The sequence below is a fragment of the Streptomyces sp. NPDC039609 genome (assembly GCF_055596705.1).
Genome location: NZ_JBVIUJ010000001.1, coordinates 1 through 55,992 on the forward strand (window position 1 = coordinate 1; position 55,992 = coordinate 55,992).

54 protein-coding genes, 1 rRNA gene, 1 pseudogene and 1 riboswitch (1 of these 57 only partly in view) are annotated in these 55,992 nt (G+C 70.9%); of the genes and pseudogenes, 40 read left to right on the forward strand and 16 right to left on the reverse strand.

What is annotated here, in order from left to right:
• The 11 genes from rrf to ACZ561_RS00055 form a co-directional block, all read left to right on the forward strand.
• A 5S ribosomal RNA gene (gene rrf, locus ACZ561_RS00005) occupies positions 1–91 on the forward strand; the annotation flags it as partial.
• A gap of 145 nt (positions 92–236) precedes the next feature.
• Positions 237–845 (forward strand): CDP-alcohol phosphatidyltransferase family protein, encoded by a 609-nt coding sequence (locus ACZ561_RS00010; RefSeq protein ID WP_376446678.1) that lies wholly within the window; start codon positions 237–239, stop codon positions 843–845.
• A 116-nt stretch (positions 846–961) separates the two neighbouring features.
• Positions 962–3,457, forward strand: coding sequence for a sugar phosphate nucleotidyltransferase (locus ACZ561_RS00015; RefSeq protein ID WP_470987543.1), 2,496 nt, complete (start codon positions 962–964; stop codon positions 3,455–3,457).
• A 100-nt stretch (positions 3,458–3,557) separates the two neighbouring features.
• Positions 3,558–4,487, forward strand: coding sequence for a DUF881 domain-containing protein (locus tag ACZ561_RS00020; RefSeq protein WP_470987545.1), 930 nt, complete (start codon positions 3,558–3,560; stop codon positions 4,485–4,487).
• Positions 4,484–4,816, forward strand: coding sequence for a small basic family protein (locus ACZ561_RS00025; RefSeq protein ID WP_015032176.1), 333 nt, complete (start codon positions 4,484–4,486; stop codon positions 4,814–4,816). Before ACZ561_RS00020 ends, ACZ561_RS00025 begins: the two co-directional genes overlap by 4 nt.
• 4 nt (positions 4,817–4,820) lie before the next feature.
• Positions 4,821–5,627, forward strand: coding sequence for a DUF881 domain-containing protein (locus tag ACZ561_RS00030; protein WP_376432463.1), 807 nt, complete (start codon positions 4,821–4,823; stop codon positions 5,625–5,627).
• Positions 5,628–5,709: 82 nt separating this feature from the next.
• On the forward strand, positions 5,710–6,651 hold the full coding sequence (locus ACZ561_RS00035) for an FHA domain-containing protein (protein ID WP_470989974.1): 942 nt from the start codon (positions 5,710–5,712) through the stop codon (positions 6,649–6,651).
• A gap of 29 nt (positions 6,652–6,680) precedes the next feature.
• Positions 6,681–7,424, forward strand: a complete 744-nt coding sequence (gene ftsR / locus ACZ561_RS00040; protein WP_470987549.1) for a transcriptional regulator FtsR — start codon at positions 6,681–6,683, stop codon at positions 7,422–7,424.
• Positions 7,425–7,477: 53 nt separating this feature from the next.
• The gene (locus ACZ561_RS00045; protein ID WP_026281837.1) at positions 7,478–7,951 is read left to right on the forward strand and encodes a bifunctional nuclease family protein; all 474 of its coding nucleotides are present in this window, start codon (positions 7,478–7,480) and stop codon (positions 7,949–7,951) included.
• 218 nt (positions 7,952–8,169) lie between these two features.
• A complete protein-coding gene (locus ACZ561_RS00050) occupies positions 8,170–8,799 on the forward strand; it encodes a MerR family transcriptional regulator (protein WP_470987551.1) in 630 nt (209 codons plus the stop codon).
• Between the two features lie 89 nt (positions 8,800–8,888).
• Positions 8,889–10,280 carry a DNA polymerase IV gene (locus ACZ561_RS00055; protein WP_470987554.1) on the forward strand — a complete coding sequence of 464 codons (1,392 nt, stop codon included), beginning with the start codon at positions 8,889–8,891 and terminating at the stop codon, positions 10,278–10,280.
• 140 nt (positions 10,281–10,420) lie between these two features.
• On the opposite strand, the gene ACZ561_RS00060 is transcribed toward ACZ561_RS00055, so the two are convergent.
• Entirely contained in the window at positions 10,421–10,786 is a 366-nt protein-coding gene (locus ACZ561_RS00060) for a PRC-barrel domain-containing protein (RefSeq protein ID WP_376432471.1), read from the reverse strand.
• A gap of 111 nt (positions 10,787–10,897) precedes the next feature.
• Positions 10,898–10,996, forward strand: a riboswitch (glycine riboswitch).
• A 180-nt stretch (positions 10,997–11,176) separates the two neighbouring features.
• Here ACZ561_RS00060 and gcvP point away from each other — a divergent pair.
• Positions 11,177–14,062, forward strand: a complete 2,886-nt coding sequence (gene gcvP / locus ACZ561_RS00065; protein WP_470987556.1) for an aminomethyl-transferring glycine dehydrogenase — start codon at positions 11,177–11,179, stop codon at positions 14,060–14,062.
• A gap of 133 nt (positions 14,063–14,195) precedes the next feature.
• Here gcvP and ACZ561_RS00070 read toward each other — a convergent pair whose 3' ends face one another.
• Complete coding sequence (locus ACZ561_RS00070) at positions 14,196–14,402, reverse strand: DUF5999 family protein (protein WP_376432475.1); 207 nt, start codon at positions 14,400–14,402, stop codon at positions 14,196–14,198.
• A 361-nt stretch (positions 14,403–14,763) separates the two neighbouring features.
• Positions 14,764–15,363, reverse strand: coding sequence for a hypothetical protein (locus ACZ561_RS00075; protein WP_470987559.1), 600 nt, complete (start codon positions 15,361–15,363; stop codon positions 14,764–14,766).
• 477 nt (positions 15,364–15,840) lie between these two features.
• Between ACZ561_RS00075 and ACZ561_RS00080 the strand changes: the two genes are divergently transcribed.
• On the forward strand, positions 15,841–17,340 hold the full coding sequence (locus ACZ561_RS00080; RefSeq protein WP_470987561.1) for a glutamate-cysteine ligase family protein: 1,500 nt from the start codon (positions 15,841–15,843) through the stop codon (positions 17,338–17,340).
• A 178-nt stretch (positions 17,341–17,518) separates the two neighbouring features.
• Complete coding sequence (locus tag ACZ561_RS00085) at positions 17,519–18,316, forward strand: CPBP family intramembrane glutamic endopeptidase (RefSeq protein WP_470987564.1); 798 nt, start codon at positions 17,519–17,521, stop codon at positions 18,314–18,316.
• Between the two features lie 82 nt (positions 18,317–18,398).
• On the opposite strand, the gene ACZ561_RS00090 is transcribed toward ACZ561_RS00085, so the two are convergent.
• Positions 18,399–19,208: a PhzF family phenazine biosynthesis protein gene (locus tag ACZ561_RS00090; protein ID WP_470987567.1), complete on the reverse strand. Its 810-nt coding sequence runs from the start codon at positions 19,206–19,208 to the stop codon at positions 18,399–18,401.
• Positions 19,209–19,356: 148 nt separating this feature from the next.
• On the opposite strand from ACZ561_RS00090, the gene ACZ561_RS00095 reads away from it, so the two are divergent.
• A complete protein-coding gene (locus ACZ561_RS00095) occupies positions 19,357–19,977 on the forward strand; it encodes a PadR family transcriptional regulator (protein ID WP_470987570.1) in 621 nt (206 codons plus the stop codon).
• A gap of 80 nt (positions 19,978–20,057) precedes the next feature.
• On the opposite strand, the gene ACZ561_RS00100 is transcribed toward ACZ561_RS00095, so the two are convergent.
• On the reverse strand, positions 20,058–20,486 hold the full coding sequence (locus ACZ561_RS00100; protein WP_470987574.1) for a type II toxin-antitoxin system Rv0910 family toxin: 429 nt from the start codon (positions 20,484–20,486) through the stop codon (positions 20,058–20,060).
• Between the two features lie 78 nt (positions 20,487–20,564).
• Positions 20,565–20,774, reverse strand: a complete 210-nt coding sequence (locus ACZ561_RS00105) for a hypothetical protein (RefSeq protein WP_470989977.1) — start codon at positions 20,772–20,774, stop codon at positions 20,565–20,567.
• A 197-nt stretch (positions 20,775–20,971) separates the two neighbouring features.
• On the opposite strand from ACZ561_RS00105, the gene ACZ561_RS00110 reads away from it, so the two are divergent.
• The 3 genes from ACZ561_RS00110 to ACZ561_RS00120 all read left to right on the forward strand — a co-directional run bounded on the left by ACZ561_RS00110 (position 20,972) and on the right by ACZ561_RS00120 (position 23,703).
• Positions 20,972–21,511, forward strand: a complete 540-nt coding sequence (locus ACZ561_RS00110; RefSeq protein ID WP_470987576.1) for a peptidase — start codon at positions 20,972–20,974, stop codon at positions 21,509–21,511.
• Positions 21,512–21,552: 41 nt separating this feature from the next.
• Positions 21,553–22,569, forward strand: coding sequence for an EamA family transporter (locus ACZ561_RS00115; RefSeq protein WP_470987579.1), 1,017 nt, complete (start codon positions 21,553–21,555; stop codon positions 22,567–22,569).
• A gap of 195 nt (positions 22,570–22,764) precedes the next feature.
• Positions 22,765–23,703 (forward strand): DMT family transporter, encoded by a 939-nt coding sequence (locus tag ACZ561_RS00120; protein ID WP_470989979.1) that lies wholly within the window; start codon positions 22,765–22,767, stop codon positions 23,701–23,703.
• A 53-nt stretch (positions 23,704–23,756) separates the two neighbouring features.
• Here the strand turns inward: ACZ561_RS00120 and ACZ561_RS00125 are convergent, their stop codons facing one another.
• Entirely contained in the window at positions 23,757–24,395 is a 639-nt protein-coding gene (locus ACZ561_RS00125; RefSeq protein ID WP_470987581.1) for an FMN-binding negative transcriptional regulator, read from the reverse strand.
• Positions 24,396–24,405: 10 nt separating this feature from the next.
• Positions 24,406–25,089, reverse strand: a complete 684-nt coding sequence (locus ACZ561_RS00130; protein WP_470987584.1) for a pyridoxamine 5'-phosphate oxidase family protein — start codon at positions 25,087–25,089, stop codon at positions 24,406–24,408.
• A gap of 35 nt (positions 25,090–25,124) precedes the next feature.
• Here ACZ561_RS00130 and ACZ561_RS00135 point away from each other — a divergent pair, with 35 nt between their 5' ends.
• The gene (locus tag ACZ561_RS00135; protein ID WP_470987586.1) at positions 25,125–26,456 is read left to right on the forward strand and encodes an aminotransferase class I/II-fold pyridoxal phosphate-dependent enzyme; all 1,332 of its coding nucleotides are present in this window, start codon (positions 25,125–25,127) and stop codon (positions 26,454–26,456) included.
• Positions 26,457–26,537: 81 nt separating this feature from the next.
• On the opposite strand, the gene ACZ561_RS00140 is transcribed toward ACZ561_RS00135, so the two are convergent.
• The gene (locus ACZ561_RS00140) at positions 26,538–27,530 is read right to left on the reverse strand and encodes a DMT family transporter (RefSeq protein ID WP_470987588.1); all 993 of its coding nucleotides are present in this window, start codon (positions 27,528–27,530) and stop codon (positions 26,538–26,540) included.
• 74 nt (positions 27,531–27,604) lie between these two features.
• On the opposite strand from ACZ561_RS00140, the gene ACZ561_RS00145 reads away from it, so the two are divergent.
• Positions 27,605–28,510 carry a LysR family transcriptional regulator gene (locus ACZ561_RS00145; protein ID WP_470987591.1) on the forward strand — a complete coding sequence of 302 codons (906 nt, stop codon included), beginning with the start codon at positions 27,605–27,607 and terminating at the stop codon, positions 28,508–28,510.
• Between the two features lie 130 nt (positions 28,511–28,640).
• Here ACZ561_RS00145 and ACZ561_RS00150 read toward each other — a convergent pair whose 3' ends face one another.
• Entirely contained in the window at positions 28,641–29,108 is a 468-nt protein-coding gene (locus ACZ561_RS00150) for a pyridoxamine 5'-phosphate oxidase family protein (RefSeq protein ID WP_470987593.1), read from the reverse strand.
• A gap of 111 nt (positions 29,109–29,219) precedes the next feature.
• On the opposite strand from ACZ561_RS00150, the gene ACZ561_RS00155 reads away from it, so the two are divergent.
• Positions 29,220–29,879 (forward strand): cysteine hydrolase family protein, encoded by a 660-nt coding sequence (locus ACZ561_RS00155; RefSeq protein WP_470987597.1) that lies wholly within the window; start codon positions 29,220–29,222, stop codon positions 29,877–29,879.
• Here the strand turns inward: ACZ561_RS00155 and ACZ561_RS00160 are convergent.
• The 5 genes from ACZ561_RS00160 to ACZ561_RS00180 form a co-directional block, all read right to left on the reverse strand.
• Positions 29,866–30,282 (reverse strand): Rieske (2Fe-2S) protein, encoded by a 417-nt coding sequence (locus ACZ561_RS00160; RefSeq protein ID WP_470987599.1) that lies wholly within the window; start codon positions 30,280–30,282, stop codon positions 29,866–29,868. The genes ACZ561_RS00155 and ACZ561_RS00160 overlap by 14 nt on opposite strands.
• Before the next feature lie 42 nt (positions 30,283–30,324).
• The gene (locus ACZ561_RS00165; RefSeq protein ID WP_470987601.1) at positions 30,325–32,706 is read right to left on the reverse strand and encodes an alpha-N-acetylglucosaminidase; all 2,382 of its coding nucleotides are present in this window, start codon (positions 32,704–32,706) and stop codon (positions 30,325–30,327) included.
• 232 nt (positions 32,707–32,938) lie between these two features.
• The gene (locus ACZ561_RS00170; protein WP_470987604.1) at positions 32,939–33,307 is read right to left on the reverse strand and encodes a DUF6193 family natural product biosynthesis protein; all 369 of its coding nucleotides are present in this window, start codon (positions 33,305–33,307) and stop codon (positions 32,939–32,941) included.
• A 53-nt stretch (positions 33,308–33,360) separates the two neighbouring features.
• On the reverse strand, positions 33,361–33,900 hold the full coding sequence (locus ACZ561_RS00175) for a MarR family winged helix-turn-helix transcriptional regulator (protein WP_376432523.1): 540 nt from the start codon (positions 33,898–33,900) through the stop codon (positions 33,361–33,363).
• Positions 33,901–33,998: 98 nt separating this feature from the next.
• A complete protein-coding gene (locus ACZ561_RS00180) occupies positions 33,999–35,363 on the reverse strand; it encodes an MFS transporter (protein WP_470987606.1) in 1,365 nt (454 codons plus the stop codon).
• Positions 35,364–35,653: 290 nt separating this feature from the next.
• On the opposite strand from ACZ561_RS00180, the gene ACZ561_RS00185 reads away from it, so the two are divergent.
• The 15 genes and pseudogenes from ACZ561_RS00185 to ACZ561_RS00255 all read left to right on the forward strand — a co-directional run.
• Positions 35,654–37,138, forward strand: a complete 1,485-nt coding sequence (locus ACZ561_RS00185) for an aldehyde dehydrogenase (protein ID WP_470987608.1) — start codon at positions 35,654–35,656, stop codon at positions 37,136–37,138.
• 30 nt (positions 37,139–37,168) lie between these two features.
• Entirely contained in the window at positions 37,169–38,113 is a 945-nt protein-coding gene (locus tag ACZ561_RS00190) for a VOC family protein (protein WP_470987610.1), read from the forward strand.
• Positions 38,110–38,907 carry an aspartate dehydrogenase domain-containing protein gene (locus ACZ561_RS00195; RefSeq protein ID WP_470987612.1) on the forward strand — a complete coding sequence of 266 codons (798 nt, stop codon included), beginning with the start codon at positions 38,110–38,112 and terminating at the stop codon, positions 38,905–38,907. The genes ACZ561_RS00190 and ACZ561_RS00195 overlap by 4 nt, the downstream gene beginning before the upstream one ends.
• Positions 38,904–39,710, forward strand: a complete 807-nt coding sequence (locus tag ACZ561_RS00200; RefSeq protein WP_470987615.1) for an alpha/beta fold hydrolase — start codon at positions 38,904–38,906, stop codon at positions 39,708–39,710. The genes ACZ561_RS00195 and ACZ561_RS00200 overlap by 4 nt, the downstream gene beginning before the upstream one ends.
• Positions 39,711–39,722: 12 nt before the next feature.
• A complete protein-coding gene (locus ACZ561_RS00205) occupies positions 39,723–40,244 on the forward strand; it encodes a cupin domain-containing protein (protein WP_376432535.1) in 522 nt (173 codons plus the stop codon).
• A complete protein-coding gene (locus tag ACZ561_RS00210; protein WP_470987618.1) occupies positions 40,237–40,992 on the forward strand; it encodes an SDR family oxidoreductase in 756 nt (251 codons plus the stop codon). Before ACZ561_RS00205 ends, ACZ561_RS00210 begins: the two co-directional genes overlap by 8 nt.
• Before the next feature lie 18 nt (positions 40,993–41,010).
• A complete protein-coding gene (locus ACZ561_RS00215; RefSeq protein ID WP_470987620.1) occupies positions 41,011–41,799 on the forward strand; it encodes an SDR family oxidoreductase in 789 nt (262 codons plus the stop codon).
• Between the two features lie 9 nt (positions 41,800–41,808).
• Entirely contained in the window at positions 41,809–43,443 is a 1,635-nt protein-coding gene (locus ACZ561_RS00220; protein ID WP_470987623.1) for a thiamine pyrophosphate-binding protein, read from the forward strand.
• A gap of 43 nt (positions 43,444–43,486) precedes the next feature.
• Positions 43,487–44,422, forward strand: coding sequence for a PDR/VanB family oxidoreductase (locus ACZ561_RS00225; RefSeq protein ID WP_470987627.1), 936 nt, complete (start codon positions 43,487–43,489; stop codon positions 44,420–44,422).
• 30 nt (positions 44,423–44,452) lie between these two features.
• Positions 44,453–44,677 carry a recombinase-like helix-turn-helix domain-containing protein gene (locus tag ACZ561_RS00230; RefSeq protein ID WP_376432545.1) on the forward strand — a complete coding sequence of 75 codons (225 nt, stop codon included), beginning with the start codon at positions 44,453–44,455 and terminating at the stop codon, positions 44,675–44,677.
• A 1-nt stretch (position 44,678) separates the two neighbouring features.
• Positions 44,679–45,695, forward strand: coding sequence for a Rieske 2Fe-2S domain-containing protein (locus tag ACZ561_RS00235; protein WP_470987629.1), 1,017 nt, complete (start codon positions 44,679–44,681; stop codon positions 45,693–45,695).
• Between the two features lie 236 nt (positions 45,696–45,931).
• On the forward strand, positions 45,932–47,401 hold the full coding sequence (locus tag ACZ561_RS00240) for an aldehyde dehydrogenase family protein (RefSeq protein ID WP_470987631.1): 1,470 nt from the start codon (positions 45,932–45,934) through the stop codon (positions 47,399–47,401).
• A gap of 65 nt (positions 47,402–47,466) precedes the next feature.
• Positions 47,467–48,945: an APC family permease gene (locus tag ACZ561_RS00245; RefSeq protein ID WP_470989981.1), complete on the forward strand. Its 1,479-nt coding sequence runs from the start codon at positions 47,467–47,469 to the stop codon at positions 48,943–48,945.
• A gap of 47 nt (positions 48,946–48,992) precedes the next feature.
• Positions 48,993–50,555, forward strand: coding sequence for a GMC family oxidoreductase (locus tag ACZ561_RS00250; protein WP_470987634.1), 1,563 nt, complete (start codon positions 48,993–48,995; stop codon positions 50,553–50,555).
• 52 nt (positions 50,556–50,607) lie between these two features.
• A pseudogene (locus tag ACZ561_RS00255) lies at positions 50,608–50,691 on the forward strand (HipA family kinase); the annotation flags it as partial.
• Positions 50,692–51,004: 313 nt separating this feature from the next.
• Here the strand turns inward: ACZ561_RS00255 and ACZ561_RS00260 are convergent.
• The gene (locus ACZ561_RS00260) at positions 51,005–52,048 is read right to left on the reverse strand and encodes an Lrp/AsnC family transcriptional regulator (RefSeq protein ID WP_470987636.1); all 1,044 of its coding nucleotides are present in this window, start codon (positions 52,046–52,048) and stop codon (positions 51,005–51,007) included.
• A 113-nt stretch (positions 52,049–52,161) separates the two neighbouring features.
• Here ACZ561_RS00260 and ACZ561_RS00265 point away from each other — a divergent pair, with 113 nt between their 5' ends.
• The 4 genes in view from ACZ561_RS00265 to ACZ561_RS00280 are tightly spaced (at most 59 nt apart) and all read left to right on the forward strand, a layout consistent with a single transcriptional unit that may run on beyond the window.
• Entirely contained in the window at positions 52,162–53,409 is a 1,248-nt protein-coding gene (locus tag ACZ561_RS00265; protein WP_470987639.1) for an MFS transporter, read from the forward strand.
• Complete coding sequence (locus tag ACZ561_RS00270; protein WP_470987642.1) at positions 53,406–54,713, forward strand: amidohydrolase; 1,308 nt, start codon at positions 53,406–53,408, stop codon at positions 54,711–54,713. The genes ACZ561_RS00265 and ACZ561_RS00270 overlap by 4 nt, the downstream gene beginning before the upstream one ends.
• Position 54,714: 1 nt before the next feature.
• Entirely contained in the window at positions 54,715–55,662 is a 948-nt protein-coding gene (locus tag ACZ561_RS00275) for an alpha/beta hydrolase (RefSeq protein WP_470987645.1), read from the forward strand.
• 59 nt (positions 55,663–55,721) lie between these two features.
• Positions 55,722–55,992, forward strand: partial view of an amidase gene (locus tag ACZ561_RS00280; RefSeq protein ID WP_470987648.1) — the 5' portion only. 1,190 nt of this gene lie beyond the right edge of the window; 271 of the gene's 1,461 nt are visible here — the first part of the coding sequence; its start codon is at positions 55,722–55,724; its stop codon lies off the right edge, out of view.

Here is a 55,992-nt window from a genome sequence, read left to right on the forward strand (position 1 = left end):
GCCCGGTTACATTCCGAACCCGGAAGCTAAGCCTTTCAGCGCCGATGGTACTGCAGGGGGGACCCTGTGGGAGAGTAGGACGCCGCCGAACAATCTTTAGCCTCAACCCCTGGACCCTGTCCGGGGGTTGAGGAATTTTTGCGTTCAGGGGACAACGGACCCCTGTGCACAGGCCCGTCATGGCTGAGGGTAAGGTCAGGGGGCATCATTGGCACGTTCCCACAGGAGGCCCCCGGGTGGAGGTCCAGGAGACTCGCGTTCAGACGGACCGGGTCCTCACCATCCCCAACATCCTGAGCATGGCTCGCCTCGTCGGCGTGCCGCTCTTCCTGTGGCTGATTCTGCGACCTGTGTTCGGCGGTCCGAACAGCGATGGCTGGGCCTTGCTGGTGTTGATGCTGAGCGGCGTCAGCGACTATCTCGACGGCAAGCTCGCTCGGCGCTGGAACCAGGTCAGCAGCCTTGGCCGGCTCCTCGATCCGGCTGCCGACCGGCTCTACATCGTTTCCACGCTGGTGGGCCTCACCTGGCGGGAGATCCTGCCACTCTGGCTGACTCTCGCGCTTTTCGCCCGTGAGCTGATGCTGCTGGTGATGGTGGGTATCCTCCGCCGGCACGGCTATCCCCCGCCGCAGGTGAACTTCCTCGGGAAAGCTGCGACATTCAACTTGATGTACGCGTTCCCCTTGCTCCTGCTCAGTGACGGAACGGGCTGGCTTTCGTCACTCGCTGAAGTTTTCGGGTGGGCCTTCGCCGGATGGGGTACAACTCTGTATTGGTGGGCAGGGATCCTCTACGTGGTCCAGGTCCGTCGACTCGTCAAGGCGGATACCGCGGCCGATTGAGCCCGTCTGTCCTGTGCCGTGCAACGTCGCCGGCATGCACGAGGACGCCCGAGGGCCACTGAACAGACAGGTGAAGTCGGCAGGACCGTCGTCTCTTCAAGGAGGACGCTTCCGACATGAAGGCCGTCGTGATGGCCGGTGGCGAAGGTACGCGACTTCGCCCGATGACCTCGAGCATGCCCAAGCCTCTCCTGCCGGTGGCCAACCGGCCGATCATGGAGCACGTCCTGCGACTGCTCAAGAGGCACGGTCTCACCGAGACCGTCGTGACCGTGCAGTTTCTCGCCTCGCTCGTCAGGAACTACTTCGGTGACGGCGAGGAGCTCGGAATGGAGCTCACGTACGCCAACGAGGAGAAACCTCTCGGCACCGCGGGGAGTGTGAAGAACGCCGAGGAGGCATTGAAGGACGATGCCTTCCTCGTCATCTCGGGAGACGCACTCACCGATTTCGACCTCACCGATCTGATCGCCTTCCACAAAGAGAAAGGCGCCCTTGTCACCGTCTGTCTGACGCGTGTGCCGAATCCGCTGGAATTCGGCATCACGATCGTGGACGAGGAAGGACAGGTGGAGCGTTTCCTCGAGAAGCCGACCTGGGGACAGGTCTTCTCGGACACCGTGAACACGGGCATCTACGTGATGGAGCCCGAGGTCTTCGACTATGTCGAGGCCGACACCTCCGTCGACTGGTCGGGTGATGTCTTCCCACAGCTCATGAAGGAAGGCAAGCCGATCTACGGCTATGTCGCCGAGGGCTACTGGGAGGACGTCGGTACCCACGAGAGCTACGTCAAGGCGCAGGCCGACGTGCTCGAAGGAAAGGTCCAGGTCGAGCTCGACGGCTTCGAGATCTCGCCCGGTGTGTGGGTGGCGGAGGGCGCGGAGGTCTCTCCCGACGCCGTTCTCCGGGGGCCGCTGTACATCGGGGACTACGCGAAGGTCGAGGCGGGAGCCGAGATCCGCGAACACACCGTCATCGGCTCGAACGTGGTCGTGAAGAGCGGCGCGTTCCTTCACAAGGCCGTCATTCACGACAACGTCTACATCGGGCAGCAGAGCAATCTGCGTGGCTGCGTGATCGGGAAGAACACCGACATCATGCGGGCCGCCCGGATCGAGGACGGCGCCGTCATCGGCGACGAGTGCCTCGTCGGTGAGGAATCGATCGTTCAGGGGAACGTACGCGTCTACCCCTTCAAGACCATCGAGGCCGGCGCCTTCGTCAACACCTCGGTCATCTGGGAGTCCCGCGGGCAGGCCCACCTCTTCGGGGCACGCGGGGTCTCCGGGATCCTGAACGTGGAGATCACGCCCGAGCTGGCGGTACGGCTCGCAGGGGCGTACGCCACGACGTTGAAGAAGGGCGCGACCGTCACCACCGCGCGTGACCACTCCAGGGGTGCCCGCGCCCTGAAACGTGCGGTGATCTCGGCGCTCCAGGCCAGCGCCATCGACGTACGCGACCTGGAGAACGTGCCTCTGCCGGTGGCACGGCAGCAGACCGCTCGGGGAAGCGCCGGCGGGATCATGCTGCGGACAACGCCTGGAGTGCCGGACTCCGTGGACATCATGTTCTTCGACGAGCGCGGTGCGGATCTGTCGCAGGCCGGGCAGCGCAAGCTGGACCGGGTCTTCGCACGTCAGGAGTACCGGCGGGCGTTCCCGGGCGAGATCGGTGACCTCACCTTCCCGGCGAGCGTCTTCGACTCGTACACCGGGTCGTTGCTGCGGAACGTGGACACGTCCGGGATCGCCGAGGCCGGTCTGAAGGTCGTCGTGGACGCCTCCAACGGCAGCGCGGGACTCGTGCTGCCGAGCCTCCTCGGCCGGCTGCAGGTGGATTCGCTGGTGATCAATCCGGGCCTCGACGAGTCGAGGCCCACGGAGTCGGCGGAGACCAGGCGGGCCGGGCTCGTGCGGCTCGGGGAGATCGTGGCGTCGGCACGGGCCGCGTTCGGGGTGCGCTTCGACCCGGTGGGTGAGCGACTGTCGCTCGTCGACGAGCGCGGCCGGATCATCGAGGACGACCGCTCGCTCCTGGTCATGCTCGACCTGGTGGCCGCCGAGCGGCGCTCTGGACGGGTGGCTCTGCCGGTGACGACCACGAGGATCGCCGAGCAGGTCGCCGCGTACCACGGCACGCAGGTGGAGTGGACGACGACGTCGCCCGACGATCTGACCAGGGTCGGACGCGAGGAGTCGACGATCTTCGGCGGCGACGGTCGTGGCGGGTTCATCATTCCGGAGTTCAGCAGCGTCTTCGACGGTGCCGCCGCGTTCGTACGGCTCATCGGTCTGGTGGCGCGTACGCAGCTCACGCTGAGCCAGATCGACGCACGTATCCCGCGGGCGCATGTCCTGCGGCGGGACGTCGCGACGCCGTGGGCCGTGAAGGGGCTCGTGATGCGTCGGGTGGTGGAGGCGGCCGGGGACCGTTCCGTGGACACCACCGACGGGGTACGGGTCGTGGAGGCGGACGGTCGCTGGGTGATGGTCCTGCCCGACCCGGCCGAGGCCGTCACCCATCTGTGGGCCGAGGGGCCGGACGACTCCTCCGCCCAGGCCCTGCTCGACGAGTGGTCGAACGTGGTCGAGAGCGCAGGTCACTGACGGTTGGGGCGGAAGTGGCGGGAGGTGTCCTGCGGACGCCTCCCGGCACTTCGGTGGGGCCATTCGGCGGTAGCACCCCCGACGTGCGACGATGAGCGGCATGTCGCAGCAGCACCCCGTTCGGAGCACCGGATCACCGCCCCCGCGGCCGGACGCATCCATGTCGCTGCTGAACAACGTGATCGACCACGCGCTCGACGACGGATACGCGGAGGCCTCGGCCCGGCGTGAGGCGGAGGGCGGCGGGCTGCCGCGGACGCTGCGGGCCAAGCTCGGCCTGGCGGCCGGCCTCGTGCTCGCGGCGGCGGTGGTGACCGTGGGCGCCGCGGAGGCACGGATCTCCGCACCGGTCGTCGCCAAGGAGCGGCAGGAGCTCATCGGCCGGATCGACGCGGAGACCGCCGCGGCCGACAAGCTGGAGCAGGACGTCGAGAAGATCCGTGCCGAGGTCGGCGAGCGGCAGCGCAAGGCGCTGGAGCAGCACGGCGGTGACCAGGCCGAGCTGGTGGCCCTGCTGTCGGGGGCGACCCCGGTGCACGGTCCGGGCGTGAAGCTCGTGGTCGACGATGCCAAGGACACCGAGCAGGGTGGCGGGGGTCCCCGGGAGAGCAGTGGGTTCTCCGACACGGGCCGGGTCCGTGACCGTGACATGCAGCGGGTCGTCAACGGGCTGTGGGAGTCGGGCGCCGAGGCCGTCTCGATCAATGGTCAGCGGCTGACGTCGCTGTCCGCGATCCGGGCGGCAGGCGACGCCATACTGGTCGACAACAAGCCGCTCGTGCCGCCGTACACGGTGCTCGCGGTGGGGGACGGGCAGCGGCTCAGCACCGCGTTCCAGGACAGCGCCGACGGCCAGTACCTGCACGCGCTGCAGGAGAACTTCGGGATCCGTACCAGCATCTCGGCCGAGACGGACGTGCGTCTGCCGGCCGCGCCGAGCCTGATCGTACGTACAGCAGAGCCGAGGGGAGCCGGGGCCGCCAAGCCCACCGGGCAGGCCACGGCCGACACAGGGAAGGGCACATCTTGATCGCCGTACTGGGCCTGATCGTGGGAGTGGTGGTCGGACTGTTGGTCCGGCCCGAGGTTCCGGCGGTGGTCGAGCCCTATCTTCCGATCGCCGTGGTCGCCGCCCTCGACGCGGTCTTCGGTGGCCTGCGTGCCATGCTCGACGGAATCTTCGTCGACAAGGTCTTCGTGGTCTCCTTCCTGTCGAACGTGGTGGTGGCCGCGCTGATCGTCTTCCTCGGCGACAAGCTGGGTGTCGGCGCGCAGCTGTCGACCGGTGTCGTCGTCGTGCTCGGCATCCGCATCTTCTCCAACGCCGCCGCCATCCGGCGGCACGTGTTCCGGGCGTGACGCGATGAGCAACGACGTGCACCCCGAGACGCCGGAGAACCCGGACGACGACAAGGCGACCCCGTCGACACCCGCCGCCCCCGAGAAGCAGCTGACCGGGCGGCAGCGGCTGGCCGCGGGGCTGTGGCCGCCGCGGGTGAGCCGGGCCCAACTCATCGTCGCCCTGCTGCTGTTCGTCCTCGGTCTGGGTCTTGCCATCCAGGTCCGTTCCACCAGTGACAACAGTGCGTTGCGAGGCGCCCGTCAGGAGGACCTGGTCCGTATCCTCGACGAGCTCGACGACCGTACGCAGCGCCTGGAGGACGAGAAGGCGCGTCTGGAGAACCAGCGCTCCGAGCTGGAGTCCAGCTCGGACCAGGCCGAAGAGGCGCGCAAGCAGACCCAGGAGAAGGAGCAGCAGCTCGGCATCCTGGCCGGCACGGTCGCTGCCGAGGGGCCGGGCATCACGCTGACCGTGGCGGGCGCGGCGGCGGCGGTCGAGTCGGACATGCTCCTCGACGCGATCCAGGAGCTGCGTGCCGCGGGCGCCGAGGCGATCCAGATCAACAACGTACGGGTGGTTGCGGACAGCTACTTCTCCGGTGCGGGAAGCGACATAGAGATCGATGGAACGAAGGTGACCGCTCCGTACGTCTTCAAGGTCATCGGCAAGCCCGAGGATCTCGAGCCGGCGCTCAACATCCCCGGTGGAGTCATACAGACACTGGAGAAGGAGCAGGCCACGGCGACCGTGGCCAAGTCCGAGAAGATCGTTGTGGATGCCTTGCGACCTGCGAAGCGGCCTGACTACGCTCAGTCGTCCTCGCAGTGAGGCGGGGGTGCATGGCGGTCGCGCGACATGGGGAAGACGTTGCGGGGGGTCGCCGCATCACAAGCGTGGTGCGTGGTGGAAACTGTCCGGAGGATACGGACGTTGTGAAGGTGTCCGGGTCGGCAGGTGTGTTCATTCAGGGTTCGTCCTGCCCCACGGGCGGGTCTGTTTCGGTCAAGGGGAATCGCCCGTGAGTTTTTTTGCGAAGTTGTTCGGCAAGAGCGCACGCGAGGACGGCGGCAACGCCAAGCACCGCGCGCCGCGCCATGCCCAGAGCGAGGAACAGGGCGGCGAGCGTCCGCTGTTCCGCGATGAGGTCGGCGGCCAGGGCGGAGATGTCGAGGGAGCGCACGGCGCGTCGTCTGTTGACCCTGCCGGTGCCGGCCGCATAGGTTTCGGGGAACCATCAACCTCAAGTACGGGTGGAGGGTTCACCCCCGATCCGTATGCGACCCAGACCTCCGCGGGTCAGCCGCGGCAGGAGGATGCGTCCATGCCGGTGTGTACGAGGTGCGGTCACCGCAACACCGCGGACAGCCGTTTCTGCTCCCACTGCGGTACGCCGCTGCGGGGCGGGGCGCCCGTGGAGCGCGCGTCCGAGACGACGTCGACGATCTCGATCTCTGGCCTTGAGGCGTACGACGCCGAGGTCACCGGTCAGACGGCCATGCCGTCCCTCTCGCCCGAGGCCCTGGCGGCCGTCGAGGCCCTGCCGGCCGGTTCTGCTCTGCTCGTCGTGCGGCGCGGCCCGAACTCGGGCAGCCGGTTCCTGCTGGACAGCGAGCTGACCACGGCCGGCCGTCACCCGCAGAGCGACATCTTCCTCGACGACTTCACCGTGTCGCGGCGCCACGTCGAGTTCCGGCGGGCGCAGGACGGCAGCTTCACCGTCGCCGACGTCGGCAGCCTCAACGGCACGTACGTCAACCGTGAGCCGATCGAGTCGGTTGTTCTGTCGAACGGTGACGAGGTGCAGATCGGCAAGTACCGGCTGGTCTTCTACTCGAGCCAGCGGGGCGTGTGACGCCTCCGGGAAGCCTTCAGGGAAGGTCCATGCTGCGAACACCGACGGGCGGTGCCGGACACGGCACCGCCACCGCGGGCGACCGGCTGGTCAGCATCGGGACGGTGCTGAACCAACTGCGTGACGAATTTCCCGAAGTGACCATTTCCAAGATCCGGTTCCTGGAGGCAGAGGGGCTCGTCGAGCCCCGGCGGACGGCCTCCGGATACCGGAAGTTCAGCCCGCAGGACGTGGAGCGGCTCGCCCAGATCCTGCGGATGCAGCGGGACCACTATCTTCCGCTGAAGGTCATCCGGGAGCATCTCGACGCCCTTGCCCGGGGTGAGCAGATCAAGCTCCCATCGCCCAGCCCGCAGCGGGATCTGCTCGAGGGGGCCTTGGAACCGGAGGGCGACCGTCCTACCGCCACACGGGTGGGACGGGCCGAGCTCCTCGCCGCCGCCGAGGTGAGCGAGGAGGAGCTCGCGGAGTGGGAGTCGTACGGGCTCATCGCCGCGGGGGCCGAGGGCGGCTATGACGCCGAGACCGTCACGGTCGCCAGACTTGTCGCGGATCTGGGGAGATTCGGTCTGGAACCGAGGCATCTCAGGGCGGTCAAAGCGGCGGCGGACCGGGAGGCGGGTCTGGTCGAACAGGTGGTCGCGCCGCTGCGTCGGCACCGTAACCCGCAGACCAGAGCACATGCGGAGGCCACCGCGAAGGAGCTCGCCGGGCTCTCCATCCGGCTGCACGCGGCACTGGTCCAGACCGCTCTGGGGCTCCGGCTCCCGTGATCTTGTAGGGGCCCGACTACCCAAACCGGTCGGGCACGTCCTAGGGTTGCTGTGTGAACGAGCTCGACGTTGTGGGTGTCCGGGTGGAAATGCCCTCCAACCAGCCGATCGTGCTCCTGCGTGAAGTGGGAGGCGATCGGTACCTCCCCATCTGGATCGGACCGGGTGAGGCGACCGCGATCGCCTTCGCCCAGCAGGGCATGGCCCCCGCCCGGCCGCTGACGCACGACCTCTTCAAGGATGTCCTTGAAGCCGTGGGCCAAGAGCTCACCGAGGTCCGCATCACGGACCTCCGTGAAGGCGTCTTCTACGCGGAGCTGGTCTTTGCCAGCGGCGTCGAGGTGAGCGCCAGGCCCTCCGACGCGATAGCGCTCGCGCTGCGCACCGGGACGCCGATCTACGGCAGTGACGGTGTGCTCGACGACGCCGGTATCGCGATTCCGGACGAGCAGGAGGACGAGGTGGAGAAGTTCCGCGAGTTCCTCGACCAGATCTCCCCCGAGGACTTCGGCTCCAGTAGCCAGTGAGGTCCAGAAGCCACTGAGGCGGGCCGGTCGTGGGCCGGCCGCCGGCCGTCGCGCGCCGGGTGCGGTCAGGGCATTCGAGTAGCCTTTCCCCGGAGAGAGACACGGGAAACCACTCTCAGGGTGATTATCACTCGGCGTGCCGAGTGTGGCGATCGTTGACGCACCCCGAGTGACTGCCTACCTTCGTGTGGGCAGGTCAAGGACGGAGGGTCGGCGTGATGAGCAGCGGCGACGGTACGGCAGGGGGCTCTCTCGGGCGTGCGCCCGGAGAGAACGGTCCGTATCCGCTTCACGGCAGTGCGGGCGACCTCGGTACGGACGTGAGTGCGGGCGCGGCTGCGGCATCCGGGACGGACGTGGTGGGCTACCGCGGTCCGACGGCGTGCGCGGCGGCCGGGATCACCTATCGCCAGCTGGACTACTGGGCGCGCACCGGCCTCGTGGAGCCGAGCGTGCGGCCCGCGTACGGATCCGGCACGCAGCGGCTGTACAGCTTTCGCGACGTCGTCGTTCTCAAGATCGTCAAGCGGTTCCTGGACACCGGGGTCGCGCTGCAGAACATCCGGGCCGCGGTGCAGCATCTGCGCGCACGCGGCTTCCGCGACCTGGAACGCATGACGCTGATGAGCGACGGAGCCACGGTCTACGAGTGCTCCTCGCCGGACGAGGTCGTCGACCTGCTCCAGGGCGGGCAGGGCGTGTTCGGGATCGCGGTGGGCGTGGTCTGGCGCGATGTCGAGGCGGCGCTCTCGCAGCTGCATGGGGAGCGCGTCGACACCGGTGAGACGCTGATCGGCCACAACCCGAGTGACGAGCTCGCGCGGCGGCGGCGGGACCGGGCGGTCTGAGCGTCGGACGGGCTGCACGTGGGGCGGCCTGTGTCGCGCCGGTACGCGCGTGCGGTCGAATGTCAGTGGCGTAGGGGAGCATCGGAGATGTGAGAGCCGCGCCGACGATTCTGCATCTGGACATGGATGCCTTCTTCGCCGCCGCCGAGCAGGCGGCGAAGCCGAGTCTGCGCGGAAAGCCGGTGGTGGTCGGAGGGCTGGGCCCGCGGGGGGTCGTCGCCACCGCCTCGTACGAGGCGCGGCGCTTCGGGGTGCACTCCGCGATGCCGATGGCGCAGGCGCGGCGGCGGGCGCCCAATGCCGCCTATCTCGTGCCGCGCTTCGGCTTCTACCGGGGGATCAGCGAGCAGGTCATGGAGCTGCTCGGGCGGCTGTCACCGCTCGTGGAGCCACTGAGCCTGGACGAGGCCTTCGTCGATCTGGAGGCCGGGGGTGTGGCCGACGACGCCGTGAGCGCGCGGGAGGCCGGTGAGCGGCTGCGCAGGGACATTCTCGCCACCACGGGGCTGACTGGGTCGGTGGGGCTCGCGGGGTCCAAGATGCTGGCGAAGATCGCCTCGGAGGAGGCCAAGCCCGATGGCCTGGTGCTGATCGAGCCGGGGACCGAGCGGGAGCTGCTGGGGCCGAAGTCGGTGCGGATCCTGCCGGGCGTGGGGCCGGCCACCGGTGAGCATCTGCGGCGGGCCGGGATGACGACGGTGTCGGACCTGGCGGAAGCGGGCGAGGACGAGCTTGTACGGCTCCTTGGGCGGGCGCACGGGGCCTCCCTGTACCTGATGGCCCAGGGGTACGACGATCGGCCCGTGGTGGCCGAGAGGGACACGAAGTCGGTGTCGGTGGAGGACACCTTCGACGTGGACCTGCACGACCGGGTACGGATCCGGATCGAGGTGGAGCGGCTGGCCGAGCGGTGCGTGGGGAGGCTGCGGGGCTCGGGCCACTCGGGGCGGACGATCGTGCTGAAGGTGCGGCGGTTCGACTTCTCGACGCTGACGCGTTCCGAGACGCTGCGGGGACCGACGGACGACCCCGTGGTGGTGCGGGAGGCCGCGGGGCGGTTGCTCGAGGGGGTGGACACGACGGGCGGGGTCCGGTTGCTGGGGGTGGGGGTGAGTGGGCTCGCGGACTACACCCAGGAGGATCTGTTCGCCCAGGCGGCGGAGGCGGAGGCCGAGGCGGCGGGGCCGGTGGAGCGGTCCGAGGAAGCGTCATCCATGGAGGCCGCCCCTGAGTCGGCTGCGCCCGCCGAGCGGCGGTGGTCGCCCGGGCACGATGTACGGCATGCGGTGTACGGCGCCGGGTGGGTGCAGGGAAGCGGGGTGGGGCGCGTCACCGTGCGCTTCGAGGAGCCCGGCTCGGCGCCCGGCCGTGTGCGGACGTTTCTCGTGGACGACCCGGAGCTGGAGGCGGGGGAGCCGCTGCCGCTGGTGGGGGTCGAGCCCGGCCTCCGGCCCAGCTTGTCGCTCCCACCCTCCCCCTGAGCTTCGCCAGGGGGCACCCCCGTCTCTCTTGGCTCGCCGGGGCGACGGAGATTCCGGTCCCCCGTGGGTCTGCCGAGCCCCCGACGGCTGCCGGAGGGTGTGCGGGCGTGCCTGCTCCCGGTCCGGCGGACCGGGAGCCGTCAGGTCTCCTCCTGGCCCGCCAGACGGCCGAAGTCGCGGTCCGGGGGTGGTGGCGGGAGGGAGATGTTGTAGTGGCGGTAGAGCTGGAGCTCCTGCTCGGGGGAGAGGTGGCGGCCCACGCCGAAGTCCGGGGCGTCCTTGATCAGGGACCGGTCGTACGGGATGTGGAGGCCGTCCTTGGCCAGCTCGCTCGGCTCCAGGGGGACGAAGGCGTCCCGGCTGAAGAGGCCGGTGCGGACCGCGGCCCACTCCGGGACTCCGGTCGCGTCGTCCAGGTACACCTCGTCCACGGTGCCGATCTTGTGCCCCTCGCGGTCGTACGCCTTGCGGCCGATCAGGCTGCGCGGATCGATGTCGGTCTGCACGGTCCCTCCAACAGGTCGCAACTGCTCTAAGACTACGAAAGTGCACATCTGGGATGTCGGCCACTTGAGCGATGGCTCCGGGAACCTCGCTGGTAGGCTGGCTGTGGCTGTCGACCCTGTGCGGGAGAGTCCTCCGGAGAAACCTTTCGGAGGCGCCGAAGGAGCAAATCCTCCCCGGAATCTCTCAGGCCCCTGTACCGCACGGACGAGGTCACTCTGGAAAGCAGGGCGGACGTCCGACGGCATCCGCTCTCACCGACGGTGAAAGCCGGCGAGCCCCTTTGGCGTGCCGGTGAAACTCTCAGGTTGAGATGACAGAGGGGGAGGCCGTCCGGGCACCCGCGCCGTTGGTGCCCCTCGCAGGTCGTGACGACCAGGAGGCCTCCGTACATGACCGCCAACCGCATTCCGCTCTCCGAACTCGAACAGGGCATCCCGTTCGAGCAGCGGCACATCGGGCCCGACGCCGAAGCACGGGCCAAGATGCTCGCGCAGGTCGGCTACGGCTCCCTCGACGAGCTCACGGCCGCCGCCGTGCCGGACGTGATCAAGAACGCCGAGGCGCTCGGTCTGCCCTCGGCCCGTACCGAGGCCGAGGTCCTCGCCGAGCTGCGTGAGCTCGCCGACCGCAACCAGGTCCTCGCCCCGATGATCGGCCTGGGTTACTACGGCACCTTCACCCCGCCGGTGATCCTCCGCAACGTCATGGAGAACCCGGCCTGGTACACGGCGTACACGCCCTACCAGCCGGAGATCTCGCAGGGCCGTCTGGAGGCGCTGCTCAACTTCCAGACCATGGTCGCCGACCTCACCGGTCTGCCCACCTCCGGTGCCTCCCTGCTCGACGAGGGCACCGCGGCCGCCGAGGCCATGGCGCTCTCCCGCCGCGTCGGCAAGGTCAGGAACGGTGTCTTCCTCGTCGACGCCGACGCCCTGCCGCAGACCATCGCCGTCATCGAGACCCGCGCCGAGCCGACCGGTGTCGAGGTCGTCGTCGCGGACCTGTCCGAGGGCATCCCCGCCGAGCTCGCCGAGCGCGGTGTCTTCGGGGTGCTCATCCAGTACCCGGGCGCTTCCGGTGCCGTCCGCGACATCAAGCCGCTGATCGACGCCGCCCACGAGCTCGGCGCCATCGTCACCGTCGCCGCCGACCTGCTCGCGCTGACCCTGCTGACCTCGCCGGGCGCGCTCGGTGCCGACATCGCCGTCGGTACCACCCAGCGCTTCGGCGTCCCGATGGGCTTCGGTGGTCCGCACGCCGGCTACATGGCCGTCCAGGACAAGCACGCCCGCTCGCTCCCCGGCCGCCTCGTCGGTGTCTCCGTCGACGCCGACGGCAACCGGGCGTACCGCCTGGCGCTGCAGACCCGTGAGCAGCACATCCGCCGCGAGAAGGCCACCAGCAACATCTGCACCGCGCAGGTGCTGCTCGCCGTCATGGCCGGCATGTACGCCGTCTACCACGGCCCCGACGGTCTCAAGGGCATCGCCCAGCGCACCCACCGGTACGCGGCGATCCTCGCCCAGGGCCTGAAGGCCGGCGGTGTCGAGGTCGTCCACGGCGACTTCTTCGACACCCTCACCGTCCGCGTGCCCGGCAAGGCCGCCGAGGCCGTCGCCGCCGCACGCGAGACCGGCGTCAACCTGTACCTCGTCGACGCCGACCATGTGTCGATCTCCTGCGACGAGACCACCGGGCGCGCCCAGCTCGCCGCCGTGTGGGCCGCCTTCGGTGTCGACGCCGACATCGACGCCCTGGACGCCGCCACCGAGGACGCGCTGCCCGCCGAGCTCCTGCGCTCGGACACGTACATGACCCACCCGGTCTTCCACGCGCACCGCTCCGAGACGTCGATGCTGCGCTACCTGCGCAAGCTCGCCGACCGCGACTACGCGCTCGACCGCGGCATGATCCCGCTCGGCTCCTGCACCATGAAGCTGAACGCGACCACCGAGATGGAGCCGGTCACCTGGCCCGAGTTCGGGCAGATCCACCCCTTCGCCCCCATCGAGCAGGCGCAGGGCTACCTCACGCTCATCACCGAGCTCGAGGAGCGTCTCGCCGAGGTCACCGGCTACGACAAGGTGTCGATCCAGCCGAACGCCGGTTCGCAGGGCGAGCTGGCCGGCCTGCTGGCCGTCCGCGCCTACCACCGCGCCAACGGCGACGAGCAGCGCACCGTCTGCCTCATCCCGTCCTCCGCGCACGGCACCAACGCCGCCTCCGCGGTCATGGCCGGCATGAAGGTCGTCGTCGTCAAGACCGCCGACGACGGCGAGGTCGACGTCGCGGACCTGCGCGCCAAGATCGAGCAGTACCGCGACGAGCTGTCCGTGCTGATGATCACCTACCCGTCCACTCACGGTGTGTTCGAGGAGCACGTCGCCGACATCTGCGCCGAGGTGCACGACGCCGGCGGCCAGGTGTACGTCGACGGCGCCAACCTCAACGCGCTGGTCGGTCTGGCCAAGCCGGGCAAGTTCGGCGGCGACGTCTCGCACCTGAACCTGCACAAGACCTTCTGCATCCCGCACGGCGGCGGCGGCCCGGGCGTCGGTCCGGTCGGTGTGCGCGCGCACCTCGCGCCGTACCTGCCGAACCACCCGCTGCAGCCCACCGCCGGTCCGGAGACGGGCGTCGGCCCGATCTCGGCCGCCCCGTGGGGCTCGGCCGGCATTCTGCCGATCTCGTGGTCGTACGTGCGTCTGATGGGTGGCGAGGGCCTGAAGCGCGCCACGCAGGTGGCCGTCCTCGCCGCGAACTACATCGCCAAGCGCCTCGAGCCGCACTACCCGGTGCTCTACACCGGTCCGGCCGGTCTGGTCGCCCACGAGTGCATCGTCGACCTGCGCCCGCTGTCCAAGTCGACCGGTGTCAGCGTCGACGACATCGCCAAGCGCCTGATCGACTACGGCTTCCACGCGCCGACGATGTCGTTCCCGGTGGCCGGCACCCTGATGATCGAGCCGACCGAGTCCGAGGACCTGACCGAGCTCGACCGCTTTTGCGACACGATGATCGCGATCCGCGGCGAGATCGAGAAGGTCGCGTCGGGTGAGTGGCCGGCGGAGGACAACCCGCTGCGCAACGCCCCGCACACCGCGGCGGCGCTGGGCGGCGAGTGGAGCCACGCGTACACCCGTGACGAGGCGGTCTTCCCGGCCGGTGTCTCGGCCGCGGACAAGTACTGGCCGCCGGTCCGCCGGATCGACGGTGCGTTCGGTGACCGCAACCTGGTCTGCTCCTGCCCGCCGCTGGACGAGTACGACAACTGAGTACGGCCGCGAGCGCGAGCATGAGCTGAGCGCCGTCGGCAACCGGGCATGAGTCAGGGCCGGTTCGGAGAGTTCTCCGGGCCGGCCCTTGGCGTGTTCCCTCGTACGGTGTGGTGCCCGACGTGCCCTGTCGTCAGGCGGCGGTCGTCACCCGGCCCGCCGTCAACGGGCGGTGCGGGGCGATGATCTGTCCGTCCGGCAGCAGTTCACCGGTGTCCTCGAAGAGCAGGACCCCGTTGCACAGCAGGCTCCAGCCCTGCTCCGGGTGGTGCGCCATCGGTCGTGCCGCCTCCCGGTCGGCGGAGTGGGCGGTGGGACAGGCAGGCTGGTGCTGGCACATGGATGGGTTCTTTCGCTGCGTCGTGGTGTCTGTCGTCCTGCGGCTCGATGCGGTGCTCATGGCCGCCCCCCGTTGTCGGTTCGGTTGGTCCAGTGTTCCCCTACGGACGTCGATCCGCAGGTATTTCACTGCAGCTCTTCCTACTGCATGAAGACGTATCACCCGCGCGGGCGGTTCAACTCAACTGGGCGGTCTCTTCGGATGGTTCGGGGTAGTCCAGGCGGGCTAGTCCGTCCGGGGCGGGGTGTTCGACAGCGGTGTTCGGGCGGCTTTTTCGGGCGGCGTTCGGGCAGTGCGGCGCCCCGCGGCCCGGTCGGCCCGCGGGGCGTGCACGCTTCGGATGAGCTTCGGGTGCGGTGGTTCAGGCCGGCGCCGGAGTGCCGAACAGCGGTGGCGGCGCGAGGCGCAGGGTCAGGACGGGCAGCAGGTCGGCGACCCGGTGCGGACGGTGGGAGGCGATACCGGGCGGCGCCGGGGCGAGCGGGACGAGGAGGTCGGTGGGTGCGGGCGAGGCTGATGCCCCGTCGGCTTCCGTGTCCCCGTGGAGCCACAGCGTCAGCATGTACAGCTCCGGTACGGAGAGCAGGCGCGGCTGGTACGTCGTGGGCAGCGTCTCGGCCTGGAGCAGGGCGCGTTCGGTGGCGGTGACGTACGGACCTTCGAAGAAGTGCGAGAAGGACCAGCCGTCGGGCGTGAGCATGGTGTCGGCGGCGGCGACGGCCCGGTCGGTGCCCCGGATCAGGAAGCGCCAGCCGACGAGCCGTGTGCGCGGCGCCTGCCCGGACGGGACGACCTGGTCCCGTACGTCGAGGACATGGACGGGCAGGGGCAGCTCGGGGCTCAGCGGGCCCTGGGCGGCCCGGAGGGCGGGAGTTCGAGCCTCGCGGACGGCGGTGGGGGAACCGAGGGCCGCGAGGACGCTGCGCAGGGCCGGCGCGGGGGCCGGGGAGGGTCGGAGCATGATGGGTCGCCTCTCACTCAGGAGACACGGTGATGCGTGGGCAGGTACGACGGCGCTGTGGGCTGCCGGAGAGGGGCCATGAAGCCATGGCCGGGCGCCAACACTCTGCCTCGTTCGCGGAGTTTATACGAGACGTGTTCACACGTTGTTTCCGCTAGCGGTCGCCGATATTGCGAGCAAGACGTCATCCGGCCTTGTTCCAGGGGTGATTCGCAGCATTTGTCGTGAGAGCACTTCGCCTGCCTGCGGCTTCGCCACCGCTGCGGACGGCTAAATATCGACTCCATGCTTTCCGCGATTATGTCGGTGGAATATGTCCATTGCCGAGTGACCGCGGGATGTGCCGGGCGATTGCTCAATCCAGCCTACCTGGCGGCGGGGTGGCTCCGCAGGCGTTATGGATCAGTCGGCTGGGCATCATCGTCCGTGACGCGCGCGGCCGTCGCCGTGGCCGCCCAATCGGGGAGGGACGCTTCGATGGGGGAGAAGGTCGTGGCAGACGGGTTCGGCCTGTCCGATCGGCAGAGATACCGCAGGAAGCTCCAGCAGTGCCTGGCGGGGCTCGCGAGGCTCCTGGCGGAGAAGAGGTTCGACCGTCCGCGGAATCTGATGGGCCTGGAGATCGAACTCAATCTCGCGGGCGTGGACGGGATGCCACGGATGGTGAATGGCGAGGTCCTCGAGCGCATCGCGAGCCCGGATTTCCAGACGGAACTCGGAATGTTCAACCTCGAAGTGAACATCGCTCCGCACCGTCTCGGAGGCCGCGTATTCGACCGGCTCGCGGAGGAGTTGAGGACCGGTCTGGGATACGCCGACCGCAAGGCCCGAGAGGTCGACGCCGGCGTCATCATGATCGGAATTCTGCCGACTCTCTCGCAGAACGATCTCGTCTTCGAGAACCTTTCGGCCGTCGACCGGTACACCCTGCTCAACGACCAGATCGTCGCCGCCCGGGGCGAGGACTTCAGCCTCGACATCCAGGGAGTGGAGCGGCTCACCTGCACGTCCACGTCGATCGTGCCGGAGGCCGCCTGCACCTCCGTGCAGTTGCACCTCCAGGTCACCCCGGCCCGCTTCGCCGCGGTGTGGAACGCGGCCCAGGCCGTGGCGGCGGTCCAGATCGCCGTCGGCGCCAACTCGCCGTTCCTCTTCGGCCGGGAGCTCTGGCGGGAGTCCCGTCCGCCGCTGTTCCAACAGGCCACGGACACCCGGCCACCGGAGCTCCAGGCGCAAGGGGTGCGGCCCCGCACCTGGTTCGGGGAGCGGTGGGTGGATTCGGCGTACGACCTCTTCGAGGAGAACCTGCGGTACTTCCCGCCACTGCTGCCGATATGCGACGAGGAGGACCCGCTCCTCGTCCTCGACCAGGGCGGGGTGCCGCGCCTGCAGGAACTTGTCCTGCACAACGGGACGGTCTACCGCTGGAACCGGCCGGTCTACGGCTGGGTGGACGGGGTCCCGCATCTGCGTGTGGAGAACCGGGTGTTGCCGGCCGGACCGACGGTCACCGACGTCGTCGCCAACGCGGCCTTCTACTACGGGCTGGTCCGGGCGCTGGCCGAGGAGCCCCGGCCGGTGTGGAAGAAGCTGGCGTTCGAGGACGCCGCCGCGAACTTCGACGCCGCCTGTCGCCACGGGATCGAGGCGGAGCTGCGCTGGCCCCGGCCCGGGCGCTCGGGAGGGGTCTCGACGGTGTCCGCAGTACGTCTCGTCCTCGACGAACTGCTCCCGCTGGCGGCGTCGGGGCTCGACGCCTGGCACATCGAGCCGGCCGACCGCGACTTCTATCTGGGCGTGATCGAGGAGCGCTGTCGTGGTCGGGTCAACGGTGCCTCCTGGCAGGCCGAGACCTTCCGGCGGGCACGGGAGTCCGGTCTCGACCGGGAGGCGGCCCTGGCGGCCACGACCCGACGGTACGCCGAGCTGATGCGCGGCGGCGAACCGGTGCACCGGTGGCCGGTGGGCATCGAGTAGAGATCCACCGGGCCCCTGGGGTGGCGCCGTGCCCGGGATCGAGGCGGCCCCCGACCCCGGAACGGCGCCCGGCCCGCGATCGAGCAGAAGTCCCCCGCCCCCCGGAATGGCGCCCGGCGGGGCCCTTCACGCATGATCTCCGTACCCGGAACGCGATGGGGAAGTGGAGACAGGTGTGGTGTCGGAGCAACGAGTGGTCGCCGATTCTCTTCCCCCCGACGGCCTGCCGCGCCGGGTTCTGCGGTCCGAGACCCTGATCGTCCTGGCGCTCTCGCTCGGTGCGAGCGCGGTGTCGTCCTTCATCAGCTTCGTCGGCTCGCTGACCAAGCCCGGTGGGCTCAAGGAACAGGCGGCGACGCTCAACGGCTCGTTCGCCCCCGGGCGGCCCTGGCTCGATCTGACCTGGCAGCTCTTCGGCATCGCCTCCGCGCTGATGCCGGTCCTGCTCGTCGCGCACCTGCTGCTGCGGGAGGGCTCCGGGCTGCGGGCGATCGGCTTCGACCGGACCCGGCCCTGGCCGGACCTCGGACGGGGCGCGCTGGTGGCCGCCGTGATCGGGAGCGCCGGCCTCGCGTTCTACCTGGGGGCTCGGGCGACCGGCTTCAATCTGACCGTGGTGCCGGAGTCGCTGCCGGACGTGTGGTGGAAGTACCCGGTCCTGATCCTTTCGGCGATCCAGAACTCCGTACTGGAAGAAGTCATCGTCGTCGGCTATCTGCTGCGCCGACTCGGGCAGTTGGGGTGGACGCCGATGGCCGCGCTGGTGGCGAGCTCGGTGCTGCGCGGTTCGTACCACCTGTACCAGGGGATCGGCGGCTTCGTCGGCAACGTCGTGATGGGCGTCGTCTTCGTGCTGCTCTACCGCCGTTGGGGGCGTGTGGGCCCGCTGGTGGTGGCGCACGCGCTGCTCGACATCGTGGCCTTCGTCGGCTACGGCTTGCTGGCCGGAAAGGTGGGCTGGCTGCCCACCATGTAGACGGGGAATGACAGAAGGGGCGTACGGCGAGGGCCGTGCGCCCCTTTCTGCGTACCCGGGGCCCGGCGTCCGGGGTGGTGGCTCAGGCGTGCAGTTCGCCGTCGATGACGGTGACCGCATGGCCGGTCAGCAGGGTGCGGTCGCCCCGCAGCCGGGTGTGGACGATGCCCGTGCGGGCGCCGCCCTGGAACCCGGTCAGATCGTCGCGGCCGAAGCGCGCGGACCAGAACGGGGCCAGCGCGGTGTGGGCGCTGCCGGTGACCGGGTCCTCGTCGATGCCGACGCCCGGGAAGAAGCCGCGCGAGACGAAGTCGTAGCCGCGCTCGGGCCGTTCGGCCGCGGCGGTCGCGATGACACCCCGGTCGGAGAGGTGCGCCAGAGCCGCGAAGTCCGGCGTCAGGGACCGGACGGTCGCCTCGTCGCGCAGCTCGACGACGAGGTCCCCGATGTGAGCAGCGGTGTCGTGGACGGAAACGGCCTCCGCGCCCAGCGCCTTCTCCAGGCCGTCCGGGGCCGGCACCGGGGTCAGCGTGGAGGTCGGGAAGTCCAGCGTGATGGTGCCGTCCTGCGCGGCGGTGGCGCTCAGGATGCCGCAGCGGGCGGCGAAACGGACGGTTCCGGTCGCCGTGCCGGTCGTGTGCAGGACGTGGGCGGTGGCGAGGGTGGCGTGGCCGCACATGTCGACCTCGGTGGCGGGGGTGAACCAGCGCAGGGCCCAGTCGGCCTCGCCGCCGGGCGGCAGCGGGTGCGCGAAGGCCGTCTCGGAGAGGTTGACCTCGGCGGCCACCTTCTGGAGCCAGTGGTCGTCGGGGAAGGAGTCGAGGAGGAGGACCCCTGCCGGATTGCCGGAGAAGGGGCGGTCGGTGAACGCGTCGACGATTCGGATCCGCATGGCACGGAACGTACCGGCGCCGTAAAGCCGCAGGCCAAGGCCAATCCGGGACGACTGGACCGATCGAGTGTTGGCAAACGAAGTATTCCGATATATCGTTGACGCATCGCGACAGTTCAACGATATACCCGATGGAAGGAGCGTTGCGATGCGTTCACATGGACACGGACATGGCGATTGCGGACCCGGCCCTCGTGGGCGGGGAGACTCTCGCGGTGACTTCGAGGGGCGGCGTGCCGCCTTCGGGCAGTTCGGGCCGGGATTCGGCGGCGGACCGTGGGGCGGAGGCCCCTTCGGAGGCGGCAGGGGTCGAGGAGGCGGCCGGGGACGGGCGCGGCGCGGAGATGTGCGCGCCTCGATCCTGACGCTGCTGAAGGATCGGCCGATGCACGGTTACGAGATGATCCAGGAGATCGGGGAGCGCAGTGGCGGGGCGTGGAGGCCCAGCCCCGGCTCGGTCTACCCGACCCTGCAGCTCCTCGAGGACGAGGGGTTGATCGCCAGCGAGAGCGAGGGCGGCAAGAAGCTGTTCGCGCTCACCGAAGCCGGCCGTGCCGAGGCCGAGTCGGGGCCCGAGGCCCCCTGGGAGGAGGCCGGGCGCGGTGTCGACTGGGAGGCCATGAACGAGGTCCGGCAGGCCGGCTTCGGTCTGATGGAGGCGTTCGGCCAGGTTTGGAAGACCGGCAGCACCGAGCAGCGGCAGAAGGCCATCACGGTCATCAACGAAGCCCGTAAGAAGCTGTACCTGATCCTGGCCGACGAGCACTGAGTCGACCGGGCAGGGGGAGGGCCGCACGGCACAGCGCCGTGTGGCCCTCCCGTCTGTGCGTCGGTCGGCGGACGGCTTGCTCAGACCACCAGGCCTGCCAGCTTCCGCAGCGACTCGTTCAGTGCCGCGGTGGCCGAGTCCTTCAGCTTGCCCGCCATCAGGGAGACGGCCGCGCCGGTGAACTCGCCGTCGATCCTGACCGTGGTGGCGTCCCCGTCCGCCGCGAGCGAGTAGCGCGTGCCGACGTTGACCCCCATCGGGCCCTTGCCCCGGATGGCCAGCACCCGGGTGGTCTCCAGCTCCTCGACCGTCCAGGTCACCTCGGCGGGGAAGCCCATCAGCTTCATGTTCTCCGCGAAGGTGGCGCCCTGCTCGAGCGTGGCCGGACCGCCGTTCGGGAAGTTGGTGTGGGTGGCGTTCCACTCGCCGTACGAGGTGAAGTCCGTCAGCTGCGCCCAGACCTTCTCGGCCGGCGCATCGATCCGTGCCTCCGCGCTGACTTCGGCCATACGACCACCCCTTCACGGGTTCGCGTGTTCTCGTCGGTCTTCGGTGTCGACGGAACGTAGCCGCGCGGCCCTCAACATTCAATACTGATGAACCGTCAGTTCTTCGACTTCGCCGATCCACCACATCTGTGCGGAGTCGAACCAGTCGGAGGCCCGTGGTCCACCGCCCTCGTCATGGCAGAGGAACGCGGCCCAGAAGAGATCGGCCGGCAGCGCTTCCCGCGGTGCGTACACGCGGTAGACGTACTGCCGCCCGTCGACCGCGAGCAGGGCGACCATCCAGAACATACTCACAGGACGAAACGGGAGCGCGCCGTGGTTGCATTCGGGGCGCAGGGCAAGGCGGCGCGCGCCCCCACGGGGCGAACACCCGAAATCTCCTCCGCAGGGATGAGGGACCGTGCGCCCGTGCCCAACTCACGTGGGATGCGGACATGCTCCTCCGCGGGGATGTTCCGGCCGCCCGGGGCTGATGAGGTGGGAGGGTGCATAGTCCTGTCCCTCGCGTGCCCCGGCAGCCCGTGGCCCGCCGCCCGGAAATCCAGCTCAGTCGCCTGACCGCCGAACTCGCGACGGTCGTGGCGAGCGCGCGCCGCAGAGCCCTGCGCGACGGGGACCGGCAGATCGACACCGCCCATCTGCTCCACTCCCTCGTCGAATCCGATCCCGAGGTCGGCGCCGCCTTCGCGGGCGGGCCGCAGCTCGCCCGCGTCCTCGGCTATCTCGTCCAGCGCTCCATCGGCTACGGCCTGCGGTGGCAGGGTTCCGTGGAGGACTCCGGCACGCTGGGTGCCGTACGCGACGCCGATCCGGCGGCGGCCGGCTGGTCGCCCGCCGCGGCCGCCGCGATGGACCGCGCCGGAGAGCGGGCCGCGCTGCGCGGCGAGCCGCGCGCGCGTGGCCTCGATCTCCTGGCCGTGATCGCCGAGGATCCCGACAGCCGGGCGGTCGAGGTGCTCGGCCGGGCGGGGGTCGATCCGCTCGTTCTCGCCGACCGGATCGGGGAGCTGTCTCAACAGGTGTAACGGGGGTTACGCACCTGACTCGGTCCTGTCATGATGGCCCGATGCACGCGTCTCAGGGGAGAAGCGCCGGCCTGGGACTCGCCCTGGCCTCGGCCTTCGCATTCGGTGGTTCAGGTGTGGCGGCGAAGCCGCTGATCGAGGCAGGCCTCGATCCGCTCCACGTGGTGTGGCTCCGGGTGGCCGGCGCCGCCCTCGTCATGCTGCCGGTCGCCTGGCGCCACCGCGACCTGCTCCGTCGCAGGCCCGTGCTCCTCGTCGGCTTCGGACTCCTCGCCGTCGCGGGCGTCCAGGCCTTCTACTTCGCCTCGATCTCCCGGATCCCCGTCGGGGTCGCGCTGCTCATCGAGTACCTCGCCCCCGCCCTCGTCCTCGGCTGGGTCCGTTTCGTCCAGCGCCGACCGGTCACCCGCGCCGCCGCGCTCGGCGTCGTCCTCGCCGTCGGCGGTCTGGCATGCGTGGTGCAGGTCTGGTCGGGGCTCAGCTTCGACCTGCTCGGGCTGCTGCTCGCACTCGGTGCCGCCTGCTGCCAGGTCGGCTACTTCGTCCTCTCCGACCACGGCGGCGACGAGTCCGACCCCGTCGACCCGCTGGGTGTGATCGCGTACGGACTTCTCATCGGCGCACTCGTGCTCACCGTCGTCGCCCGGCCGTGGGGGATGGACTGGTCCCTGCTCGCCGGCGACGCCGACATGAACGGCACGGGAGTGGCCGCCTGGCTGCTCCTCGGGTGGATCGTGCTGATCGCCACCGTCCTCGCCTACGTCACCGGGATCGTATCGGTGCGCAGGCTCTCGCCTCAGGTGGCCGGTGTCGTCGCCTGCCTGGAGGCCGTGATCGCGACCGTACTGGCCTGGGTGCTGCTCGGTGAGCACTTGGCGGCGCCCCAGATCATCGGCGGCGCGGTCGTGCTCGTCGGCGCGTTCATCGCCCAGTCGTCGACACCGAAGCCGGCCTCGGCGGAGCCGGTGGCCGGGTCGGAGGCCGAGGCCGAGCCCGGCACCGGGTCCGGGGCGAGCGACCTCGAAGCCGAGTTGTCCGCCGGCCGAACCGCCTCGTAAGGTGACGATCATGCATTCGACCGTGCTTCCGCCCCCTGCCGCTTAGGCGCGGGCAGCACTCTCTCTGACGAAGACCGGGCTCGGGCAGTCCCCGAGCGGTTCGTCGCTGCCCGCGTGCGGATTCGAGCGACCACACCACCCCGTCTTCACACGGAGAAGCACGTGTCGAACTCCTCCTCCACGTCCGCGGCAGCCATGCCTGCCATCGGGCGGAGCCTCCTCTATCTGATCGTCGCCGGCGTCGCCTGGGGCACCGCCGGGGCCGCGGCCTCGCTGATGTTCAGGGTCAGTGACATGGGCCCGCTGGCGCTGTCCTTCTGGCGCTGCGTCGGCGGCCTGGTCCTGCTGCTCGGGGCGCTGGCCCTGCGGCCCGGACGACCCGCCGCCGAGGCGGCGGAACCGCGCAGGCGACGGCTGATCCGCATCCTCGGTACGGGGATCGGGCTGACCGTCTTCCAGAGCGCCTACTTCGCCGCCGTGGAAACGACCGGGCTGGCCGTCGGAACGGTCGTCACGCTCGGCGCGGGGCCCGTGCTCATCGCGCTCGGCGCCAGGCTCACCATGGGCGAACGGCTCGGTGGCGGTGGCGCGGCCGCCGTCGGCGGGGCGCTCGCCGGACTGGCCGTCCTCGTTCTGGGCGGCGAGAGCGGCGAGGTCAGGCCGCTCGGCGTGGGCCTCGCGGTGCTCTCGGCCGCCGGATACGCGGCGATCACCCTGCTCACGCGGTGGCTCGGCCGTGACGGCGGCGGCTCCGACGCGCTGTCGACGACCACCTGGGCCTTCGCCGTCGGAGCGGTGGGACTGCTGCCGATGGCGGCCGTCGAGGGTCTGTTCCCGCACACCGAACAGCCCGTGCAGGTGCTCGGACTGCTGGTGTACGTGGCTGCGGTACCGACCGCGCTCGCCTACGCGCTCTATTTCGCCGGGGCGGCGGTGGTCCGTGCGGCGACCGTGTCCGTGATCATGCTGCTCGAGCCGGTGAGCGCGGCGGCGATCGCGGTGACGGTACTGGGGGAGGAGCTGACCGCCGCCACCGTGGTGGGCACGTTGTTGCTGCTCACGGCGGTGACCGGACTCGCCTTCGCGGAGGCGCGGGACGCCGCGGTGCGGCGGGCGGAGGCTGCGGCGGTGTAGCCGGTGGGGGCGGGCAGGGCCCGTCAGGGGCCGCCCGGGGCCCGCCCCACCCCCTACGCGCGGCGGCGCACCTGGTGAGCCGCCGCCTCGGCGTCACCTCGCCCCGCCCTCGCCGTCAGGCCCTCGACGATGCGGTCCTGGACCGGCTCCGGCTTGTGGTTCGCGTACTTGAACTTCGCCCGGACCTCCGTCACGTCGAGGCGCAGCACCCGCAGCCCCGACAGGAGCCGCCCGAAGGGCGGCTCGGCCGCCGTGACCGGGGCAGTACCGCCGTCGGGCTGGAAGTGGGAGACCTGGCGGTTCAGCAACTCCGCCTTCTCCGCCGGATCGTCGACCACATGCGCCGTGCAGCGCAGCTGGACCGCGGCGTAGAAGGACGTGGGGGTGCCGTGCTCGGCCGGGGCGCCCTCCGGGGCGGCCCACGGGCCGGGCACGAAGGCGTAGTCGTCGACCACGCTGAGCAGGACCGTCGGATTCTGCTCCAAGGCCCGCCAGAGGGGGTTGGGGCGGGCGAGGTGGGCCAGGACCTGCCCGTGGGGGCCGGGCTCGGAGTCGTACAGGAAGTGCATCGGCTGCACCCACGGCGGTTCGCCGGGCAGTCCGTTCACGGCGAGCTGGCCGAAGTCGTGGCGAGCCAGCCAGTCCCGCCACTCCCGGTCCTCATGGGGGGCGTCCCAGGGATGGATCAGCATGGCGCGGCCCTCAGAGGACGGAGAGGTAGTCGGGCAGGGCGATGGCCGGGTCGTGGTCGTCGGCCGGGATCGGCGTGCCGTAGGTCTTCCGTACGGGGATCACACCGCTCCAGTGCGGGAGGGTCGCGTCCTCCGGCTCGTCGTTCGGGCCGCCGGTGCGGACCTTGGCGGAGACCTCGTCGAGGTCGAGGCGCAGGACGGCGGTGGCCGCGAGCTCCTTGGCGTTGGCGGGGCGGGAGTCGTAGGAGCGGCCCGGCACGACATGGTCGACCAGGGCGTCGAGGGCGGTGCGCAGCTCCTCGGGATCGGTGACCTGGCGGGCGGTGCCGTGGACCACGACCGAGCGATAGTTGATCGAGTGGTGGAAGGCGGACCGGGCCAGGACGAGACCGTCGACATGGGTCACCGTCAGGCAGACGGGCAGGCCGGGTGCCTCTTCTCCGCCGGGAGCCTTGGCGCCGCCGGCGCCCGCCATGCGGAGCGGGCGTGAACCGGTGGAGCCGTGGACGTAGAGGCGATCGCCGATCCGGCCGTAGAGCGTCGGCAGCACGACGGGGGCGCCGTCGCGGACGAAGCCGAGGTGGCAGACGTAGGCCTCGTCGAGTATCGAGTGCACCGTCGCACGGTCGTACGAAGCGCGGTGGCGGGAACGGGTGGGGATGGTCCGCTCGGTCGGCTCGTAGGAATCCGTCATGGCGCTCTCCATTGCACTAGTGCATAATGTCTTTTGTGCTAGGAGAGTATCGGATCGAGGGTCGACGCGCATCGGAGATCGCTGCCAGCGTCGAACGCGGGGTGGCGGACGGGGTGCTGGAGCCTGGCCAACTGCTGCCGCCCATGAGGGAGTTGGCGGTCACGCTCGGCGTGAACCCGAACACGGTCGCGGCCGCGTACCGGACCCTGCGGGAACGGGGGGTCATCGAGACGGACGGGCGACGCGGCAGTCGGGTGAGGCCCAGGCCCGCGACGACGGCCCGTGGGTCGATCCGGGTGGAGGCCCCCGCAGGCGTACGGGACGTGGGCAAGGGCAATCCGGACCCGGCCCTGCTGCCGTCGCTGGGCGAGGCGCTCGCCGAGGCGGCTCGGCGTGAGGCCGAGCGGCCCGGGATGTACGCCGAGGGCCCTGTCGACGAAGGGTTCTCCCGGCTCGCGCGGGCCGCGCTGGACGCCGACGGGGTCCCCGACGGGCCGGTCGCGGTCGCCTCCGGGTCGCTCGACGCCATAGAACGGGTGCTGGCCGTCCACCTCAGGGCGGGGGACGCGGTCGCCGTCGAGGACCCGGGGTGGGGGAGCCTGCTCGACCTCGTGCCGGCCCTCGGGCTGCGGGCCGTGCCGGTCGCGGTCGACGACGAGGGGCCGCTGCCGGCGGCGGTGGAGGGTGCGCTGCGGGAGGGCGTTCGGGCGGTGATCGTCACCGACCGGGCGCAGAACCCGACCGGTGCGGCCATCGGCGCGGCCCGTGCCGCCGCCTTGCGCCGGATCCTCGCCGACCATCCGGACGTGCTGCTCGTCGAGGACGACCACGGTCACGGGATCGTCGACCTGCCGCTGCATCCGCTGGCGGGGGTGACTCGCCACTGGGCCTTCGTGCGCTCGGTGGCCAAGGCGTACGGGCCGGATCTGCGGATCGCCGCCTTCACCGGCGACGCGGAGACCGTCGACCGGGTCCTCGGGCGCCAGCGACTCGGCCCCGGCTGGGTCAGCAGGCTGCTCCAGCGCACCGTCGCGCACCTGTGGGCGACGGGGGCGGTGGACCCGGTGGCGGTCGCAAGCTCCTACGCGGAGCGGCGGGACGGGCTCGTGCGCGCGTTGCGGCGGCGGGGCGTCGAGGCGCACGGGCGGAGCGGGATGAACGTATGGGTACCGGTCTCGGACGAGACGGGCGCCGTGACCCGACTGCTCGGCGCGGGCTGGGCGGTGGCCCCGGGGGCCCGCTTCCGTCTGGCCACGGGCCCGGCCGTCCGGCTGACCGTCTCCGGCCTGACCCCCGCCGACGTCGAGGCCCTGGCCGACGCGGTCGCGGGGGCGGCGGGGCCGGCGCCGGCGCGGAGTTACGGCTGACGGGGGCGGGGGCGGGGGCGGGGGCGGGGGTCGAGCTCTGTCGGTTCGGGCCGCGCTCGGTGCCTTCCGAATGGCGGCGCCCTACGAGTGCCGGGTCGCCGTCGCTGTCGGCGCGGGAGCGGGCGCGGGCGTGGGTGCGGTGGGCTCGGGTGCGGTGGGCTCGGGTGGGGTGGCGGAGGCGTGGATGGGGCTGGGGGCGAGGGTGCGGGGGCGCGTCTGAGTCAGGGCCGCGCCTGCCAGGACGATGACGGCGCCCACCGGGGTGTTCCAGCTGAGCTGCTCGTTCAGCAGGGCCACGCCCGCCGCCGTGGCGATGACCGGGATGAAGTACGTGACCATGGCCGCCGTCGTCGGGCCGACCTCCGCGACCACGCCGTACTGCAGCAGCATCGCGTACCCCGTGCCCAGCGCTCCCAGGGCGATCACCGCGAGCAGGGGAACGATCTCGATCGACGACGGGAGTGACGTGAACAGGGGTGTCACCACCGCCAGTTGCAGCGTCGCCAGGCCCACCTGGGACCCGGCGAGGGAGAGGTTCGACGCGCCCGTGCCGGTCAGTGTGCGGCGGACGTAGATCCAGCCCACCGCGTAGCTGAACGAGGCGAGCAGCGCGAGCATCGTGCCCGTGACGTCCAGACCGGAGAAGCCCTGCCAGGCGCCGAGCACCGTCAGTACACCGATGAAGCCGATGCCCAGACCCGCCGCACGCACCCGCGTCGGGCGGTCCTCGGAGAGCGCCACGAGCGACAGGAGCATGCCCCACAGCGGTGTCGTGGCGTTGCAGATGCCCGCCAGCGTCGAGGGGATCGTCAGCTCCGCGTACGAGAACAGCGAGAACGGCAGGGCGTTCAGCAGGAACGCGGCCACCGTCAGGTGCAGCCACGTCCGGCGACCGCGCGGCAGCCGCTCGCGCTTCAGCAGCATGGCGACGGCCAGCACCGCCGTACCGAACAGGAGACGGCCGAAGGTCACCTGGAACGGTGCGAAGCCCTCCGTGCCGACCTTGATGAAGAGGAAGCTGAAGCCCCAGATCAGGGCCAGTACACCGAAGCGAATCCGCCAATCGACCATCATGGGATCCAGAGTGAGGGCTGCCATCTCGTAGAACAAGCGAGATTAATTGAATCCGTTCCCTTAGCATTGCTTACATGTTGAACCTGGAGCGCTTGCGGACCCTGGACGCCGTCGCACGGCACGGCTCCGTCAGCGGAGCCGCCGACGGGCTGCACGTCACCACCTCGGCCGTCTCGCAGCAGCTGTCCAAGCTGGAGCGGGAGATCGGCCAGCAGTTGCTCGCCAAGAACGGCCGGGGCGTGCGGCTCACCGACGCCGGGCTGCTCCTCGCCGAGCACGCTGCGCGCATCCTCTCCCAGGTCGAGGTCGCGCAGGCCGACATCGAGGCGCAGCGCGGACAGGTCGTGGGCGAGGTCCGGATCGCTGCCTTCCCCACGGCCGCGCGGGGACTGCTGCCCGCCGCCCTCGTCGCGCTGCGCAGCGCCCATCCCGAGCTGCGGGTGAGGACCGCAGAGCTGGAGCCGGAGCAGAGCATCCGCGAGGTGCTGCGGGGCGATGCCGACCTCGCGATCGTCCTCGACTGGAGCAACAAGCGGGCACCCGTGCCCGGCGGGCTGGAGCGGGCTCCCCTCCTCGACGACGCGGCGGATGTCGCCATGCCGGCCCACCACCCGCTCGCCGCGCGCGACGAGGTGGACCTCGTGGACTTCGGTGACGAGGAGTGGGTCTCCTGGCCGGAGGGCGAGTTCTGCCACGACTGGCTGCTGTTCACCCTGCGCTCGCAGGGCATGGAGCCGCGCATCGCCCACTTCGCGGCGGAGCACCACACCCAGCTCGCGCTGGTCGCCGCGGGATTCGGGGTGTGCGTCACGCCGCGGCTCGGGCGGGGCCCCACCCCGGAGGGGATCGCGTTCGTCCCCGTACGGCAGAAGATGCGCCGGCACATCTACGCGACCTGGCGCAGTGACGCCGACCGGCGGCCCTCGATCCGGGCGGCGGTCGAGGCGCTCCGGAGCGCGGGGGAGCCCCTGAGCAGCTGACGACACCGAGGGCAGCGGGGAGCCGGTCGGGCGGGCGCGGCCGAGCGGTCCGGTGTCCGGAGGCGGGCGCGGGTCCGAGCGGCATGGTGCCACGGGCTTGAGCGCGCCGCCCCCTCCACCCGTCAAGCCCTCAGAGCGTCGCCAGTTTGCGGAAGTCCCACGACGCGACCGCGTCCGGCGTCAGCTTCAGCCATGCGTGCCGACCGTCGTGCGGCATCGTGGCCAGGCCGAAGTTCTTCGCGGCGAAGAGCTGTTCGGGGACGTCGAGTTCGGGGCACGGTTCGCCGGTGCGCGGGGCTTCGCCGACGAAGACCACCGTGCCCGACAGCTCGGCGCCCCGCAGCTCCCCGTACTCCTCGCCGTCGTCCACCACCACCGCGATCCGGGGGTCGGCGCGCAGCTCCGCCCAGCGGCGGCTCCGGGTGATCGAGTAGAGCCAGAGCGAGGTCCCGTCCCAGACGAACCAGAGCGCGCCGACATGCGGGCGGCCGTCGGCCGAGACGGTCGCCACGCGGCAGGTGCGCTTCTCGGTCAGGAAGGTGTCCAGCTCGGCCGGGGCCATCATGATCCGGCGTCCTCGGCGCTGCGTGACGGTCATCGCCCGCCCCCTTCTAAGATTCTGATGAAGTGTCAGAAATCATGGAGGCTCTTCCCTCCTGGGGCAAGGGTGGCTAACCTCGCCCGCCCGGAGGACGACGCAGGGGGGACCATGGCCGGCACACATCACTTGGCGCAGCTCCAGGAGCAGCTCGACCCCGCCGGCACGGTGCTGCTCACCGTCGAGTGCCAGGAGGGCGTCGTGGGCCGGAACAGCGCGCTGCCCGAACTCGCCGCCGCCGCACGCGCGTCGGGCGTGCTCCAGAACGTCGCCCGGCTCGTCGCCGCCGCTCACGAGGCCGATGTGCAGGTGCTGCACGCGGTCGCCGAGCGCCGGCCGGACGGACGCGGCGCCAACAGCAACGCCCGGCTGTTCCGGGCCGCCGCCCGACTCCCCGTACAGCAGCACAGCGGCAGCACGGCGGTAAAGGTCGCCGAGCCGATCCAGGTCGCGGACCAGGACCTGGTCGTACGACGGCTGCACGGCCTCTCGCCCCTCGCCGGGACCGACGTCGACCCGGTGCTGCGCAACCTCGGCTGCCGCACGCTCGTCGTCACCGGCGTCTCCGCCAACGTGGCCATCCCCAACGCCGTCTTCGACGCGGTCAACCTCGGCTACACCGTGGTCGTACCCGGAGACGCCATCGCGGGGGTGCCGGCCGACTACACCCCCGCGATGATCCGTCACACGCTCGCGCTCGTCTCCACCATCGCCACCACCGAAGAGGTGCTGGGCTGCTGGAAGAGCCCCCGGCGGGTCACGCGAGCGTGATCGAGTCCCCGTCGACCTTGATCGGCGTCGGCGGCAGCGGGGACGTGGCGGGACCGCCCTTCACGCTGCCGTCCGAGGCGTCGAACAGGCTCTGGTGGCACGGGCAGGTGATGACCCCGTCGGCGACCTTGCTCACCGCACAGCCCTGATGGGTGCACTTGGACGAGAACGCCTTGAACTCACCGGCCGTAGGCTGGGTGATCACCACCCCCTGACCGTCCAGCACCTTGCCGCCGCCCACCGGGATGTCCGCGGTCTTCGCCAAGGGCGCGCCCGGCTCCTTCGCGACGCCCGCCGCGCCGCCGCCGCCCGAGTCGCCGTCCGCACCGCAGGCGGTGAGTACGGCCACCAGACCCGCGCCGCCCGCTGCCGAGACCACCGTCCGGCGTGCCACTCCACTCATGTGCTCCCCTTGCCTTTCGATCACATCGAGGCGATCACCCTGTCAGGAGTCAGTACGCGCGAGCGCCCCGAAACGTTCAGCGTTGGACGGCATTGCCAGCGCGGCCCGCACCTCGCCCGCCAGAGCGACGGGGTCACCGGCCGGAACCGTCGGATAGGACCGGTGTCCGCGCGCCCAGGCGTCGTCACGCGCGAACCAGTCGATGGCGACGGGAGCGGTGCCGTTCACCAGCGCGGTGTCGAGGCTCGCGAAGTACGCCGCCCAGCGCGGCGCGTAGACGTCCTGGACCAGCCCCGCCCACTCCCGGTTGGCATAGTCGTGCAGACCGCCCGTCTCACTCGGCACCCGGTCGCCCCACGTGGTGAGGATCGAGCGGGCGTCGTACTCCAGCCGATCGCGCTCGGCGGGGTCGGCGCCCCAGGAGCGGGCGTCGGCGAGCCATGGACCGAGCAGGAACCGACGATCAGAGCCGACCAGCCGCCCGAGCAGCTCCTCGTCGGCGTTCCACTCGCCCACCAGCGCCCGGAAGCCCTCCAGATCCTTCGCGTCGTACGCCGCCTTGATACGCGGCAGCAGGACGCGGCCGCGGTTGGTCAGCGCCTGCCGCGCCACGTCGACGAGGTCGAAGCGGTACGCGTCCGTGGTCCGCAGCTCGGGAGCCACCTGGAGCAGCTCCGCGAGCGCCCGCTCCACCGTGGCGGCGGAGTAGCGCATGGCGGTCGGGCTCCATCGGGCCGCCCTGGTCGTCGTCAGACTCGGGCGCGCGGCGAACAGACTGTCCTGCGGCTCGCTCCACGTACCGGTACGTGCGCCGTACGGGCCGAGGCGCAGCTGCTCCCAAGCGGCGGCCGCGTGCGGGTCGGCACCGCCGTAGCGCCGGGCGGCGTATGAGGCGAACCAGGCCTGCTGGTCGATCGGTTCCGGCTGCCAGGCCAGTTCGGTGAACAGATCGAAGGCGGCGGGGTTCCCGCCGGTGCCCTCCGGGAGGTAGGCGATGCCGCGCAGCGCGCTGTCCGGCTCGGCCAGCCACGCGTGGAAACGGCTCACCCACGCGCCGGTGTTGGCGCCGAGGCTGGTGTGTCCGCCGAAGTTGGGGATCGAACCGAAGGCGTACGGAGTACCGCCCCACTGCTTCTCGCGGTCGAGGCCGTCGTAGCGGTCGGAGAGTCCGTCGACGATCAGCACCCGACTGCGGTCCACGCCGCTCAGGAGGGTCGTGGTCGGGTTCGCCTGCCAGCCGAGCATGACCCAGGTGGCGCCGGGATGGGCGGCCTCCAGGGCCCGTTGGACGGCGCCGGCCGCGCTCGGGACGTCGACCGGTCCCGGGGTGCCGCCCTCGTGCAGCAGATCCATCTTGAACATGTCGCTGGCGCCGAACTGCCGCTCCTGGAAGCGGTAGTAGGCGGCGGCCAGCCGGTCGAAGACGGGTCCGGTGGGGTCCAGCCAGTCGGGGCGGTCGAATCCCACCCACCTGCCCTGCGGGACGGTGACCGCACCCGGGTTCCGGGCGGCGAAGCCCGGCGGCACGGTGCCGAAGAAGCCCGGCAGCACCGGGGTCATCCCCAGCGAGCGCAGATGGCCCGCGATCCGGCGTCCCAGCGCCGCGCGGGCCTCGATGAGCTGCGTGGAGACCGGGCCCGCGAAGCCCGACACGTTCTGCAGCAGCCACCAGGCCTGATGGGCCGGGCCCGGGATCCACGCGCGCAACTCGGCCGCGCTGTAACCGAACTGCTGGAGCGCCCGGTAGTAGGGGTACTCGGCTCCCGTCGGGACGAAGACCTCGTTCACGCCGTGCAGGGCCATCAGGTCGATCTGGTGCCGGTACGAGGCGAAGTCGCGGTAGGCGCCGGAGTAGCCCTCGTCGGTGTCGTTCAGGGCGTAGCGGTGCGGCACGCTCGCCGAGCGGGTGACAGTGCCGGGGACCGCGGGGAGCGTCGCGGGCAGTCGGCCCAGGCTGTCCCCGGGCCACCCGATGTCGACACCGGCGACCCGCTCCAGATACCAGCCCACCCCGGTGAGCAGTGTGGCCGGCGAGGTGCCCTGCACACGGATCGCTCCGGGCGTCCCGGACACCGAGAAGAAGTCGCCGGAGGCGGGCCGCTCGACCGCCAGCAAGGTGAACTGGGCGGCCCGGGAGGACAGCAGCCGCTCCAGGCTCGCCCGGGCGGGCGCCGGGTCGAAGGCGGGGGCGATGGCTGGGGCGTTCGCGCGGTCGACGGCGGCTGGGGCGTTCGCGGGGTTGGGGGCGGCGGGGACGCGCGCGGGCGCGCTCGCGGAATCCGCGCGTGCAGAGGCCGGGGAGCGGGTGGACGCATGATCGGCAGCCATGGAGGGGGTGGGCGCCGGCACCAGTAGGGTGCCGGTCGCGGTCAGCGCGAGTGCGGCCAGCGTCCGCCGGCATCGAAGGACCAGGTCGGTGCCCATCTGGCTCCCTGCTCGGAGTGATCGACGAATGGTGCGATCACTGTCCGCCGACCGGTGTCGCCGCGGGCGCAGGCGGAGCCGAGGACACCGCGGCGCTCATCCTTGCGGGTGCACGGGACGGCGCAGCCATCCAGCCGCACGGTTCCCGGACCTCGCCGGCGGCACAGCGGGCGAGGCGATGGCCATGGGTTTCGTCACAGATCGTCCGCGGTTCCGGTCGTCTCGCCGCCGGTCACAGGTCCTTGGCCGTTCCGGGGACAGCGGCACCGCAGTCGTCGGGCAGGGTACGGACGACCAGTTCGAAGGCCGCTTCGAGCGAGTCGGTCTCGCCGATGTTCCCCCCTTCGGGGCCCCGGACCCAGTACTGCCCCGGGGCGAAGGTGTACACCTGCCCCCCGACGCGGGCGGCGGGCAGGCCGGTGCAGCGGCTGAAGTACATGACACCGTGGCTGACCCCGGGGAAGAGTCCCCGCAGGCGAGGTTGTGCGTACGCGGCGCGGGCCATGGCCGGGTCGACCAGATCCTGGGTCTCCTCGAGGTAGTGGCGCCACGCCGCGGCCACGAGGTCGGCCGGGTGATCGTGATCAGTCACATGCGTCATAGGGCTTCACCGTAGGGGCACTCGGCGGATCGAGCGGCGGAAGAACGATTCCCTTACGCCGTCGTGTCCGTCGGCTCCTCGTCGGAGCCGATGATCGACTCCTCCAGCTTGCGCAGCAGTCGTGCGAGCTGGCGGCGTTCGGAGGGTGAGAGTCCGCCGAGCATCCGGCGCTCGTTGTCGAGATGCTCGGCGAACACGGTGTCCACCGTGGCGAGGCCCTTGTCGGTGAGGCGGGAGTAGACGACCCGGCGGTCGTCGGCGTCCCGTTCGCGGACGATGAGGCCGTCCTTCTCCAGGCGGTCGATGCGCAGGGTCACACCGGCCGAGGACACCAGACCGGAGTCGGCGAGCTGGCCCGCGGTCAGCCGGTGCGGATGCCCCGCCCGGCGCAGTGCGGTGAGGACGTCGAAGCCGGCCACGGACAGGCCATGACGCTCGATCGACGCCGTGAGTCGGGTGCTGTAGCGCAGGAAGGAACGGTGGAGGCGGGCGAGGACCTCCAGCGGGCTGGTGTCCAGCTCCGGCCTCTCCCGCGCCCAGTCCTCGATCACCCGCGCGACGGCGTCGCGGTCCGACGGCTTCGATACAGCCATGCTCTTCCCCTCGTCCGGCGTCGTCCCCCGCCTTCACCTCAGCGCTGAGAATCTTAGCGCTGAGGTGAAAGTGCGAGGCAGCCGCTCTGCCGGACGCCTCAGGCGTTGAGCTCCTCCAGCGTCCGTCCCTTGGTCTCGACGGCGAAGCAGGCGATGGCCACGCCCACCGCGGCCACCACCGCGAGCTGCAGGAAGACGAGGGTCAGGCTGCCGCCCGCTCCGATGATCGCGCCGACGGTCACGGGGCCGAGGATGACGCCGAGCCGGTTCCACACGCCACCGAACGCGGCGCCCTTGGCTCGGTTGGAGGTGGGATACAGCTCGGGCGAGTACAGGTAGAGCCCCGCGTTGACCGCGTAGAGGAAGAAGGTCGTGCAGGAGGCGAAGACCGCCACCTGGCCGCCCGAGGTCGCGCCGGCCAGGGCGAGCACACCCAGCGAGAGCATGGTGCCGACGAGCGCGCCCATCAGGGCGGGCCTGCGGCCGATGCGGTCGATCAGGAGCGCGACGATGAGGGTGCCGAGCAGGCCGGTCACATTGCTGAGCAGCGTGTAGACGAGCGCGGTGGTCAGGTCCAGGCCGAACGTCTTCGTGTAGAGCGAGGGCAGCCAGGTGGAGATGCCGTGGTTGACGTAGTAGGCGACGAACCACAGACCCGAGAGGACCATCGTCCGTCGGAGGTAGCGTCCCCGGAACAGGTCGCCAAGCCGGCCGTGGGACGTCTCGTCGGTCAGGTTCGCGGCGGGAGCGGGCAGCGCCTCGGCGGTGGAACGGGCCACCTCCGCCTCGATGCGCGCGATGACCTCCTCCGCCTCCTGGGTGCGTCCGCGGGCCAGCAGCCAGCGCGGGGACTCGGCGACCTGGCGGGGGAGTGCGGCGGCGAGCAGCACCGGGATGGTGCCGATGAGGAACATCGCGCGCCAGCCGAACTGGGGGACCACCCATACGGCCACCAGCGTGGCCGCCGCGAGTCCGGCGGGGAAGATCATCTCGTACAGCAGGACGAACCGGCCCCGCTTGTCGGAGCGGGCGATCTCGTTGATGTAGGTCGCGGCGACGGGCACGACTCCGCCGATGCCGAGTCCCTGGACGAACCGGAAGAGCGAGAACGTCTCGATGCTGCCGGAGAACGCGACGGCGAGGCTGGCGAGACCGGTGACACCGACGCCCAGGGCGACGGTGCGGACGCGGCCGATCCGGTCGCCCAGCCAGCCGGCCGCGAGGGCGCCGAGCAGCATCCCGATGGAGGCGGAGGTCACCGCGAGGGTGGCCTGCCCGGTGGTCAGGTGCCACTCCTTCATCAGCACGGGCAACGCGGACGCGGCCAGCAGCTGATCGAACGCCTCGAAGAAGGTGACGGCGCCGATCAGGAACCGGACCTTGACGTGCCACCGGGAGTGCGGAAGTCGTTCAAGTCGCGCGGCTATCGAGCCGATGGCCTGCTTGCCGGCCACAGTCGTCATGGAGGGGTCCTTCCGCGGGCAGGGGAGTTGCCGAGACAGTAGGGGGCCATATCTAAGCGGTCAATGGTTAAGCGCCTAGAGATTTCTGTCTCGCGGGCCCGGTAGCCATCATCGGCTCCGTGAAGGCCGTGCTCAAGGCCGATTCGGCAACGATCTCGACTCGGGGGCTTGTCGAGAAATAGTTAAGCGCTTAGATTTCTAGTGCTTCGACGATTCCGACCAGGATCGCGCCGGACTCCGTCCGTGCCCGGAGCCAACTCCCCTTCCGCCGCCCGCCCGGAGGTCCACCCGTGCCGCTCCTTCCCACCGACATCCTGATCGCGGGCCAGTGGCGACGCGGTGCCGGCGAGCCCGTCGACACCGTCGATCCGGCGACCGGACGCGTGCTCGCCACCGTGCACTCCGCCTCCGCCGCCGAGGTCGCCGAAGCGGCCGAAGCCGCGGCGGAAGCGGTGGCGGACCCCGCCTGGCGGGACATGCTCGCCCACGAGCGCGCCCGGCTGCTGCACCGGATCGCCGAGCTGACCGAAGAAGCGGCGCCCGAGCTCGCCGCCGTGCAGACCGCCGACACCGGCAAGACGCTCACCGAGACCCGGGCCCTGGCGCTCAGTGCGGCGGGCACGTTCCGGTACATGGCCGCCGCCCTGGAGACGGCCGAGGACGCGGTCACGCCGTCCCGCGGCCCGTACGTCACCATGAGCGTGTACGAGCCGATCGGAGTGGTCGGCGCGATCAACCCGTGGAACTCCCCGGTCGCCAGCGACGCGCAGAAGATCGCCCCCGCGCTCGCCGCCGGCAACGCCGTCCTCCTCAAGCCCGCCGCCTGGACCCCCCTGGTCTCCCTCGCCCTCGGGCGGCTGATCACCCGGGCGCTCGACGAGTTCGGCCTGCCTGCCGCACTCCTTTCGGTGCTGCCCGGCAGCGGGAGGATCGTCGGCGACGCCCTCGTACGCCACCCTCTCGTCGCCCGGATCGGCTTCACCGGAGGCACCGAGACCGGCCGGTCCATCGCCGCGATCGCCGGTGAGAAGCTCGTCCCCGCCTCGCTGGAACTGGGCGGCAAGTCGCCGACCATCGTGCGCGTTGACGCCGACATCGAGCAGGCCCTGGCCGGAGTGCTGTTCGGGATCTTCTCGTCCAGCGGCCAGTCCTGCATCGCCGGCTCGCGGCTCTTCGTGGCACGCGAGATCTACGACACCTTCGTCGGCGAGCTCGTCGAGCGGGTACGCAAGCTGCGCGTCGGCCCCGGCACCGATCCGGCCACCCAGGTCGGCCCCCTGGTGCACCACCGCCACCGTGACTCCGTCGCCGCCTACGTCGACCTCGCCCGCTCCGAAGGGGCGCGCGTGCTGTGCGGCGGCTCGGCACCCCAGGGGGAGCGGTACCAGGACGGCGCGTACTACCTCCCGACCGTCCTGGACGGCCTCGCCAACACCTCCCGCACCTGCCAGGAGGAGATCTTCGGCCCGGTCCTCGTCGCCCTGCCCTACGACGACGAGGACGACCTGGTCCGCCAGGCCAACGACTCCGTCTACGGACTGGCCTGCGGCATCTGGACCCGTGACCTGCGCGCCGCCTGGCGGATCGCTCGCCGGATCGAGGCCGGCACCGTCTGGATCAACACGTACAAGCAGTTCAGCGCCTCCACGCCGTTCAGCGGATGGAAGGACAGCGGCCTCGGTACGGAGAAGGGCCGGGACGCGATCCGCGCCTACCAGCGACAGAAGTCCCTGTACTGGGGCACCTCCGACCTTCCCCTGCCCTGGGCCAACTGACCCGGCACGCCCGCCCGTCTGGAGAGACTCATGCACCACACACCGCCAGGTCCGATCGCCCGGCTCCGCTCACTGCGCTCCGTCGAGCTGTACACCCCGGCCTTCACCGAGGCCGCCGGCTTCTACGAGGACGTCTGGGGCCTCGAAACCGTGGAGTCCGACACGGGGACACGCTGGCTGCGCGGCACGAGCGACGAACACCACGTCCTCCAGCTGACCGAGCGTGAGCGCGTCGGCCTCGGCCGGATCTCCTTCGCCGTCGGAACCCCGGCCGAGGTGGACGAGGCGGCCCGGCGCCTGGAGGCGCGCTCCCTCGTCCCCGTCTTCGGCCCCGGACCGCTGGATCAGGCAGGCGGCGGATACGGGCTGCGGTTCACCGACCCCGAAGGGCGCCTCATCGAGATCAGCGCCCACGTCGAGGCGGTCGTCCCGCGCGGACGCGACGGCGCCGTGCCCGTCGGGGTCACCCACGCCGTGCTCAACACCGTCGACATCGACGCCGCCGTCGCCTTCTACTGCGATGTGCTCGGCCTGCGCGTCTCCGACTGGTCCGAGCACCAGATGGCGTTCCTGCGCTGCAACGCCGACCACCACTGCATCGCGTTCAACCAGGCCGAGTGGACCTCGCTCAACCACGTGGCGTACGAGATGAGCTCGGTCGACCACTTCATGCGCGGCCTCGGCCGGCTCCGCCACCACGGCATCACCCCCCAGTGGGGACCCGGCCGCCACGGTCCCGGGAACAACACCTTCTCCTACTTCACCGACCCCTCCGGACTGGTCTGCGAGTACACCTCCGAGGTCGCCCAGATCGTCGAGGACGCGTGGATCGCCCGCGTCTGGCGGCGGGTCCCGGACCTGTCCGACCTGTGGGGGACGGCGGGTCCGCCGTCGAAGGAGATCCGCTGCCACATGGCGGGCGCGCCGGACCCCGGCCCGCTCGCTCCCGTCGACGCCCAGGAGGTCACCGTATGAGCACCGTACGCAAGGTCGGCATCGTCGGCTGGGGTGCGATCGGCCGGATCGTCGGCACCGCGCTCGCCGCGGGCGACGTGAGCGGCGCAGAGCTCGAGTGCGTCGTCGACAACCGCCCGCTCGGCGAGGCCTCCCCGGCCCCGCAGGTCCCCTTCGAAGAAGCGCTGGACCGCTGCGACCTGATCGTGGAGGCGGCGGGCCAGGGAGTCGTACGGGAATGGGGCGAGCGGGTGCTGGCCTCCGGCACCGACCTGCTGATCGCCTCGACCGGGGCGCTGACCGACGACGAGCTGGCGAAGCGACTGCTCGCCGCGGGCCCGGGCCGGGTGTACTTCACCGGCGGTGCCGTCGGCGGTCTCGACCTGCTTCAGGCGGCCCGCTCGCTGGGGCCCCTGAGCGAGGTCCGGCTCACCACCACGAAGCTGCCCTCGACCCTCGAACAGCCGTGGATGGACGAGGAGTTGCTCGGCCGGATGCGGACGGCGACCGGCCCGGTCGAGGTCATGACCGGAACGGCCCGCGAGGTTCCGGTCAAGTTCCCGAAGTCGACGAACGTGGCCGCCTCGGTCGCGCTGGCCGTCGGCGACCTGGACGCTGTGCGGGTCCGGGTCGTCGCCGATCCAGCGGCGCACCACACCCGCCACCTCGTCGAAGCGGCCGGCGCGCACGGGAGGTACCGCTTCGAGGTCGCGCACCTGCCGGACCCGGGCAACCCGGCGACCAGCCAGGTAGTGCCGTACGCGGTACTGCGCAGCCTCGCCGCGCTCGCCGGACGGACGGGACAGATCCTGTGAGCGTCGACGTCCTCGCCGCCGTCTCCACGGACGTCCACGTCGAGGAGGCCGGTGACCATGGTCCCCTGCTCCTGTGCCTGCACGGCATCGGCTCCTCGTCGGCCGCCTTCGCCCCGCAGCTCGCGGAACTCTCCGCGTACGCACGGGTCGTCGCCTGGGACGCCCCCGGCTACGCCTCGTCGCCCGACCCCGAAGTCACCCTCACCCTCGACGACTTCGCGGACCTGGCGGCAGGACTGATCCGCGAGCGCGGCGGAAGCGCCCATGTGCTCGGCGTCTCCTGGGGCGGTGTGATCGCCCTGCGGCTCGCCGCCCGCCACCCGGATCTGGTCGCCTCGCTGATCGTCGCCGACTCCAGCCCCGGCTCCGGCACGGACGAGAAGAAGGCGGCGGCCATGCGGGCCCGCGCCACCGAGCTGGCCGAACTCGGCCCGCCCGCCTTCGCCGCGGCCCGCGGACCACGCCTGGTGTCGCCCGGAGCCCCGGCCGAACTGGTCCGGCGGGTCGTCGACACCATGGCGGCCTCGGTGCGGCTGCCGGGCTACGCGTACGCCGCCGAGTCCATGGCATCGGCCGACCTCCGCGCCGAACTGCCCTCGATCGCCGCGCCCTCGCTCGTCCTCTGCGGCGACCAGGACCAGGTCACCGGTATCGAGGCGAGCCAGGCCATCGCCGGTGCCCTCCACAAGACCGCCTTCGTGATCGTCAAGGACGCCGGTCACCTGGCCAATCAGGAGCAGCCCGGGCGCTTCAACGCCTGGATCCTCTCCCATCTCCGTATCACCGCACGCATCCCCGAATAGGAGTTGTCTCCCATGCCTCTGACCACCACCGAGTACGACAACGGCGGCGACCTCGCCGCCTACACCGACGCGCTCATCGCCACCAGGGCCTCCCGGGTGGCCGACTTCGACACCCTGTCCTTCCAGGAGAAGGCCGGCTCGCAGTTCCGCCGGGGCCAGATCCGGTATGTCGGCTCGGGTGCCACCGGCAACCACGAGAACGACAGCCGGATCATCCCGTCCGGTGGGTTCACCTTCTCCAACATGCTGCTTCCGCCCGGTGCCGAGGGCCCGGCCCACACCCACCACGACGTCGAAGAGGCCTTCTTCGTCCTCGAGGGCGAGGTCAAGGTCGGCATTCACCGCGGCCCCGACGAGGTCGAGTACCGGACGCTCGGATACCGCGACATGATCGTCGTCCCGGCCGGCGTGACCCGTTCCCTGAAGAACGAGGGGGACACCGACGCCCTCTTCTGCGTCGTCATCGGCACGCAGAAGCCGCAGGTGCCGACGTACCCGGAGTACTCGCCGATGCACGGCGTCACCCGTGGCTGACCTGCCCCCGGCCGACGTACGCACCGTCGTCGTCACCGGAGCGGGCCGTGGTCTGGGACTGGCCATGGCCCGCCGGGCGGGCGAGGACGGCTTCCGAGTCGTCGTCGCCGAAGTGGAGCGGGAGCGGGGCGAACACGCGGCCGCGGAGCTGTGCGCGGAGGGCATCGACGCCCGCTTCGTACGCTGCGACGTCGCCGACCCGGACTCGGTGGCCGCGCTGGCGGCCGCCGTGCGGGAGATCGGCCCGCTGTACGGCCTGGTCAACAACGCGGCGCTCGCCAACGGCGTGGGCGGCAAGGAGTTCCAGGACATCGACATCGAGGTGTGGGACCGGCTGATGACGGTCAACGCCCGCGGCCCCTGGCTGGTCTCCAAGGCCCTGTACCCACTCCTCGCGACGCCGGGCCGGATCGTCAACATCGCCTCGGACGCCGCGCTCTACGGCTCCCCGCGCCTCGCCCACTACATCGCCTCCAAGGGAGCCGTCATCGCCCTCACCCGGGCCATGGCGCGCGAACTCGGCGACAAGGGGATCACCGTCAACGCGGTCGCCCCCGGCCTCACCGAGTGCGAGGCGACCGAGACCGTGCCCGCCGAGCGGCACGACCTCTACCGCATGAACCGCGCCGTCTCCCGGCCGCAGCAGCCCGACGACCTCACCGGGATCGTCTCCTACCTGCTCGGCGAGGAGTCCCGCTATCTGACCGGACAGGTGATCGCCGTCAACGGCGGCTTCACCATGAACTGAAGCGCAGGAGAAACCGCTATGGATCTGGGCCTCGCCGACCGCACCATCGTGGTCACCGGCGGCAGCTCGGGCGTCGGCCTGGCCACGGTCCGCGCCCTGCTCGACGAGGGCGCCCGCGTCGCCACCTGCGGCCGTGACGCCGACCGTCTCGCCAAGGCGGCTGCCCGGCTCGGGGCCGGGCGCGACCGCCTGTTCACCGGCGCGTGCGACGTACGGGACGCCGACGCCGTGGACCGCTTCGTGCGCAGCGCCGCAGACGCGTTCGGCGGCGTCGACGGACTCGTCAACAACGCCGGACAGTCCCGTATGAAGGGGCTCGACGATTCGACGGCCGAGGACTGGCGCGACGAACTGGAGCTCAAGTTCGCCGGGGTGCTGAACCCGCTGCGCGCCGCGCGCCCGTACCTCGCCCGCTCCGAAGCGGCGAGCATCGTCAACATCAACGCGGTCCTCGCCAAGCAGCCCGAGCCCCGCCTGATCACCACCAGCGCCGCCCGCGCCGGCATCCTCAACCTCTCCAAGTCCCTGTCGGCCGAACTGGCCGGCGACGGCATCCGGGTCAACTCCGTGTGCCTGGGACTCATCGACACCGGCCAGTGGACCCGCCGCCACGCCGCGGCCGCCACCGGCACGAGCTACGAGGACTGGCAGGCGGAACTGGCCGCCGACCGGGGCGTCGCCCTCGGCCGGCTCGGCCGGGCGGAAGAGGTCGCGTACGCCGTCGTCACCCTGCTCTCGCCCCGCGCCTCGTACATCACCGGCACCAGCATCGACGTGTGCGGCGGCGTCGGCCGTTCCATCCTCTGAGGAGACACCATGCGTTACGACAACGGAGGCGATCTCCTCGTCGCCGTCCTGCGCGAACTGGGCATCGACACCGTCTTCGGCATCGTCAGCGTGCACAACCTGCCGCTCGTCGAGGCCGTCGACCGCGAACTGCGCTTCGTTCCCGTACGCCACGAGGCATCGGCCGTGAACGCCGCCGACGCCTACGGACGGGCCCGCGGCTCCCTCGGCTGCGCCCTGACCTCCACGGGAACCGGCGCCGGAAACGCCGCCGGATCGCTGATCGAGTCGCTGAGCGCCGGCAGCTCCGTGCTGCACGTCACCGGCCAGATCGAGAGCGAATTCCTGGGCAGCGGACGGGGGTTCATCCACGAAACCAAGGACCAGCTCGGCATGTTGACCGCCGTGTCGGCCCACGCGGCGACCGTGCCCGACACCGAGAGGGCGGGCCGCATCCTGCGCGAGGCCGCGCGTGCCGCGCTCGGCGAGCCCGGCGGAACCGGCGGACCGGCGAGCGTGGAATGGCCCATCGACCTCCAGTACGCGCCCCAGACCGACGGTCTCGCCGTTCCCGGCCACCCGGCCGTGCCCGCCCCCACGGACGGTGAACTGGCCGCCGCCGGCGAGCTACTGGCCTCCGCCCGCCGCCCGCTCGTCTGGGCCGGCGGCGGCGCGACCGCGGCCCGCCCCGAACTCACCCGCCTCCTGGAGGCGACCGGAGCGGGACTGCTCACCTCCAACTCCGGGCGCGGCACGGTGCCCGAGGACCACGAACAGGTCATCGGCAACTTCGCCACCACCCCCGCCGTGCGGGCCCTGCTCGCCGACGCGGACGTGCTGGTCACCATCGGCACCCACTTCCGCTCCAACGAGACCGCCGACTACACGCTGGACCTGCCCGCCGCGCACATACAGATCGACATCGACGCGGCGGCGCTCGGCCGGGTCTACCCGGTCGCGCACCCCCTGCACGGCGATGCCGCGCCCACCCTGGCCGCCCTGACCCGGCACGCCGTACCCGCCGAGGACGGCTGGCGGGACCGCGTCCGCGCCGTACGCGCCGACGTACGGGCCACGCTCCACGACAACATCGGCCCGCAGGCCGCGATCTGTGACGCCATCCGCGCCGCGCTGCCGCGCGAGGCGGTCGTCGCCCGCGACGTGACCATCCCGTCCAGCAGCTGGGGCAACCGCCTGCTGGAGATGTACGACCCGCGGGACAACGTCTTCCCTCGCGGTGGCGGCATCGGCCAGGGCCTCGGCATGGGGATCGGCGCCGCGCTCGCGCGGCCCGACGCGCCCACCGTCGTCCTCGCCGGTGACGGCGGACTCGCGGTGCACCTGGGCGAACTGCTCACCCTCGCCCAGGAGCGCCCCCGGCTCACCCTGATCGTCTTCAACGACGGCGGGTACGGCGTGCTCCGCAACATGCAGGACCGCCACAGCGAGCGACGCTCCGGCGTCGACCTGGTGACACCCGACTTCGAACTGCTCGCCCGCGCCTGCGGCCTGCCGTACCTGCGGATCGCCGCCGAGGAGCACGCGGCACCGGTCATCACCGAGGCCGTCTCCTCGGACGGGCCGACGCTCGTCGAGGTCGACCTCGCGGCCCTGGGCCCGATGAAGAACCCGTTCACCCCACCCGTGAGGATCCCGGGCCGGTAATCCGGTCCCGTACTGCCTATCGCCGGTAAGGAGGCACCAGGCCATGAGCGAGAACCCGCTGCAGTTGATCGTCCACCGCATGACATGGGAGGCCGAGGGCGTACTGTCCGTCGAGCTTGCCCACCTCGACGGCAAACCCCTGCCCGCCTGGACGCCCGGCGCCCATATCGACGTGCACGTCGGCGGCCAGATCCGCCAGTACAGCCTGTGCGGCGACCCGCACGACCAGGGTGCGTACCGGATCGGCGTCCTCAACGAGCCTTCCTCACGCGGCGGTTCGCGCCACGTGCACACGAAGCTGCGCCCCGGCCAGTCCGTCACGGTCTCCGAACCGCGCAACCACTTCGCCCTGGAGGACGCCGGCTCGTACGTCTTCGTCGCCGGCGGCATCGGGATCACCCCCCTCCTCGCGATGGCCCGCGAGGCTGCCCGCCGGGGCGCCGAGTGGCGCATGGTCTACGGCGGACGGAGCCGGGCCTCGATGGCCTTCACCTCCGAACTCGCCCTGCTCGGCGGCGATGTGACGCTCGTCCCGCAGGACGAGCTGGGCCACATCGACCTGGACGCGGTGCTCACCGGGCTGCCCGACGGCGCGCTCGTGTACTCGTGCGGACCCGAACCCCTCCTCGCGGCCGTGGAGGAACGAGCCCCGGAAGGCCGACTGCGACTGGAGCGGTTCGCCGCGCCCACCGTGGAACGCACCGAAGGAGACGAGGAGTTCGAGGTCGAGTGCCGCACCTCGGGCCTGACGCTCAGAGTCGGCGCCGACACATCGATCCTCGACGCCGCGGAGAGCGCCGGGCTCAGCGTGAACAGCTCCTGCCGCGACGGCATCTGCGGGTCCTGCGAGACCCGGGTGCTCGACGGCACGCCCGACCACCGCGACTTCCTGCTCAGCGAGGCGGAGCAGAGCGCCGGCGCCACCATGATGATCTGCGTCTCGCGGTGCGCCTCCGGCCGGCTCGTCCTCGATCTGTGACCCTTCCCCCCCGCCTTCTCAGGAGAGAACGTGACCGACACCTGGCCGTACCTGGACGTCCACCAGTCCCGTACGCACGAGCCCACGCCGTACGAGTACAAGCTCGCCGCCACCCTCGAAGAGGTCTTCACCCAGGAGGGCCACGAGCTGGCCGACGTGGTGCGCGGCCTCAACGCCCGCAAGGTGCACACCGCCGACGGCACGCCGTGGACCGAGGAGTCCTTCCGCGCCGAGATGAACCGACTGGGAGCCTGACATGACGCTGTCGTCCACCGCCACCGCGGACCGCATCTACGCCACCGGTCTGCGCAACCAGTGGCATCCCGTCGTCCCCTCGCACTTCGTCGCCCCCGGCGCGATGCGCAAGGTGACCGCGCTCGGCGAGCAGTGGCTGCTGTTCCGCCGCTCCGACGGAGCGCTCTCCATGCTCGCCGACCGCTGCCCGCACCGCGGAGCGCCCCTGTCGCTGGGCAAGCACCTCGGCGACCGGGTGGCCTGCTGGTACCACGGCGTCGAGGTCGGCTCCGACGGCACGGTGACCTCGGTGCCCGGTCTGCCCGGCTGCAACCTGGAGGGCAAGAAGCTGGTCACCTCGCTGCCCGTGCGCGAGGTCGGCGGCGCGATCCTCGCCTATTTCGGCGACGAGGAGCACCCCGAGCCGGCGGAGCTCACGCTCCCCGAGCCGCTGACGGACCCGGCGGTGGACGCGTTCCTCTGCTACGCCGAGTGGGACGTGCCGTGGCGCTACGCCGTGGAGAACCTGCTCGACCCCATGCACGGCGCCTTCCTCCACCACGAGTCGCACACCATGTTCGCCGGTGACACGACCGCCAAGTTCCGCATCCGGGAGACCGAGCGCGGCTACTTCTTCGAGAAGACCGACCAGCGGGGCGTCAACTTCGACTGGGTCGAGCTGTGCCGTACGGGCGTCGACTGGGTCGACCTGTCCATCCCGTACCCGCCGTCGGCCGGCCCGGGCGGACCGTTCGGGATCGTGGGCATGGTCTGCCCCGTCGACGAGCAGCGCTCCGGTGTCTTCTTCTGGCGCTACCGCCGCGTCGAGGACTGGCAGCGCGCGTCCTGGCGCTTCCTGTACAGGACGCTCATCGAGAAGCGGCACTGGGAGGTCCTGGAACAGGACCGCGTGATGCTGGAGGCGATGCCCGCCGACGCCGACCAGCGGGAGAACCTGTACCAACACGATCTGGGCGTGGTGCGGCTGCGCAGGCTCTACCGCGCGGAGGCCGAGGCTCAGGCGTCGTCCGGCACCTGAGCCGCCGGTCGCTCGGCTCTCACCCGCCCGGACGAGTCGTTCGGCGTCCAGCGGCGATCCGCGATCGCCCGGAAGGGCGACCGCGACGAGGCTGAAGCACCAGGCCCGGGCCCGGACGGAGCTGGTGCCACCCTCGGCCGCGCCGGGCCTTCGTTCTGCGGGGTCGGCCAAGGCTGCCTAGTGTCATGGGATGGAGCACACGGACAGTGCCCGGCCCATCGACCCGGAGGTGCGCGATGCCGGAGCTGTTTATCGGAGGCACGTGGGAAGCCGCTGCCGACGGTCGCACGCGGGAGATCCGCTGCCCGGCGGACGGCACCCTGGTCGCCACCGTGGACGAGGGTGGTCCCAAGGACGCGGCGGCGGCCGTCGCCGCCGCCCGCGAGGCGTTCGACAGCGGGCCGTGGCCCGCCACGCCAGCCGCCGAGCGCGGACGGCTCCTGGTGCGCGTCGCCGATCTGCTGGAACGTGACAAGGCGGCCTTCGCCCGTGCCGAGTCCCTGGACACCGGCAAGCGGCTCGTCGAGTCCGAGTACGACATGGACGACATCGCGGCCTGCTTCCGCTACTTCGGCAATCTGACCGCGTCGGGCGGCGCCGACCGGATCGTCGCCACCGGCAACCCGGAGGCGGACAGCCGGGTGGTGCACGAACCGGTCGGGGTGTGCGCACTGATCACCCCATGGAACTATCCGCTGCTGCAGACCGCGTGGAAGGTCGCACCGGCCCTCGGGGCGGGCAACACGTTCGTACTGAAGCCGAGCGAACTGACCCCGCACACCGCGATCCTGCTGATGCGGCTGCTGACCGAGGCGGGGCTGCCGCCAGGGGTCGGAAACCTGATCCTGGGGACGGGCGCCGAGGCCGGCGCGCCGCTCACCGAGGATCCCCGCGTGGATCTGGTGTCGTTCACCGGCGGTCTGGCCACCGGCCGCCGGATCATGGCGGCGGCAGCGCCAACGGTGAAGAAGGTCGCCCTGGAGCTCGGCGGCAAGAACCCGAACATCGTCTTCGCGGACGCGGACTTCGAGGCGGCTGTCGACTACGCGCTGATGGCCGTCTTCCTGCACTCCGGGCAGGTCTGCTCGGCAGGTGCCCGGCTCCTCGTGGAGGACTCACTGCACGACGCCTTCGTCGACGAGATCGTGGCCCGCGCGCGGGCCATCCCGATGGGCGGCCCGTTCGACGAGAACGCGCGGACGGGGCCGCTGATCTCGGCAGCGCACCGCGACAAGGTGGAGGCGTACGTGGCCGCGGGCCTGGCCGAGGGCGCGGTGCTGCGCTGTGGTGGGGCGCGGCCGACGGAACCGGAACTCGCCGACGGCTACTACTATCCGCCGACCGTGCTTGACGAATGCACGCCCGGGATGTCGGTGGTCCGTGACGAGTCGTTCGGCCCGGTGCTCACGGTCGAGCGGTTCGGCAGTGAGGCCGAGGCCGTCGCAGTCGCCAACGACACCGTGTACGGCCTCGCGGGTGCGGTCTGGTCGCAGGACACCGGCCGCGCACACCGGGTCGCGTCCCGGCTCCGCGCGGGCACCGTGTGGATCAACGACTTCCATCCGTACGTGCCGCAGGCGGAGTGGGGCGGCATGAAGCAGTCCGGCTTCGGTCGTGAACTGGGGCCGGCGGGACTCGCCGAATACCAGGAGACCAAGCACATCTGGCGCAACCTCGCCCCCAAGGCGCAGAGGTGGTTCGAGTGACCGCACAGCCGACAGGCCAGGACCAGCCCGGCGCCGGCGACGGCGCCCCGCACGACGACGACTCGGTGACCGAGCTCGGCTACCGGCCCGAACTGAAGCGCACGCTGGGCAACTTCCACACCTTCGCCGCGGGGATCAGCTACATCTCGATCCTGACCGGCACCTTCCAGCTGTTCTACTTCGGAATCGCCTTCGGCGGCCCGGCGTACTGGTGGTCGTGGCCGATGGTGTTCGTCGGCCAGCTGATGGTGGCACTGTGCTTCTGCGAGCTGGCGGCGCGCTATCCGGTCGCCGGCTCGGTCTACAACTGGGCGAAGAAGATGGGCGGCCCGCACGTGGGCTGGCTCGGCGGCTGGATGATGATGACGGCCACCATGGTGACCCTGTCGGCCGTGGCCCTCGCGTACCAGATCACGCTGCCGCAGATCGACCCCTGGTTCCAGTTCGTCGGTGACGGCAGCGGTGCGAACGACGCCGCGGCCAACGCGGTCCTGCTGGGCTCGGTGCTGATCCTCTTCTCCACAATGGTCAACGCCTTCGGCGTACAGCTGATGGCGCGGATCAACTCGGCGGGCGTCTTCATCGAGCTGATCGCCGCCGTGGCTCTGATCATCTTCTTCGCCGCGCACATCACCCGTGGACCCGCCACGGTGCTCACCGACACGTGGGGCCTGGGCAGCGGGGATCCGCTCGGCTACCTCGGGGCGTTCCTCACCGCGTCACTCGCGTCGGCGTACGTGATGTACGGCTTCGACACGGCCTCCTCGCTCGGCGAGGAGTCCCACAACCCGAGCCGGAACGCGCCGCGCGCGATTCTGCGGGCTCTCATCGCGTCCTTCGTCCTCGGTGGTCTCATCCTGCTGTTCGCGCTGATGGCGGTGCCGGATCTGCAGGCCAAGGAGCTGAGCACAGGCGGCCTGCAGTACGTGGTGCTGGAGACGCTCGGGGCGACGATCGGTGAGATCTTCCTGTGGTGCGTGGTCGTCGCGATCACCGTGTGCGTGCTGGCCGTCCAAGCGGCGGGCATCCGGCTGATGTTCGCGATGGCACGGGACAACAACCTGCCCGCCGGATCGGTTCTCGCCAAGGTGAGCCCGCGCTTTCGGACCCCGGTGATCCCCGCCGTCGTGATCGGCGTGGTGGGTGTGGTCATCCTGGTCATCAACATCAACCAGCCGCAGATCTTCTCGGTGATCACCAGCATCGCGATCATCATGATCTATGTGGCGTACCTCCTGGTCACCGTCCCGATGCTGATCCAGCGACTGCGGGGGAACTGGAAACCCCGCGAGGGAGCCTTCTCGCTCGGCCGTTTCGGACTGCCGATCAACATCCTGGCGGTGCTGTGGGGCGCCGCCATGTCCCTGAACCTGGCCTGGCCCCGTGCCGATGTCTACAACGCGACCGGGCCCCAGCACTGGTACCTGCGCTGGGGTGCGTTCCTGTTCGTCGGCATCGTGGCGCTCGGCGGCTTCGCCTACTACTGGTTCGTGCAGCGGCACCGCACGGGCGTGCTGGCCGAACACCGCGCCGACGCCCCCTGACCCACGCCCCTTCCCCCGCCACGGGGACATCCCGCACTGGAGAGACCATGCCCGCACAGCCCTCTGAGGCCGAGTTCGACTACGTGGTGGTCGGCGGGGGCACCGCCGGGGCCGTCGTCGCGGCCCGCCTGTCGGAGGATCCCGGTGTCAGCGTCTGCCTGCTGGAGGCGGGCCCGTCCGACGAGGGCGACGAGAACATCCTGCGGCTGGACCGGTGGATGGCGCTGCTGGAGTCCGGTTACGACTGGGACTACCCGGTGGAGCCGCAGGAGAACGGCAACAGCTTCATGCGCCACGCCCGTGCCAAGGTGCTCGGCGGCTGCTCGTCGCACAACTCGTGCATCGCCTTCTGGGCGCCGGCCGAGGACCTCGACGAGTGGGGCGCGATGGGGTGCTCGGGCTGGAGCGCGGCCGACTGCTTCCCGCTGTACCAGCGGCTGGAGACCAACGACGGCCCCGGCGACCACCACGGCCGCTCCGGTCCCGTGACGATCCGCTCGGTGCCGCCCCGGGACCCGTGCGGCCGGGCGCTGTTGGCGGCCTGCGCGGCGAGCAGCATCCCGACCGTGCCGTTCAACTCCGGCCGCACGGTGGTGCGCGGAGCGAACTGGTTCCAGATCAACTGCCGCGAGGACGGGACCCGTTCGTCCGCCTCGGTGTCGTATCTGCATCCCGTGATGGGCAAGCGGCCCCATCTGGAGGTACGCACTGGGGTGCAGGCGAGGCGGTTGCTCTTCGACGGCGCGCGCTGCTCGGGTGTGGAGTACCTGCAGCCGGACGCCGTGCATGTCGACTCCGTACGGGCGCGGCGCGAGGTGATCGTCTCCTGCGGGGCGATCGACTCGCCGAAGCTGCTGATGCTGTCGGGCATCGGACCCGCCGCCCATCTGCGCGACAACGGGGTGGAGGTACGGGTGGATTCCCCCGGTGTCGGCTCACACCTCCAGGACCATCCCGAGGGGGTGATCATGTGGGAGGCGAAGCAGCCCATGGTCACCTCGTCCACGCAGTGGTGGGAGATCGGGATCTTCGCGGACACCGAACCGGGTCTTGACCGGCCGGATCTGATGTTCCACTACGGTTCGGTCCCGTTCGACATGAACACCTACCGCCGCGGCTATCCGACCACCGACAACGCCTTCTGCCTGACGCCGAACGTCACCCGCGCCCGCTCCGAGGGCACGGTCCGGTTGCGCAGCCGTGACTTCCGGGACAAGCCGAAGGTCGACCCGCGCTACTTCACCCACGAGCACGACATCCGGGTGATGATCCGCGGACTGCGGCTGGCGCGTGAGATCGCGGCGCATGCGCCGCTCGCCGACTGGAAGGGGGCGGAGCTGGCGCCCGGACCCGACGCCACGACCGACGAGGAGCTTTTCTCCTACATCCGCGAGACGCACAACACGGTCTACCACCCGGCGGGCACTGTACGGATGGGTGCCGAGCGTGACGCCACCTCGCCCCTCGACCCGCAGCTGCGGGTCAAGGGGGTGCAGGGGCTACGGGTGGCGGACGCCTCGGTCATGCCGTTCCTGCCCGCGGTCAATCCGTGCATCACCACGATGATGATCGGCGAGAAGTGTTCGGACATGATCCGGTCCGGACAGTGACCGCGACCCGCTTGCAACGCAGGCCCCGCCGGGGGCCGTACAGCCTGGCGAAATGCTTACAGAAGTGACAGCGACCCGCTATGTCACCCCTCTGCGTGAGGGCGGGTCGCTCCCGGGCATCGTCGAGGCCGACGAAGCTGCGGCCGGATGGCAGAGGCCCCTCGAGGCGTGGCCGCCGACAGCTGGAACTGCTCGGCGGGCGCGGCGGCGGCTCCGCGGAGGTCGCCCAGGGCGCGGTGGTGTCCCCGCCGCCGACCTCAGCGCCCTCCTCGCCGGCCTGCCCCGCCACGACCATGGACAGCGCCCGGTCCAGCCACGCGCGCTCCGCGCTGCGGAACTCCGGAGGGCAGCCGAGCAGAGAGTCCGTACCGGCTGGGATGGACGGACAGTTGTCCGTCCCGCCTTGGTGAGGTGTCGACGGTCTCGCGGGCGGTTCGAGGGAAGAGTGGTCAGACGTGGGGCAGGGAGAAGGGGACATGCCCAGTGGCACGACCGGTGGTGTCGAGGAGTCGGCCCATGCGTTTGCGGGAGTGGAGAAACACGGTGCGGTCACTGACCTTCAGATTCGGGAAGCGTTCCGCGAGCTGTGCTTCGAAGGGGTCGATGGCGTGCAGGCCGCGGAGCCAGACCATCACGAGCAGGTTGTCGGAGCCGCTGACGGACACGGCGAGGCGGACCTCCTCCATCCGCGCCAGCGCGTTGCCCGTGGCTTCGAGGTGGGTGTGGGGGACCGCTGTGCGGTAGAGCACTACCGCCGAGAGCCCCGCGAGGGGATGCGCCAGGTCGCAGCGGAAGGTGATGTCACCGTCCCGGATCATCCGCTGGAGCCGGCGGCGGGCGGTGTGTTCGCTCATCCCGGCCGCCGCCCCGAGGTCGGTGTAGCCGAGGCGTCCGTCGACGCCGAGAGCCGCCAGCAGGGCTTGGTCCTCCGGCGTGGACGGGTGGTGCATGTGGGCGCTGTACACGGTCGGGCGTGAGGTGCGCGGAGTGGAGAGCTCCGCGTGCCCGGCGGGCTCCATGGCCCGCATCCGCCAGTCGCCGCCCTCGCTGTAGAGGGTGATGCCGAGCCGCGTACGGGTGGACCGTACCCCGTCCAGACCGCCGATCAGGCCGTGGACCGAGCGGCCGAGGGCGGGCAGGTCGGCGGCGGCGACCGACGCCAGGAGATCGAAGTCGCCCGCGGCCTCGTCGACGCTGAAGACCCAGGGCATCTCAGCCAGGGCGATGCTGACCGATTCGAGCGCCCGCGGCCGGCACCTCACCTCGATGTAGGCGACCGTGGCCGACTTCGCCGCGTCGTACGCGGTGACCCAGGCCAGACCGCTCGCGCGCAGTCGTTCCCAGCGGCGGGCCGCCGTGGTCGCGTCCACGCCGAGTGCGCGGCCGATCCGGGACCACGGCGCCCGGGGGGCGGCCTGTAGAGCGTCGACGAGAGCCAGGTCCAGTTCGGAGAAGTGGACGGCCGCATCCAGGCCGCGGGAATCGGGCGTCACGGCTCTTCCCGAGATGTTTTCCTGCAAATCTTCATGGATTTCGGTCACAGACCGGATCGTAGGGGCACTTCCGGCCGATGCTCAGTTTCGGCCATGGCGATGAGGAGTGCCACGTGTCTGCTCCGTCCCCGCAGTCCGCCCGGAAAACCGTCCGGATCACGATCGTCCTGTTGTTCGCCGCCTGGCTGGTCGACTACGCCGACCGGCTCGTCATCAACCTTGTCCTGCCTTTGCTCGGTGCCGAGTTCGACCTGAGCCGAGGGCAGCAGGGTCTGATCGTCTCGGTGTTCTTCCTCGCCTACGCCCTCGCCCAGATACCCGGCGGGATGCTCGCCGACCGGTACGGAGCGAAGCGGATCACGCTCTGGGCCCTGCTGGCCTGGTCCGTGTTCACCGCTCTGACCGGCTTCGCCTGGTCGTTCGCCGTCCTGCTCGTCATGCGGTTCGCGTTCGGCGCCGCCGAAGGCATCTTCCCGCCCGCCTCGCTGAAGGTCCTCGTCGAGCGGACCACGCCGGAGGAACGGATGGGCGCCAACGGCCTGATCATGAGCTCCAACGCCGTCGCCGGCGTCCTCACCCCGCTCCTCGTCGCTCCCCTGATCGCCGCCTTCGGCTGGCGCTCGGCGTTCTTCTCGACGGCGGCGCTCGGTGTCTTCGTCCTGGTGGCGGTACGGATGTGGCTCCCCGCGCCGCTGTCCCGCACGGAGCCGGAGACCCGTACCGCCCGCCTGGGCGTGGGCGGCGTTCTGAGGCTGGGCGTGATCTGGCGCTTCAGCACCATGATGTTCGGCTACAGCGCGATCGTCTGGGGCCTCAACACCTGGGTTCCCTCCTACATCAGCGAAGAGCACGGAGTCCCGCTCTCCTCGGCCGGAGCCCTCGTGGCGATCCCTGCCCTTGCCGCAGCCGGGGCGATCGTCGTCGGCGGCCGGGTTTCGGACCGGCTCGGCGGCCATCACCGCAAGGTGCTCGTGCCCAGCATGACGGTGGCCGCCGCCGCGCTGCTCCTCATGTCCTTCTCGCCCTCGCTCACCGGTTTCGTCGTCTTCGGCACGCTCGCCTCCATCGCCGTCTCCCTCTGCTACATGCCCATCCTCGCCGTCCCGCTGAGCGGACTGGCACCGGAGTACGTCGGCGTGGGCAGCGCGGTGATCGTCTTCGGCGGCCAGGTGGCAGGCATGGTCGCCCCGCCCGTCATCGGCATGCTCGCCGACGCCTTCTCCTTCCAGGTGGCCTTCGCCTCCCTGGTGCTCGGCGCCGTCATCGCCACCGCGATGGCCCTCCTGACCCCACAGGACGCCGCCTCCTTCCGGACCGCCACCGGCGTGTCCGACCCCGCGCCCGCAAAGGAGTACTCATGACCGCCGCCTCCGTGACGCGCCTGCTGTCCGGTTTCCCGGACCGGCTGCCCGGCCTGCGCTCCGTCTACGAGGACCTGCACGCCCATCCCGAGCTGTCCTTCCAGGAATTCCGCACCGCCGAAGTCGTCGCCGACCGGCTGCGAAAGCAGGGCTGGGAGGTCACCGAGGGCGTCGGGGGCACCGGCGTCGTCGGGATCCTGGCCAACGGCGAGGGCTCCGTGGTCCTGCTCCGCGCCGACATGGACGGGCTCCCGGTCCAGGAGCGGACGGGACTGCCGTACGCCTCCCACGAGACCGCCGTCGACGGCGAGGGCAACGAGGTGCCCGTGATGCACGCCTGTGGCCACGACATGCACGTCACCTGTCTCCTCGGCGCGACCGCCCAACTCGCCGCCAGTCGTGCGGAATGGCGCGGTACGGTCGTCGCCGTGTTCCAGCCCGCCGAGGAGGTCGGCGGGGCACTGACGATGATCGAGGACGGCTTCCTGGAGCGTTTCCCGCGCGCCGACGTCTGCCTGGGCCAGCATGTGGCCCCCGCCCCCGTCGGGTTCGTCGGCACCCGGCCCGGACCGGTGATGGCCGCCTCCGACAGCCTGCGCGTCCGCCTCTTCGGCCGCGGAGGCCACGGGTCCACCCCCGAGACCACCGTCGACCCGATCGTCATGGCCGCCGCGGTCGTCATGCGGCTGCAGACGGTCGTCTCCCGGGAGGTGGGGGCGGCACAGACCGCCGTGGTGACCGTCGGCTCGCTGCACTCGGGCACCAAGGAGAACATCATCCCCGACACCGCCGACCTGCGGATCAACGTCCGCTCCACGACTCCCGCGGTGCGGGACCGGGTCCTGGCGGCTGTCGAACGGATCGTGCGCGCCGAAGCAGCCGCCTCAGGCGCCCCGAAGGACCCCGAGGTCGCTGGGCTCAACTCCTTCCCCGTCACCGTCAATGACGACCGGGCCACCGGCACCGTACTGACCGCGATCGCCGAAGTCCTCGGCCCAGAGCGGGTCTTCACCCTGCCCCAGACCCTCACCGGCAGCGAGGACTTCGGTGTCTTCGGCACGGCCCTCGGCGTTCCCTCGGTCTTCTGGCACTTCGGCGGCGCCGACCCCGCCCTCTTCCAGCACATCGACCCCGAAGCCCTGCTGACGGACGGCCTGCCCGACACGATCCCCGCCAACCACTCCCCGTACTTCGCCCCTGTACCCGACCCCACGATCCGGACCGGCGTGACAGCCCTGCTCGCGGCGGCCACCCCATGGCTGTGCACCGAGGACGACCGAGCCGGCGCCCGTCAGGAGATGTGACGTGCCCCTCGACCCGAACATCGCCTCCTTCCTTCGAAACCTCCCGCGCCCCGACGCCCCGCAGCACGGGGAGGACGAGGTCGCTCGGGCCAGGGCCCGGCTGCGGGCGCTGACCGTCGACCAGTCCGACCCGGGCACGAGGCTCGAGGTCGCGGCGGTGACCTCCACCGTGCCGGCCGGGTTCGTCCCCGCTCGCGTCTACCGTCCGCACGCCGTGACGCCCGTGCCGACGGTGGTGTACCTGCACGGCGGTGGCTGGGTGCTCGGCGACCTCGACACCCATGACGTCCACGCCCGAACCCTGTGCAACGACCTCGACGCCGTCGTCGTGAGCGTCGACTACCGGCTCGCGCCCGAGCACCGCTTCCCCGCCGCCGTCCACGACGCGTACACCGCCCTCACCTGGGTCGCCCAGCGCCCGGAAGACTTCGGCGGCGACGCCTCCCGGCTGGTCGTCGCCGGGGACAGCGCCGGGGCCACCCTGTCAGCCGTCTGCGCACAGCGGGCCCACGCCGAGGGGCTGGACCTCGCCGCCCAACTACTGGTCTACCCCAGTACGGACATGGCCGGCGCGTACGCGTCGCGGGTCGAGAACGGCGAGGGCTACTTCCTCACCACCGCGGAGCTGCACTGGTTCTTCGAGCAGTACCTCGGAGTGAGCCACCCGGATCCCGCAGCCGCGGAGTTCGGCTCCGACCCGCGGGTCGCGCCCCTGCGTGCCGAGAACCTGGCCGGTCTCGCTCCGGCCGTCGTGGCCACCGCGGAGTACGACCCGCTGCGCGACGAGGGAGACGCGTACGCCGAAGCACTGCGCCGCGCCGGTGTACGTGTCGAGCACCGGCGGTTCGACGGTCTCGTCCACGGCTTCTACGGCATGGACCATCTCAGCCCCGTCGCCGCCGAGGCGACGGCCTGGATCAACACCGCCCTCAAACGGCTGATCGGCTGAGACCCGCCCGTACCGCCACGAGACCACCCCCGTTCTCCTCCACCCGGAAAGGGTTCCGCATGAACGCGTACGACTCCAGCAACGATCTCGCCTACCTCAGCGCCACCGCGGCACGACGGCTCTTCGAGGCACGCGAGCTGTCTCCGGTCGAGCTGATGCGCGCGGTCATCGAGCGCGCGGAGCAGACCGAGCCGCTCGTCAACGCCTTCACCGAGCAGCTCTTCGACCAGGCACTCGAAGAGGCCCGGCACGCCGAGGACCGCTTCCTCGGCAAAGGCGGCCTGACACCGCGCCCGCTGGAAGGCATCCCCGTCGCCACCAAGGAGAAGC

What these genes read in the sequence shown, in the direction of transcription:
- ACZ561_RS00015 (WP_470987543.1), top strand. Translation starts at nt 962, where the DNA reads ATGAAGGCCGTCGTGATGGCCGGTGGCGAAGGTACGCGACTTCGCCCG.
- ACZ561_RS00020 (WP_470987545.1), top strand. Translation starts at nt 3,558, where the DNA reads ATGTCGCAGCAGCACCCCGTTCGGAGCACCGGATCACCGCCCCCGCGG.
- ACZ561_RS00030 (WP_376432463.1), top strand. Translation starts at nt 4,821, where the DNA reads ATGAGCAACGACGTGCACCCCGAGACGCCGGAGAACCCGGACGACGAC.
- ftsR (WP_470987549.1), top strand. Translation starts at nt 6,681, where the DNA reads ATGCTGCGAACACCGACGGGCGGTGCCGGACACGGCACCGCCACCGCG.
- ACZ561_RS00050 (WP_470987551.1), top strand. Translation starts at nt 8,170, where the DNA reads ATGAGCAGCGGCGACGGTACGGCAGGGGGCTCTCTCGGGCGTGCGCCC.
- gcvP (WP_470987556.1), top strand. Translation starts at nt 11,177, where the DNA reads ATGACCGCCAACCGCATTCCGCTCTCCGAACTCGAACAGGGCATCCCG.
- ACZ561_RS00070 (WP_376432475.1), bottom strand. Translation starts at nt 14,402, where the DNA reads ATGTGCCAGCACCAGCCTGCCTGTCCCACCGCCCACTCCGCCGACCGG.
- ACZ561_RS00075 (WP_470987559.1), bottom strand. Translation starts at nt 15,363, where the DNA reads ATGCTCCGACCCTCCCCGGCCCCCGCGCCGGCCCTGCGCAGCGTCCTC.
- ACZ561_RS00080 (WP_470987561.1), top strand. Translation starts at nt 15,841, where the DNA reads ATGGGGGAGAAGGTCGTGGCAGACGGGTTCGGCCTGTCCGATCGGCAG.
- ACZ561_RS00090 (WP_470987567.1), bottom strand. Translation starts at nt 19,208, where the DNA reads ATGCGGATCCGAATCGTCGACGCGTTCACCGACCGCCCCTTCTCCGGC.
- ACZ561_RS00095 (WP_470987570.1), top strand. Translation starts at nt 19,357, where the DNA reads ATGCGTTCACATGGACACGGACATGGCGATTGCGGACCCGGCCCTCGT.
- ACZ561_RS00100 (WP_470987574.1), bottom strand. Translation starts at nt 20,486, where the DNA reads ATGGCCGAAGTCAGCGCGGAGGCACGGATCGATGCGCCGGCCGAGAAG.
- ACZ561_RS00105 (WP_470989977.1), bottom strand. Translation starts at nt 20,774, where the DNA reads ATGTTCTGGATGGTCGCCCTGCTCGCGGTCGACGGGCGGCAGTACGTC.
- ACZ561_RS00115 (WP_470987579.1), top strand. Translation starts at nt 21,553, where the DNA reads ATGCACGCGTCTCAGGGGAGAAGCGCCGGCCTGGGACTCGCCCTGGCC.
- ACZ561_RS00120 (WP_470989979.1), top strand. Translation starts at nt 22,765, where the DNA reads ATGCCTGCCATCGGGCGGAGCCTCCTCTATCTGATCGTCGCCGGCGTC.
- ACZ561_RS00125 (WP_470987581.1), bottom strand. Translation starts at nt 24,395, where the DNA reads ATGCTGATCCATCCCTGGGACGCCCCCCATGAGGACCGGGAGTGGCGG.
- ACZ561_RS00130 (WP_470987584.1), bottom strand. Translation starts at nt 25,089, where the DNA reads ATGACGGATTCCTACGAGCCGACCGAGCGGACCATCCCCACCCGTTCC.
- ACZ561_RS00140 (WP_470987588.1), bottom strand. Translation starts at nt 27,530, where the DNA reads ATGATGGTCGATTGGCGGATTCGCTTCGGTGTACTGGCCCTGATCTGG.
- ACZ561_RS00145 (WP_470987591.1), top strand. Translation starts at nt 27,605, where the DNA reads ATGTTGAACCTGGAGCGCTTGCGGACCCTGGACGCCGTCGCACGGCAC.
- ACZ561_RS00150 (WP_470987593.1), bottom strand. Translation starts at nt 29,108, where the DNA reads ATGACCGTCACGCAGCGCCGAGGACGCCGGATCATGATGGCCCCGGCC.
- ACZ561_RS00155 (WP_470987597.1), top strand. Translation starts at nt 29,220, where the DNA reads ATGGCCGGCACACATCACTTGGCGCAGCTCCAGGAGCAGCTCGACCCC.
- ACZ561_RS00160 (WP_470987599.1), bottom strand. Translation starts at nt 30,282, where the DNA reads ATGAGTGGAGTGGCACGCCGGACGGTGGTCTCGGCAGCGGGCGGCGCG.
- ACZ561_RS00165 (WP_470987601.1), bottom strand. Translation starts at nt 32,706, where the DNA reads ATGGGCACCGACCTGGTCCTTCGATGCCGGCGGACGCTGGCCGCACTC.
- ACZ561_RS00170 (WP_470987604.1), bottom strand. Translation starts at nt 33,307, where the DNA reads ATGACGCATGTGACTGATCACGATCACCCGGCCGACCTCGTGGCCGCG.
- ACZ561_RS00175 (WP_376432523.1), bottom strand. Translation starts at nt 33,900, where the DNA reads ATGGCTGTATCGAAGCCGTCGGACCGCGACGCCGTCGCGCGGGTGATC.
- ACZ561_RS00180 (WP_470987606.1), bottom strand. Translation starts at nt 35,363, where the DNA reads ATGACGACTGTGGCCGGCAAGCAGGCCATCGGCTCGATAGCCGCGCGA.
- ACZ561_RS00190 (WP_470987610.1), top strand. Translation starts at nt 37,169, where the DNA reads ATGCACCACACACCGCCAGGTCCGATCGCCCGGCTCCGCTCACTGCGC.
- ACZ561_RS00195 (WP_470987612.1), top strand. Translation starts at nt 38,110, where the DNA reads ATGAGCACCGTACGCAAGGTCGGCATCGTCGGCTGGGGTGCGATCGGC.
- ACZ561_RS00205 (WP_376432535.1), top strand. Translation starts at nt 39,723, where the DNA reads ATGCCTCTGACCACCACCGAGTACGACAACGGCGGCGACCTCGCCGCC.
- ACZ561_RS00215 (WP_470987620.1), top strand. Translation starts at nt 41,011, where the DNA reads ATGGATCTGGGCCTCGCCGACCGCACCATCGTGGTCACCGGCGGCAGC.
- ACZ561_RS00220 (WP_470987623.1), top strand. Translation starts at nt 41,809, where the DNA reads ATGCGTTACGACAACGGAGGCGATCTCCTCGTCGCCGTCCTGCGCGAA.
- ACZ561_RS00225 (WP_470987627.1), top strand. Translation starts at nt 43,487, where the DNA reads ATGAGCGAGAACCCGCTGCAGTTGATCGTCCACCGCATGACATGGGAG.
- ACZ561_RS00235 (WP_470987629.1), top strand. Translation starts at nt 44,679, where the DNA reads ATGACGCTGTCGTCCACCGCCACCGCGGACCGCATCTACGCCACCGGT.
- ACZ561_RS00240 (WP_470987631.1), top strand. Translation starts at nt 45,932, where the DNA reads ATGCCGGAGCTGTTTATCGGAGGCACGTGGGAAGCCGCTGCCGACGGT.
- ACZ561_RS00250 (WP_470987634.1), top strand. Translation starts at nt 48,993, where the DNA reads ATGCCCGCACAGCCCTCTGAGGCCGAGTTCGACTACGTGGTGGTCGGC.
- ACZ561_RS00270 (WP_470987642.1), top strand. Translation starts at nt 53,406, where the DNA reads ATGACCGCCGCCTCCGTGACGCGCCTGCTGTCCGGTTTCCCGGACCGG.